Annotated in this window: 48 protein-coding genes (2 of these 48 only partly in view); 27 read left to right on the top strand and 21 right to left on the bottom strand. The window is 62.0% G+C overall.

Going from position 1 to position 57,671, the window contains the following annotated elements; translation table 11 throughout:
* The 8 genes from J3R84_RS25565 to J3R84_RS25530 all read left to right on the top strand — a co-directional run.
* On the top strand, positions 1–246 hold the 3' portion of the coding sequence (locus tag J3R84_RS25565) for an ABC transporter permease (RefSeq protein WP_025428648.1). The gene continues 921 nt to the left of window position 1, outside the view; 246 of the gene's 1,167 nt are visible here — the last part of the coding sequence; its start codon lies beyond the left edge, outside the window; the stop codon is at positions 244–246.
* Positions 243–1,181: an ABC transporter ATP-binding protein gene (locus J3R84_RS25560; protein ID WP_203528082.1), complete on the top strand. Its 939-nt coding sequence runs from the start codon at positions 243–245 to the stop codon at positions 1,179–1,181. The genes J3R84_RS25565 and J3R84_RS25560 overlap by 4 nt, the downstream gene beginning before the upstream one ends.
* Positions 1,181–1,918, top strand: coding sequence for an ABC transporter permease (locus J3R84_RS25555; protein ID WP_025428650.1), 738 nt, complete (start codon positions 1,181–1,183; stop codon positions 1,916–1,918). Before J3R84_RS25560 ends, J3R84_RS25555 begins: the two co-directional genes overlap by 1 nt.
* Before the next feature lie 265 nt (positions 1,919–2,183).
* On the top strand, positions 2,184–3,341 hold the full coding sequence (locus J3R84_RS25550; RefSeq protein WP_025428651.1) for a Gfo/Idh/MocA family protein: 1,158 nt from the start codon (positions 2,184–2,186) through the stop codon (positions 3,339–3,341).
* A gap of 13 nt (positions 3,342–3,354) precedes the next feature.
* A complete protein-coding gene (locus J3R84_RS25545; protein ID WP_025428652.1) occupies positions 3,355–4,239 on the top strand; it encodes a carbohydrate ABC transporter permease in 885 nt (294 codons plus the stop codon).
* The gene (locus tag J3R84_RS25540) at positions 4,236–5,093 is read left to right on the top strand and encodes a carbohydrate ABC transporter permease (protein WP_025428653.1); all 858 of its coding nucleotides are present in this window, start codon (positions 4,236–4,238) and stop codon (positions 5,091–5,093) included. The genes J3R84_RS25545 and J3R84_RS25540 overlap by 4 nt, the downstream gene beginning before the upstream one ends.
* Positions 5,094–5,128: 35 nt before the next feature.
* Positions 5,129–6,358 carry an ABC transporter substrate-binding protein gene (locus J3R84_RS25535; RefSeq protein ID WP_025428654.1) on the top strand — a complete coding sequence of 410 codons (1,230 nt, stop codon included), beginning with the start codon at positions 5,129–5,131 and terminating at the stop codon, positions 6,356–6,358.
* Positions 6,359–6,446: 88 nt separating this feature from the next.
* A complete protein-coding gene (locus J3R84_RS25530; protein ID WP_203528080.1) occupies positions 6,447–7,580 on the top strand; it encodes an ABC transporter ATP-binding protein in 1,134 nt (377 codons plus the stop codon).
* A gap of 151 nt (positions 7,581–7,731) precedes the next feature.
* On the opposite strand, the gene J3R84_RS25525 is transcribed toward J3R84_RS25530, so the two are convergent.
* Both J3R84_RS25525 and J3R84_RS25520 read right to left on the bottom strand, forming a co-directional pair.
* Positions 7,732–9,207: a M81 family metallopeptidase gene (locus J3R84_RS25525; RefSeq protein ID WP_057220673.1), complete on the bottom strand. Its 1,476-nt coding sequence runs from the start codon at positions 9,205–9,207 to the stop codon at positions 7,732–7,734.
* A 20-nt stretch (positions 9,208–9,227) separates the two neighbouring features.
* Positions 9,228–9,719 (bottom strand): hypothetical protein, encoded by a 492-nt coding sequence (locus tag J3R84_RS25520; protein ID WP_107027226.1) that lies wholly within the window; start codon positions 9,717–9,719, stop codon positions 9,228–9,230.
* 113 nt (positions 9,720–9,832) lie between these two features.
* Here J3R84_RS25520 and J3R84_RS25515 point away from each other — a divergent pair, with 113 nt between their 5' ends.
* The 6 genes from J3R84_RS25515 to J3R84_RS25490 all read left to right on the top strand — a co-directional run bounded on the left by J3R84_RS25515 (position 9,833) and on the right by J3R84_RS25490 (position 16,607).
* Complete coding sequence (locus J3R84_RS25515) at positions 9,833–10,222, top strand: RidA family protein (protein WP_025428658.1); 390 nt, start codon at positions 9,833–9,835, stop codon at positions 10,220–10,222.
* A gap of 25 nt (positions 10,223–10,247) precedes the next feature.
* Positions 10,248–11,111, top strand: a complete 864-nt coding sequence (locus J3R84_RS25510; RefSeq protein WP_025428659.1) for a MurR/RpiR family transcriptional regulator — start codon at positions 10,248–10,250, stop codon at positions 11,109–11,111.
* 21 nt (positions 11,112–11,132) lie between these two features.
* The gene (locus J3R84_RS25505) at positions 11,133–11,909 is read left to right on the top strand and encodes an SDR family oxidoreductase (protein ID WP_113567439.1); all 777 of its coding nucleotides are present in this window, start codon (positions 11,133–11,135) and stop codon (positions 11,907–11,909) included.
* A gap of 25 nt (positions 11,910–11,934) precedes the next feature.
* Positions 11,935–13,854: a beta-N-acetylhexosaminidase gene (locus J3R84_RS25500; RefSeq protein WP_113567437.1), complete on the top strand. Its 1,920-nt coding sequence runs from the start codon at positions 11,935–11,937 to the stop codon at positions 13,852–13,854.
* 11 nt (positions 13,855–13,865) lie between these two features.
* Entirely contained in the window at positions 13,866–15,308 is a 1,443-nt protein-coding gene (locus J3R84_RS25495) for a M81 family metallopeptidase (RefSeq protein WP_057218081.1), read from the top strand.
* An 87-nt stretch (positions 15,309–15,395) separates the two neighbouring features.
* Positions 15,396–16,607 carry an MFS transporter gene (locus J3R84_RS25490; protein ID WP_107027228.1) on the top strand — a complete coding sequence of 404 codons (1,212 nt, stop codon included), beginning with the start codon at positions 15,396–15,398 and terminating at the stop codon, positions 16,605–16,607.
* Positions 16,608–16,650: 43 nt separating this feature from the next.
* Here the strand turns inward: J3R84_RS25490 and hutU are convergent, their stop codons facing one another.
* From hutU to J3R84_RS25425, 13 genes are all read right to left on the bottom strand, one after another.
* The gene (gene hutU / locus J3R84_RS25485) at positions 16,651–18,324 is read right to left on the bottom strand and encodes a urocanate hydratase (protein WP_025428664.1); all 1,674 of its coding nucleotides are present in this window, start codon (positions 18,322–18,324) and stop codon (positions 16,651–16,653) included.
* A 2-nt stretch (positions 18,325–18,326) separates the two neighbouring features.
* Entirely contained in the window at positions 18,327–19,145 is an 819-nt protein-coding gene (gene hutG, locus J3R84_RS25480; protein WP_025428665.1) for an N-formylglutamate deformylase, read from the bottom strand.
* A 1-nt stretch (position 19,146) separates the two neighbouring features.
* Positions 19,147–20,682: a histidine ammonia-lyase gene (gene hutH / locus J3R84_RS25475; RefSeq protein ID WP_025428666.1), complete on the bottom strand. Its 1,536-nt coding sequence runs from the start codon at positions 20,680–20,682 to the stop codon at positions 19,147–19,149.
* Positions 20,679–21,923 (bottom strand): imidazolonepropionase, encoded by a 1,245-nt coding sequence (gene hutI, locus J3R84_RS25470; protein WP_203528078.1) that lies wholly within the window; start codon positions 21,921–21,923, stop codon positions 20,679–20,681. The genes hutH and hutI overlap by 4 nt, the downstream gene beginning before the upstream one ends.
* 193 nt (positions 21,924–22,116) lie before the next feature.
* The gene (phnN, locus tag J3R84_RS25465) at positions 22,117–22,704 is read right to left on the bottom strand and encodes a phosphonate metabolism protein/1,5-bisphosphokinase (PRPP-forming) PhnN (RefSeq protein WP_057211228.1); all 588 of its coding nucleotides are present in this window, start codon (positions 22,702–22,704) and stop codon (positions 22,117–22,119) included.
* The gene (locus J3R84_RS25460; RefSeq protein ID WP_025428669.1) at positions 22,701–23,840 is read right to left on the bottom strand and encodes an alpha-D-ribose 1-methylphosphonate 5-triphosphate diphosphatase; all 1,140 of its coding nucleotides are present in this window, start codon (positions 23,838–23,840) and stop codon (positions 22,701–22,703) included. Before J3R84_RS25460 ends, phnN begins: the two co-directional genes overlap by 4 nt.
* Before the next feature lies 1 nt (position 23,841).
* Positions 23,842–24,549 carry a DUF1045 domain-containing protein gene (locus J3R84_RS25455; RefSeq protein WP_203528076.1) on the bottom strand — a complete coding sequence of 236 codons (708 nt, stop codon included), beginning with the start codon at positions 24,547–24,549 and terminating at the stop codon, positions 23,842–23,844.
* 125 nt (positions 24,550–24,674) lie between these two features.
* Positions 24,675–26,192 carry a phosphonate ABC transporter, permease protein PhnE gene (phnE, locus tag J3R84_RS25450; protein WP_025428671.1) on the bottom strand — a complete coding sequence of 506 codons (1,518 nt, stop codon included), beginning with the start codon at positions 26,190–26,192 and terminating at the stop codon, positions 24,675–24,677.
* A gap of 9 nt (positions 26,193–26,201) precedes the next feature.
* A complete protein-coding gene (gene phnE / locus J3R84_RS25445; protein WP_113567435.1) occupies positions 26,202–27,164 on the bottom strand; it encodes a phosphonate ABC transporter, permease protein PhnE in 963 nt (320 codons plus the stop codon).
* A gap of 107 nt (positions 27,165–27,271) precedes the next feature.
* Complete coding sequence (phnD, locus tag J3R84_RS25440) at positions 27,272–28,177, bottom strand: phosphonate ABC transporter substrate-binding protein (RefSeq protein WP_025428673.1); 906 nt, start codon at positions 28,175–28,177, stop codon at positions 27,272–27,274.
* 86 nt (positions 28,178–28,263) lie between these two features.
* On the bottom strand, positions 28,264–29,106 hold the full coding sequence (gene phnC, locus J3R84_RS25435) for a phosphonate ABC transporter ATP-binding protein (RefSeq protein ID WP_107027230.1): 843 nt from the start codon (positions 29,104–29,106) through the stop codon (positions 28,264–28,266).
* A 168-nt stretch (positions 29,107–29,274) separates the two neighbouring features.
* On the bottom strand, positions 29,275–30,402 hold the full coding sequence (locus J3R84_RS25430; RefSeq protein ID WP_113567431.1) for an NAD(P)/FAD-dependent oxidoreductase: 1,128 nt from the start codon (positions 30,400–30,402) through the stop codon (positions 29,275–29,277).
* Between the two features lie 80 nt (positions 30,403–30,482).
* The gene (locus tag J3R84_RS25425; protein ID WP_113567429.1) at positions 30,483–31,439 is read right to left on the bottom strand and encodes a LysR family transcriptional regulator; all 957 of its coding nucleotides are present in this window, start codon (positions 31,437–31,439) and stop codon (positions 30,483–30,485) included.
* A 300-nt stretch (positions 31,440–31,739) separates the two neighbouring features.
* Between J3R84_RS25425 and J3R84_RS25420 the strand changes: the two genes are divergently transcribed.
* Positions 31,740–32,927 carry an acyl-CoA dehydrogenase gene (locus J3R84_RS25420; protein ID WP_057218061.1) on the top strand — a complete coding sequence of 396 codons (1,188 nt, stop codon included), beginning with the start codon at positions 31,740–31,742 and terminating at the stop codon, positions 32,925–32,927.
* A 10-nt stretch (positions 32,928–32,937) separates the two neighbouring features.
* On the top strand, positions 32,938–34,131 hold the full coding sequence (locus J3R84_RS25415; RefSeq protein ID WP_025428678.1) for a CaiB/BaiF CoA transferase family protein: 1,194 nt from the start codon (positions 32,938–32,940) through the stop codon (positions 34,129–34,131).
* A 59-nt stretch (positions 34,132–34,190) separates the two neighbouring features.
* On the opposite strand, the gene htpG is transcribed toward J3R84_RS25415, so the two are convergent.
* The 3 genes from htpG to J3R84_RS25400 all read right to left on the bottom strand — a co-directional run bounded on the left by htpG (position 34,191) and on the right by J3R84_RS25400 (position 39,140).
* Positions 34,191–36,080 (bottom strand): molecular chaperone HtpG, encoded by a 1,890-nt coding sequence (htpG, locus tag J3R84_RS25410; protein WP_057218057.1) that lies wholly within the window; start codon positions 36,078–36,080, stop codon positions 34,191–34,193.
* A gap of 178 nt (positions 36,081–36,258) precedes the next feature.
* The gene (locus J3R84_RS25405) at positions 36,259–37,734 is read right to left on the bottom strand and encodes an NAD-dependent succinate-semialdehyde dehydrogenase (RefSeq protein WP_107027232.1); all 1,476 of its coding nucleotides are present in this window, start codon (positions 37,732–37,734) and stop codon (positions 36,259–36,261) included.
* Positions 37,735–37,871: 137 nt separating this feature from the next.
* On the bottom strand, positions 37,872–39,140 hold the full coding sequence (locus tag J3R84_RS25400) for a 4-aminobutyrate--2-oxoglutarate transaminase (RefSeq protein ID WP_057211377.1): 1,269 nt from the start codon (positions 39,138–39,140) through the stop codon (positions 37,872–37,874).
* A gap of 230 nt (positions 39,141–39,370) precedes the next feature.
* On the opposite strand from J3R84_RS25400, the gene J3R84_RS25395 reads away from it, so the two are divergent.
* The 5 genes from J3R84_RS25395 (at position 39,371) to J3R84_RS25375 (ending at position 45,658) form a co-directional block, all read left to right on the top strand.
* On the top strand, positions 39,371–40,183 hold the full coding sequence (locus J3R84_RS25395) for a cupin domain-containing protein (RefSeq protein WP_057218053.1): 813 nt from the start codon (positions 39,371–39,373) through the stop codon (positions 40,181–40,183).
* A 321-nt stretch (positions 40,184–40,504) separates the two neighbouring features.
* On the top strand, positions 40,505–41,704 hold the full coding sequence (locus J3R84_RS25390) for an acyltransferase family protein (RefSeq protein WP_107027233.1): 1,200 nt from the start codon (positions 40,505–40,507) through the stop codon (positions 41,702–41,704).
* A 15-nt stretch (positions 41,705–41,719) separates the two neighbouring features.
* Positions 41,720–42,823: a glycosyltransferase family 2 protein gene (locus tag J3R84_RS25385; RefSeq protein ID WP_203528074.1), complete on the top strand. Its 1,104-nt coding sequence runs from the start codon at positions 41,720–41,722 to the stop codon at positions 42,821–42,823.
* Position 42,824: 1 nt separating this feature from the next.
* Positions 42,825–43,853, top strand: a complete 1,029-nt coding sequence (locus J3R84_RS25380; RefSeq protein WP_107027234.1) for a glycosyltransferase family 2 protein — start codon at positions 42,825–42,827, stop codon at positions 43,851–43,853.
* Between the two features lie 11 nt (positions 43,854–43,864).
* On the top strand, positions 43,865–45,658 hold the full coding sequence (locus tag J3R84_RS25375; RefSeq protein WP_107027235.1) for an ABC transporter ATP-binding protein: 1,794 nt from the start codon (positions 43,865–43,867) through the stop codon (positions 45,656–45,658).
* 201 nt (positions 45,659–45,859) lie between these two features.
* Here J3R84_RS25375 and fba read toward each other — a convergent pair whose 3' ends face one another.
* A complete protein-coding gene (gene fba / locus J3R84_RS25370; protein ID WP_053248972.1) occupies positions 45,860–46,903 on the bottom strand; it encodes a class II fructose-bisphosphate aldolase in 1,044 nt (347 codons plus the stop codon).
* A 752-nt stretch (positions 46,904–47,655) separates the two neighbouring features.
* Between fba and J3R84_RS25365 the strand changes: the two genes are divergently transcribed.
* The 4 genes from J3R84_RS25365 to J3R84_RS25350 are packed head-to-tail and all read left to right on the top strand — an operon-like array spanning position 47,656 to position 52,958.
* The gene (locus tag J3R84_RS25365) at positions 47,656–49,254 is read left to right on the top strand and encodes a peptide ABC transporter substrate-binding protein (RefSeq protein ID WP_025428689.1); all 1,599 of its coding nucleotides are present in this window, start codon (positions 47,656–47,658) and stop codon (positions 49,252–49,254) included.
* A 54-nt stretch (positions 49,255–49,308) separates the two neighbouring features.
* Positions 49,309–50,232, top strand: a complete 924-nt coding sequence (gene oppB, locus J3R84_RS25360; RefSeq protein WP_025428690.1) for an oligopeptide ABC transporter permease OppB — start codon at positions 49,309–49,311, stop codon at positions 50,230–50,232.
* The gene (locus tag J3R84_RS25355) at positions 50,225–51,355 is read left to right on the top strand and encodes an ABC transporter permease (RefSeq protein ID WP_025428691.1); all 1,131 of its coding nucleotides are present in this window, start codon (positions 50,225–50,227) and stop codon (positions 51,353–51,355) included. The genes oppB and J3R84_RS25355 overlap by 8 nt, the downstream gene beginning before the upstream one ends.
* A gap of 1 nt (position 51,356) precedes the next feature.
* Positions 51,357–52,958 (top strand): ABC transporter ATP-binding protein, encoded by a 1,602-nt coding sequence (locus J3R84_RS25350; protein ID WP_025428692.1) that lies wholly within the window; start codon positions 51,357–51,359, stop codon positions 52,956–52,958.
* A gap of 145 nt (positions 52,959–53,103) precedes the next feature.
* On the opposite strand, the gene J3R84_RS25345 is transcribed toward J3R84_RS25350, so the two are convergent.
* Together J3R84_RS25345 and J3R84_RS25340 are read right to left on the bottom strand one after the other, a co-directional pair.
* Positions 53,104–54,471, bottom strand: a complete 1,368-nt coding sequence (locus J3R84_RS25345; RefSeq protein ID WP_025428693.1) for a sigma-54-dependent transcriptional regulator — start codon at positions 54,469–54,471, stop codon at positions 53,104–53,106.
* Positions 54,468–56,294, bottom strand: coding sequence for a sensor histidine kinase (locus tag J3R84_RS25340; protein ID WP_203528072.1), 1,827 nt, complete (start codon positions 56,292–56,294; stop codon positions 54,468–54,470). Before J3R84_RS25340 ends, J3R84_RS25345 begins: the two co-directional genes overlap by 4 nt.
* Positions 56,295–56,544: 250 nt before the next feature.
* On the opposite strand from J3R84_RS25340, the gene J3R84_RS25335 reads away from it, so the two are divergent.
* Together J3R84_RS25335 and J3R84_RS25330 are read left to right on the top strand one after the other, a co-directional pair.
* The gene (locus J3R84_RS25335; RefSeq protein WP_057226614.1) at positions 56,545–57,477 is read left to right on the top strand and encodes a VOC family protein; all 933 of its coding nucleotides are present in this window, start codon (positions 56,545–56,547) and stop codon (positions 57,475–57,477) included.
* A 79-nt stretch (positions 57,478–57,556) separates the two neighbouring features.
* Positions 57,557–57,671, top strand: partial view of an alpha/beta hydrolase gene (locus tag J3R84_RS25330; protein WP_025428696.1) — the start only. It continues 488 nt past the right edge of the window; the window shows 115 of its 603 coding nt (coding positions 1–115); the start codon lies at positions 57,557–57,559; its stop codon lies off the right edge, out of view.

Below are 57,671 nucleotides of genomic sequence, written 5' to 3'. Positions count from 1 at the left end.
TTTCCGGTCGTTCTCACCGGCATTCGCATCGTGCTCGTTCAGAACATCGGGTTGGCGACGATCGCGGCGCTGATCGGCGGCGGCGGTTTCGGCGTCTTCGTCTTCCAGGGGGTGGGGCAGACGGCGATGGATCTGGTGCTGCTCGGGGCAGTGCCGACCGTTATCCTTGCCTTCACGGCCGCAATCGTCCTCGACGCCGTGATCGAGGCGGCTACTCCGAACCGCAACCAGGTGCAAAGCGCATGATCGAGATCGAAGGCATTACCAAGCGCTATGGCGAAACCACTGTCGTCAGGGATGTCCGCCTGACGATCGCGCCGCGCACGGTTACCGTTATCGTCGGCACGTCCGGTTCCGGCAAGACGACGCTGCTTAGGATGATCAATCGTCTGGTCGAACCGACATCGGGCACGATCAGGCTCGATGGCGAGGATAACCGCTCGTTGCCGGGCTACGAGCTGCGTCGCCGGATCGGCTATGCGATCCAGGGGCACGGGTTGTTTCCACATCGCACGGTCGCTCAGAACATCGCCAGCGTGCCGACGCTGCTCGGCTGGGATCGCGCCCGCATAGACGCGAAGGTCGCCGAGCTGCTGACGCTTTTTCAGCTCGACCCCGCGGCGTTCGGCCCGCGCTATCCGCACGAACTCTCCGGCGGCCAGCAGCAGCGCGTCGGCGTTGCCCGCGCGCTTGCGGCAGAGCCGAAGGTGCTGCTGATGGACGAGCCCTTCGGCGCGCTCGACCCGATCATTCGCGCCAAGGCCCAGGACGACCTGCTGGCGATCCAGAAACATTTCGAAACGACTGTTGTCCTCGTCACGCACGACATGGAGGAGGCTTTCCATCTGGCCGACCGGATTGCGGTCATGGACAAGGGCGAGGTGGTGCAATACGCAACGCCGGCCGAAATGCTCGTCAAACCGGCGACCGCTTTCGTCGAGAGCCTGATCGGGGCCGGTGAGCGCCCGTTTCGCCTGCTGGCGATCGAGCCGGTGTCATCAGCCGTTGAACCGGGTACCGCTGAGGGAGAGGCGATCTCAAGCGCTGCCAGTCAACGCGAGGCCCTGTCGACGCTTCTCTGGTCCGGCCGCAAGGCTCTTCCCGTCGTCGGCCCCGATGGTGTCCTCATCGGCAAGGTCAGTCTTGAAAGCTTGGCGCAGCGTGCCGCGGGGCCATCGTGATGCTGCGTCTTCCCAACCTGTTCCGGCTGCTTGCTCTAGCCCTTCTGATCGCGTTTCTGGTCCAGCCGCAGTGGTTCGAGCCGCTGTTGCGACCGCTTGTGCAGGAGAATGCGCCGGCCATCTATAACCAGGGCAGCCTGCTGCAACTGACGTTTCTGCATCTGCGCACTGTCGCGATTGCAACGGCTGGCGCGACGGTGGTCGCGCTGGCTCTGGCGATCCTGGTGACACGCACTTCCGGAGCAGAATTCCTGCCGCTTTCGCGCAGCCTTGTGAACATCGGCCAGACGTTTCCGCCGGTTGCGGTGCTGGCGCTCGCCGTGCCGATCTTCGGCTTCGGCGAGAAGCCGACGCTGATTGCGCTCTTCCTCTACGGCCTGCTGCCGATCTTCGAGAATGCTCTGACTGGGCTTACGACCTTGCCGCCTTCGATCATGGAGGCGGCGCGGGGCACCGGCATGACCGGGCGCCAGCGGCTGATGAAAATCGAACTGCCGCTGGCGATGCCGGTCATCCTCGCCGGCATCCGGCTCTCCGTGGTGATCAGTCTGGCGACGGCGACGATCGGCTCGACGGTCGCGGCAAGGACGCTCGGCGAGGTGATCATCGCCGGCCTCCAGTCGAACAATCTCGCCTTCGTCGTACAAGGCGGCCTCATCGTCGCGGTGCTCGCGGTGTTGATCCACGACGCCTTGCAGGCAGCCGAACGAAGCATCAGTTCTCGAATGGGACGGTAGTTTCGTCAACAATTCGTTCTGGCGCGATGGAGATGCACTGCGCGGCGAGCCCCATTGGTCTGGACCGCTTTCCCTCTGTTGTGGCGTGAAGGGGTTGCCTCTCTTATTGGTTGTAGAGGCTATTCCCGCATTTCCGGTATTTTCCGGGTTTATGAAAATGAATTTCACAATTTTACAAAATACGCGGATTTAGGTTGACGACCTGAAAAAACTGTCCCAGTCTGCGAAAATAAATTACGCCATAAGGCAAGGGAACAGTGCGCGCATGAAAGTCGGGATAATCGGACTCGGATTCCGTCTGGGATATCTGGGCTACGTTTTCAAAGCCATGGATGAGAACTTCGAGATCGCGGGATACGTCGATCCGAATCCGGCCGGACTGCCGGGCCTGACCGAAAAAGGCATCTCCGCCGGCACGGCCTATGCGACGCCTGAAGAGCTGATCGCCAATGAAAAGCTCGACCTGCTGATGATCGGTTCGCCCAACCACATGCATCTCGATCATATCCGGATCGGGCTCGAGGCCGGCCTCAAAGTCTTCAGCGAAAAGCCGATCGTGACGACGGTCCAGGAAAGCCTGGAGCTTGCGCAGTTGATGGCGAAATTCGGTCACGAGCGGCTGATGGTCGGCCTCGTGCTGCGCTACGCGCCGATGTATCGCGACCTGCGTGCGGCCCTTGCCGAAGGAAAGCTCGGCCAGGTCGTCTCGATCGAGGCATCCGAACATATCGAACCCTATCACGGCGCCTTCTTCATGCGCGACTGGCGCCGCTACGAGCGCTATTCCGGCAGCTTCATGCTGGAAAAATGCTGCCACGACCTCGACCTTTACAACGGCGTCGTCGGTGCGCGTCCGGAACGTGTCGCCAGCTTCGGCGGCCGCAAGAGCTTCATTCCCGCAAACGACCCCGCACGCGAGGGCATCAACGATCTCGAGCTTTTCCATCGCAAGCCGAGCGGCTGGATGGGATCCGACAAGGTGTTCGACAGCGACGGCGACATCATCGACTATCAGGTCGCCATCGTCGAATATGCCAATGGCGTCGGCATGAACTTCCACACCAATCTCAATGTGCCGGACCAGTTCCGACGCTTCTGCATCATGGGATCGCGGGGCATGGCCGAGGGGGATTTTATCCGCGGCTATTTTGACGTGCACGAGATGCTGAGCGGCAAGAAGGTGGTCGAGAACAAGTACGCGGCCACCGAGCTGTCGCAGCACTACGGCGCCGATGAGCAGATGGCGACCGACATCATCGGCCATGTGCGTGACGGCCGGCCGCTGCCGGTCTCGACGATCGATGCGCTCGAAGCCGGTATCCTCGCCTTGTCGATGGACGAGGCCCGGCGCAAGCGGACCGTGATCGATCTCAGGCCGATCTGGGATCGGTTCGACGAAGCCTTGCACTCGCGCGCGGCTTGAGGGGAGAAGCGGGATGAGTGTTCAACGCAGCACGATCATCTTCGCCTGGATCCTGCTCCTACCAGCCGTGCTCTACGTCACGGTCATCGTCGCCTATCCCCTTGTCGACACCTTCATCCTGTCGTTCACCGACGCGTCGCTGAAGAAGACGACGAAATGGGTCGGCTGGGCCAACTATGACAAGATCTTCAACGAGACCTTCGCCGAGGTCATCTTCCGCACCTTCATTTGGACCTTCTTCTCGGTCTCGATCAAAATGATCATCGGTGTCTTCGGCGCGACCATGCTGAACGCAGCCGTGCCCGGCCGCGCGCTTTTCCGGCTGCTCACCATGCCGCCGTGGATCGTCCCGATGGCCATCGGCATCTTCATGTGGGGCTGGATGTACAACGGCCAGTTCGGCATGATTTCCGGCGTGCTGCAGAACTGGGGTCTCATCGACGGACCGATCGCTTTCCTCGCACGCGGCGAGACGGCCTTCTGGGCGACAATCGTTACCGACGTGTGGATCGGCGTGCCGCTGGTCACGCTCTACATGCTGGCTGCGATGCAGGCGATCCCGCAGGATCTGTATGAGGCGGCCTGGACGGATGGAGCAGGGCGCTTCTATCGATTCCGGCGCATCACGCTGCCGCTGCTGGTGCCGTCGCTGATCACGATGTCGATGTTGTCGCTGATCGCGACCTTTAACTCCTTCGATATCATCTGGATCCTCACGCAGGGTGGTCCGAACGGCGAAACTACCACGATGATCATCGATACCTACCGCACCGCCATAGGGTCGAAGAAATACGGCGAGGGTGCTGCACGCGCGGTGCTGATCTGCATCTTCCTGTCGATCTTCTGCTTTGCCTATTTCCGGGTCACCAGCCGCCTGTCCTCGGGAGAACAGAAATGAGCCAGCCTGCCTTGATCAACCGATATCGCTGGTACGAACTCGTCGCCATCTATGCCGGGATCTTTGTTTTCCTGGCCTTCATTCTGGCGCCATTCGTCGAGGGGTTCCTCGTTTCGCTGAAGCCGCTGGGTCTGCTCTTTTCCTCCCCCTACAAGTTCTGGCCGGAAAACGGATCATTCGCCGCCTATCGGACCATGTGGGACAGCGTGCCCGGTTTCGCTCGGTACATCTTCAATTCCTTCTTCATCTCCACCATCGTCACAGCCATCGTGCTGATACTGGTCATTCCGGCGGCCTATGCCTTTGCCCGCTTCAAATTCCGCGGCAGCGGCGCGCTGCTCGGCGCCTTTCTCGCAGTCAACATGTTCTCCGGCGCCGTGCTGCTCATTCCGCTTTTCCGGCTGATGCGCAGCTTCGGCGTGCTCAACACCTATCTCGCCATGATCATGCCGGGTGTCGCCTTCCTTATCCCGTCGGCGATCTGGCTGTTGCGCACTTACATGATGCGCATTCCGCGTGAGCTCGACGAGGCCGCTTTCGTCGATGGCGCGAGCCATTTCTATACGCTGCGCCGCGTGATCCTGCCGATCGCCATGCCGGGCATCACCGTGGTGGCGATCACCACCTTCATCGGCGCCTATGCCCAGCAGTTCATTTATGCCCTGACCTTCAACTCCAAGAGCGAATACATGCCGCTACCGGTCGGGCTCTTCGCCTATTTCGGTCGCCAAGAGGTGATCTGGAACGAGCTCATGGCGGCGAGTTTCGTCGGCATCGCGCCGGCGGTCGTCGTGATCTTCCTCCTACAACGGTATCTCGTCAGCGGGCTGACCGCAGGCGCGGTGAAACAATAAGACCAACCAACCACCAGAGAACGGGAGCTTGCAACGTGTCAATTCAATTCAAGACAGGGGTACTCGCGCTCGCCCTGCTCGGTTCGACCGCGCTTGGCGCAGTCACCGCCCAGGCGGCCGACCAGGAGATCAGCTGGATCTACTGCGGCGACACCATGGATGCGGTTCACGCCAAATACATCAAGCAGTGGGAAGAAAAGAATCCAGGCTGGAAAGTCACGCCGGAAGTTGTCGGCTGGGCCCAGTGCCAGGATAAGGCAACGACGCTTGCCGCTGCCGGCACGCCGGTCGCCATGGCCTATGTCGGCTCGCGCACGCTGAAGGAGTTCGCCCAGAATGATCTCATCGTTCCCGTGCCGATGACGGACGAGGAAAAGAAGAGCTATTACCCCAACATCGTCGACACGGTGACCTTCGACGACAACCAGTGGGGCGTTCCGATCGCGTTCTCGACCAAGGCGCTCTATTGGAACAAGGACCTGTTCAAGCAGGCCGGCCTTGATCCTGAGAAGCCGCCGAAGACCTGGGCCGAAGAGATCGAGTTCGCCAAGGCGATCAAGGAAAAGACGGGTATCGCCGGTTACGGCCTTCCGGCCAAGACCTTCGACAACACGATGCACCAGTTCATGCACTGGGTGTACACCAACAACGGCAAGGTGATCGATGGCGACAAGATCGTCATCGACAGCCCGGAGGTTCTCGCCGCGCTCCAGGCCTACAAGGACATCACTCCCTATTCCGTCGAAGGGGCGACCGCCTACGAACAGAACGAGGTTCGCGCGATCTTCCTCGACGGCAAGGTCGGCATGATCCAGGGCGGGTCTGGTGCCGCCGTGCGCCTGAAGGACACCAAGGTCAACTGGGGCGTTGCGCCGCTGCCGCTCGGCCCATCGGCCAAGGGCGAGGGGACGCTGCTGATTACCGACAGCCTGGCGATCTTCAAGGGCTCCGGTGTCGAAGAGAAGGCGACCGAATTCGCCAAATTCATCACCTCGCCCGGTCCGCAAGGTGAGTATGAGTTGCAAGGCGCGGCCGGCCTGACGCCGTTGCGTCCGTCGCCGATGGTTGACGAATTCGTCAAGAAGGACCCCTATTGGCAGCCGTTCATCGACGGCATCGCGTTCGGTGGTCCGGAGCCGCTCTTTACCGACTACAAGGGCTTCCAGAACGTCATCATCGCAATGGTCCAGTCGGTGGTGACCGGCAAGGCCGAACCGGCCGACGCCTTGAAGAAGGCGGCCGCCGACCTCGAAGAGTACAAGTAAAATCACCGGGCCGCGGATCTTTGGTCCGCGGCCCAGGCCAATCCGCTTACGAACGTGCCGCTTCTCGCCGGTGGCCGGAGACAGTTTCTTGGGACAGCTCAATCTCAATACGGTTCAGAAATTCTACGGGACATTCGAGGTGCTGAAAGGTATCCAGCTCGAAGTCAGGAACGGTGAGTTCGTCGTTTTCGTCGGACCCTCCGGCTGCGGCAAGTCGACATTGCTCAGGATGATAGCCGGTCTCGATGAGACCAGCTCGGGGGACATCGTGATCGATGGCAAACGCGTCAACGACCTGCCGCCGGTCAAGCGCGGGATCGCGATGGTGTTCCAATCCTATGCGCTCTACCCGCACATGTCTGTCTTCGAGAACATTGCCTTTCCGCTTCGCGTGGAAAACATGCCGGAAGAGAAACTGAAGGCCAAGGTGGAGCATGCAGCGCGCATTCTCCATCTGGACCAGCGGCTACAGCAAAAACCGGGAATGCTCTCCGGCGGCCAGCGCCAACGGGTGGCCATCGGCCGGGCGATCGTGCGCGAACCGAAGATCTTTCTGTTCGACGAGCCGCTCTCTAACCTCGATGCGGCGCTGCGCGCCGACATGCGCATTGAATTGGCGAAGCTGCATCGGCAATTGCGGGCCACGATGATCTACGTCACGCACGACCAGGTCGAAGCGATGACGATGGCGGACCGGATCGTCGTGCTCAATGCCGGTGAAATCGCCCAGACAGGCGCGCCGCTCGAGCTCTACCATAAGCCAGCCAACATTTTCGTCGCCGGTTTCATCGGCAACCCGAAGATGAACTTCCTGCCGGTCACCTGCAAAGGCGTCAGCGATGCCGGCGTAGAGGTCGATTACAAGGGGAAGACGGTTGTCGTCCCGGTCAGGCCGCACGATGGCCTGGTTGGGCGGACATTGACGCTGGGCGTCCGGCCCGAGCACATTTTGCTCGGCGCCGGAGACCTGTTGCTGACAGTCACGCCAACGGTGATCGAGCGCCTGGGCGCCCATACCGTTGCCTATGCCGCCATCAGCGGTGAAGGGGAGAACTATTGCGCGATGCTGCCGGGCACGGTGGCAATCCGCCCGGAGGAACAGGTGTTGACCGGCATACGTGCCGCCGACTGCCATCTGTTCGACGAGGCGGGCATCGCGCTCGAGCGGCGTGTCGAACTCACCGATATCGACATGGGCTTGCTCGACCCGGCGGGGGCCTGAGCGGAGCGTAGCTAGACTAAGACAAGAACGGCCGCTGTCCATGACCAGGACAGCGGCCGTTTTCGTTATTGGTGATGAGAATAGGCCAGATCAGAAGGCCGATCTGCTGACTATCCGCCTCGATCGCGGCCGCCGCATAAACTGCCTTGGTTCACGCCGCTCCCTTTTCGAGACCATGCGGATCGGCGACCTTCGGCCAGATATTCCTGGGTGCGCGCAGATAGGCGGTCTTGGCGGGGTTGTTCGGGTAGGGGGTGCCGGCCGAGCAATATAGGATCTGCGCGGCGATCTTGGAGAACGAGGCGTAGAAGTGGTTGGTCGATTTGATGACCAGAATGCTCTTTGACTGCGGGTCGAGGCCCATCACCGAGAAGAGGCTCGGATCGAAGCTTTGCGCCCGCGTCGAATTCAGGATGATATCGATGCCGCGATAGGAAATGAGGGCTGCATCGCCGAAGGGGGCAAAACTCTCGCCGAACCGCATCTCGGCGTCGCGGACCAGCTTGACCACCTTGACGATGCCATCGACAGGATTGCCGGTTCCCGGAGCCGACTTGGCGCCGAAGCGCAACGGGATTTCGGCGCCTTCGCCGGCGGCCATGCAGATCTGCACGGCCATCGGATCCCAGATCGTTCCGACGGCGGCATTGGTGACACCCTGTGCCAGCAGTTCCTCGAGCAGCACCGTCGCGTCGCCCGCGGTTCCGCCGCCCGGGTTGTCCCAGACATCGGCGATGACGACCGGGCCTTCGGTCGCAGCCTTCGCCTCGGCGACAGCTTGCTTCTCGTCGATCTGCGGCATGATGAAGGTTCCGCGTTTCGAAAAGAGTTCGAGCCCGAGTTCCCGTGCGAGCGCCTCGCCTTTCTCCGGTTTGCCGTTGGTCACGGCGAGCACCTTCGTGCCCATTTCCGGAACATCGCCCGCCATGAAGCCGTGCACCATCGAAAGCGACAGGACATCGGCGTCCTCCGCTTCGATACGCATCAGCTTGTCGACGAAGGAGCGCATTGGCTCGCGCGAAGTTGGGTAGACGTCGATCATGCGGCAGTCGAACACTGACATCACAGGCGTCACGCGACCTTCCAGCGTGTCGATGGCGATCCGCCAGAGATCCTCGGCACGATCGACGAAGTCGGTGTGCGGGAACTCCTTGAAGTAGACGAAGAAGTCTGACGCCGAAACGCGCTTCTGGGTCAAGTGGCTGTGCGGGTCCAACTCGGCGCAGACGAGAACATCAGGGCCAACGATCTCGCGAATGCGAGAAAGAAGATCGCCCTCGGTGTCCTCGTAGCCGGCAGCGACCATCGCGCCGTGCAGTCCCATGACGACGGCATTGACCGGAAGCGCGGCGCGCAACTGGTCGAGGATTTCATCGCGCAGGCTCTCATAGGTCTGGCGGTTGACGAGGCCGGCAGGATCCGCCCAGGTGGCGGTGCCTTCGATCAGCGTCCAGCCTTTTTCCGCCGCAATGCGGCGGCCGACCGTGATCGGCGCCGTACAGAGCGTCGGCGTCTCAGGATGCTCGCCCGGCGGCGCGTAGAGCGACGCCTCGAAGGCGCGGCGATCTATGCAGATGGGCGAGAAGGTATTGGTTTCCGTTGCGAGCGCTGCTGTGAAGATCCGCAATGCCGTTGCCTTTTTGCTTTTTAGGCCGGTCCCATCGGGTTCGGCAGGTAGCCGGTGAAACCGGAGATCTTCCAGCGTCCCTCGTGCAGGCGGCAATAATAGACCGTCTGCCATTTCATCACGTCGAAGCTGCCGTCCGATTTCTTCAACCCGCCGTCGAACTTCTTGCGCGCAAGCGCGAAGTCGCCGTTGACCTCGATGTCCTCAAGCGTCGTCGTCGTGAAGATCGCCGTGCGTGTGTCTTCCGCGAAGGAGAGGCCCGCGAAATCTTTCGCCTGGCGCAGCCACTCATCGCGATAGGCCGAAAGCGAGGGAAAGGTGAGGCGCCAATTGTCGGGATTGGTCTCGCGACGTCCATCGATGCCGATGAAGCCGTCTTGGACAAAGTCACCTGCCACCATCGACCAGTCGGCCGAAAGAAAAGCGTCGATATCGCGCGGCACAAGCATCTCCCAGATGCTATGGCGCGCGATGTCGGAAGAGGGGAACGGATTGAGGAAGGGATCCCGCATGTTTTCGCCCTGGATTGAAATTCTTTTCATGAATGGTGTTTTTCTCTGGTCAAATTCAGCTTTCTATGGTCACTTGTCAACGATCAAAGAAAATAATTTGCACGAAGGCACACATGACCATCAAACGGTATGGCACTGAACAAGTCGGTGCGGGCGGTAAGCCATTACCCTTTGCGCGCGCGGTGGAAGCGGACGGCTGGCTGCATGTTTCCGGTCAGGTCGCCATGGAAAAAGGCGAGATCATCGAGGGCGGTATCATCCCTCAGACGCACAAGGCGATCGCCAATCTTCTGGCCATTCTGGACGAGGCCGGATACGGTACCGAGCACGTGGTGCGTTGCGGCGTTTGGCTCGACGATCCGCGTGATTTCTGGACTTTCAACAAGATCTATCAGGAGTATTTCGGTGCGCATCCACCGGCGAGGGCCTGCGTCCAGTCGGCGATGATGGTTGATTGCAAGGTCGAGATCGACTGCATCGCCTACAAGCCGAAGGAAGGCTGATAGACCCCAAGGACTTCGGCAGCCGATGGATATTTTCGCGACACTTCAGGAAGAAAAGGGCCGGCTCTCGCAATCCGAGAACCGTATCGCCGATATTCTCCTGAACGATTTCGAGTTCGCGGTGAACGCATCGATCATCGAGCTGGCCGGCAAGGCCGATGTCTCTCCTCCCACGGTCACGCGCTTCTGTCGGCGGCTCGGTTGCGATAGCTTCTCCGATTTCAAGGTGCAATTGGCGCGCACGGCCTATATCGGCATGCGTTACCTGAAGCCGGAGCCGAAGAGCCGTGAGACCGGCGACGTCGCCCAGGACATCATCACCAAGGCGCAAAACGCGCTTTTCCTCCTGCATCGTTCGCTGGATCTCGCGGCAATCGAACAGGCGGTCGAGCGCATTGCGACGGCCGAAATGATCTATGCCTTCGGTTCGGGCGGCAATTCCTCGATGATAGCCAGCGAGTTGCAGAACCGGCTCTTTCGCTACGGCCTGCGTGTTACCGCCAGTTCCGACCACAGCATGCAACTGATGATGGCGGCCGCCGCTCGCCCAAGCGACGTTCTGATCGGCTCATCCTTCTCGGGCCGGAACGCCGAACTCGTGCGCGCCTTCACGCTGGCGCGCGAGCTCAAGGTGCCGACGATTGCGCTGACCCAGAGCAACAGCCCGGTCGCGGCCGCGGCGACGATCACGGTTCCTGTCGACCTGCCAGAAGGCAACAACATCTATCGTCCGACCTCCACCCGCATCGCCTATCTGGCGCTGCTCGATATCCTCTCAAGTCTCGTTGCCTACCGGGTTCAGCCGCAGGCGACGGTCACACTTCGGCGCATCAAGCAGCAGCTGGTGACGCACCGCGACGGTGATGACCGCCAGTTGCTGGGAGACTGACGTGCCGCGAAAGGTTTCCGCATGATGCAGTCCGTCGCCATCGTCACCGGTGCAGCCGGCGATATCGGCCGCGCAATCGCCAGACGTCTTGGGGAAGACCATGACGTCGTCCTGCTTGCCGACATCGACAGCCGTGCTGCCGAGAAGGCTGCGCGCGAGATCGGCGACGGCAAGCGCTTCGTTCCGGTCGCCTGTGACGTGACGGATGCGACAAGCGTCGGAAACTTGGCCGCGACGGCCGGCGAGCACGGTACGGTGCGCACGCTCGTCAACAATGCCGGCGCCGCACGCGCCGTCAGCCTGCACGATACGACGCCGGATATCTGGCGCATGGACAATGCGCTGAACCTCGAAGCGGCCTTCCTGTGCTTTCGCGCGGTGGAAGACATGCTGAAGGAAAGCCGCGGCTCGGTGATCAATATCGCCTCCGTCAACGGCATGAATGTCTTCGGTCATCCAGCCTACAGCGTCGCCAAGGCCGGCCTGCTGCACCTGACACGCCTGATCGCCGTGGAGTACGGCAAGTTCGGCATTCGCTCCAACGCCGTTGCGCCGGGCACCGTGCGAACGCAGGCATGGGAAGCGCGTGCCGCCGCCAATCCTGACGTCTTCGAGGAAGCGCGCCGCTGGTATCCCTTACAGCGCATCGTCAATCCTGACGATGTTGCCAACGCCGTACATTTCCTCGCAGGGCCGCTCGCCGCTGCGATCTCGGGCGTGTGCCTGCCTGTTGATTGCGGTCTGACCGCCGGCCAGGCTGAACTGGCGCGAACCTTCTCACAATCTAGCCACTACTGACCGAAAGACTTCTGGGAGGAAGATCATGGCGCCCGTTTCCTATCGTCTCGAAGCGTCCTGGCAGCCTGACGGCGGCGCATTTGGCCGGTTCACCTTCACGCTGTTCAATTTCTCAGCCACACCGCTCACGGGCTTCCGCCTGGTGTACACGTCGCTCACGCGCGTAATCGTGCCGGAGGCCTGCGACAACGCCACTTTCCTGCGCCGCAACGCCAATTTTCATGAATTCGCACCACCCGCCGGGCTGACGCTTGGCCCCGGCGAAAGCTGGACGTTCACGGTGAGCGGCCTGCATCGACAGGCGAAGCACTGCACTGATGGTGCCAAGTCAGCCTATCTGACGTTTTCGAGCGGCGAGCATGTGCCGGTCGCCGTCTCCGATCTGCTCCTGGAAAATGCCATGAGCGAGCCTCCGCCAGCACAACTGCCCGAAGGCAAGCTCGACCTGTCGTTTTCGATGCAGCCATGGCCGGCGCAAATCGACGCCTGGGCAGGCGACAGCTTTCCCGTCGTGCTTTACCCCGCGCCGATGACGGCGCCCGACGACGTGGCAGCGGTCGCGAGCGTGCTTGGGCTTTTTCATCGTCTGTTTTCGGCGGGGCATGCGCCATTCAGCCTGGTTGCCTCCAGTCAAGGGCGGGCAATTGTCTTCTCGAAGAATGCGACGCTTGCTGCCGAGGCCTACGAATTGGCCTTCTCGACCAAGGAGATCCGCCTTGCCTATGGTGGTGCTGCCGGCCGGCAATACGCGCTGACGACCTTGGCGCAGCTGCTGAACGGCGCGCGCACGCATCCGGAAAAATTCCGTTTTCCGGCGCAGGGCACGATCTCCGATGCGCCGCGTTACGGCTGGCGCGGTTGTCATCTCGACGTATCCAGGCAATTCTACCCGACATCGGACATTTCCCGCCTCATCGATATTCTCGCCTGGTTCAAGCTCAACATCTTCCACTGGCATCTGACGGATGACGAGGCCTGGCGGCTTGAAATCAAGGCGTTTCCAACGTTAACGACGATCGGCGTGCTGCGCGGGCCGGACGAACCGTTGTTGCCGCAACTCGGCAACGGTGCGGAACCCGCCGGCGGGTTCTACAGCCAAGAGGATGTGAAAGCCCTGGTGGCCCAGGCGACGGCGCTTCACGTCGAGATCGTTCCGGAGATCGACATTCCCGGCCATAGCACCGCCACGCTTGTCGCCCTGCCTGACCTGACCGATGGCCAAGAAGCGCCGGAAAGCTATCATTCCGTTCAGGGCTACCCGAACAATGCGCTCAATCCGGCGATCGCCTTTACCTATGACTTCCTCGAGAAAGTGCTCGACGAAATGGTCGAGTTGTTCCCGAGTCAGTACATCCATATCGGCGGCGACGAGGTTGCCAACGGTTCCTGGCTTGCCTCGCCGCTGGCGAAGAAGCTGATGGAGAAAGAGGGTCTTTCCGGCACCTTTGCGTTGCAATCCTTCTTCCTGAAGAAGGTCAAGCAGATGCTGACCGTCCGCGGCCGCAAGCTTGCCGGGTGGAACGAGGTCGCCCATGGCGGCGGCGTCGAGACCGAAGGCACGTTGCTGATGGCGTGGGAGCGGCCGGAGGTCGGCATCGAGCTTGCGCGGGAAGGCTATGACGTGGTGATGACGCCCGGTCAGGCCTATTATCTCGACATGGCGCAGGCCGACGCCTGGCAGGAACCGGGCGCCAGCTGGGCCGGGACGGCAACGTCGGCCCATACCTATGGCTACGAGGCCGAAGGCGAATTTCCGGATGAGCTGAAAGCGCGCATGAAGGGCGTTCAGGCCTGCATCTGGTCGGAGCATTTCCTGTCGCGCGGCTACTTCAATCGGCTCGTCTTCCCCAGGCTGTGCGCCATCGCCGAAGCCGCATGGACCCCGAAATCCGCCAAGGACTGGCAGCGCTTTGCTGCGATCGCTCCCTTGAGCCCGAAACTGTGACAGGAGCTTCCATGCGCATTGCAGTCGGCGGTATCCATACGGAGTGCAGCACCTATTCGCCGGTGCTGATGGCGGTCGAGGATTTTCGGGTGCTGCGCGGGGCGGATCTGCTCCAGGCGGAGTATTTCGATTTTCTCGACGCTGAAGGCATCGAGCATCTGCCGCTCCTGCACGCGCGCGCCGTGCCCGGTGGGCCGGTGTCCCGACCGACCTACGACGCCTTCAAGGCGGAGTTTCTCGACCGGCTGCAACAGGCCCTGCCGATCAACGGGCTCTATCTCGCCATGCATGGGGCGATCAAGGTCGACGGCATGGAGGATGCTGAGGGGGACTGGATCTCTGCCGCGAGATCTGTCGTCGGGCCGGACTGCCCGATCGCCACCAGCTACGATCTGCACGGCAATGTCAGCCAGCGTATCATCGACCAGATCGACATCTTCGCGGGCTATCGGACCGCGCCGCACATCGACACGCGTGAAACGATGATCCGCGCCTGGGCGATGCTCATTGAGGCGCTACGCAGCGGGACGCGCCCGGGTGTTGCGTGGGCAAAGATCCCCGTGTTGCTGCCGGGGGAATGCACCTCTACCGAGGACGAGCCGGCCAGGGGCCTCTACCGGCAACTGCCCGACATCGACGCGCGGCCGGGTGTGCTCGATGCCAACCTGATGGTCGGCTATGTCTGGGCCGACGAGCCGCGTGCAACGGCTTGTGCCGTGATTACCGCGACCGATCGGGCCGCGGCAGAGCAGGCAGCCGTCGACATTGCGGCGGCATACTGGGCGGAACGTCGCAATTTCCGTTTCGGTCCTGTGACGGGCCCGCTCGACGCCATGCTCGATGTCGCCGAAAAGGCGACGACAACCCCCATCATCCTTGCCGATTCCGGCGACAACCCGACCGGCGGCGGTGTCGGCGATAGGGCGGATGTGTTGAAGGCTCTGCTTGCGCGGGGGTGGCGCGGCGCACTCATCGCCGGTATCGCCGATCGTCCTGCCGTGGAAGCCTGCTTTGCTGCCGGCGTCGGCGAAAACCTGATGCTGAAGATCGGCGGCAGCCTCGATCCGGCAAGTCCCGTCGCGGAGATGCTGGTGGAAGTCGTACGGCTCGATGATCCTGGTCCTGCAAAGGAGCGCCAGGCGGTTGTCCGCGTTGGGGCGATCGACGTCGTGCTTTCGGCGCGACGTCGACCCTATCACGATATCGCCGACTTCACCCGCCTCGGCCTCGACCCGAGCAATGTCCGGTTGCTCGTGGTCAAGTCAGGCTATCTCTCGCCGGAACTCGCGCCGATTGCCAACCCCAACCTGATGGCGTTGACCGATGGTGTCGTCAACCAGGACATCCCCCATCTGGCAAGCCTGCACCGCTCTCGTCCCGCATTTCCCTTCGATCAGGAATTCGACTTTATGCCCAAGGCGAATCTCTCGGCGCGCTGGTCGGAATCGGTGTAAGCAGCTTCCCGCAATGCAACCGCCGGTGCGACCCGCCGGCGCCAAGCTCCCCTTTTGAAATCGCCTCCTTCGTGGACGTGCATCATCATGACTTCCTCGCTTTTCAGCGCCATGCGCAACCCGTCGATTCGGGTCAGCATGCTGGCGATCTTTCTCTTCGGCTTCGCCGGGGCGGCAACCTCACCCTATCAATCCGTGGTCGGCATCAACGAACTGGGCCTGAGTGACGGGCTCTATTCACTGCTGATTCTGGCCGCCGCGACGGTGAACGTCATCGTCAGCGTTTCCATCGGCATCCTTGCCGATCGGATCGGCAATTATCGCGTGCTGATGTCGACCGCGATCCTGTTCGGCGTGGTCGGCTACGGCATTGTCTATGTCCTGCCCTATCAATCGAGCTTTCTCGTCAGCGTGCTTCTGTTCCTGCCAATCTATGGCGCAGTCTACACGTTGCTCTTTGCCAATGTGCGCAGCGTCGCGCGGCGCATGAGTGGGCAGGACGCCGGCGCTCTGACGACCGGCGCGCGCGCGGCGATTTCGCTTGCCTGGGTATTGGTGCCCGGGCTGGTGGGCTTTGCGCTTGCCGGTGGCGACAGCATGCTGCCCGCCTATCTGCTCGCCAGCCTCGGATGCTCGGCCAACCTGCTTCTGGTCTTCTTCTCCTTGCCGAACGAGCGCGGCGTCGATCCGGGCCTGGGCAAGCGCCTTTCCTATTGGACATCCTTCGGCGAGATCCTTGCGCCGCGCATCTTCGCGCGCGTGGTCGCGGTGGCAATGATCACCTCGACATTGCATATCAACGCGGCCGTCCTGCCGCTGATCATGACCAATGCCGTCGGTGGTAGCGTCACGGATATCGGCATCATCGCCGGCGTTGTCGCTTTTCTAGAGGTGGTCTTCATCTTCGTCTGGGCGCGCATCCAGGTGAGCCTGCTGCCGGCGAAGGCACTGGCGCTCGGGACGGTCATCTATATCGGCTACATGGTCCTGCTCGGACTGTCGTCGGCGCCGTGGCACATCTATGCGCTGACGCTGATCAGCGCCTTCGGCGCTGCCGCGCTGATCACGATCCCCATCACCTACCTGCAGGAATTGATTGCCGACCGGCCGGGGCTCGGAAGCTCGCTGATCTCGGTCAACATCTTCATGAGCGGCGGCCTTTGCGCGGCGCTCTTTGCACTCGGCACCCGCATCAGCGACTATTCGGGAACAGCACTTCTTGGAGGTCTTGGCGGATTGGCGGGCCTTGGGCTACTGCTCTTGCTCGAAGGCGGCAATCGGAAAGCGACCACCCCGTAAGAACAAGGGGTAGGGGCGCCAGACCGGCGCCCCTAAATCTTCGTCAGTTGCCGAGGATGCCCGGCAGGCGCAGGCCCTTGTCCTTGGCGCAGTCGAGCGCGATGTCGTAGCCGGCATCGGCGTGGCGCATGACGCCGGTGGCCGGGTCGTTCCAGAGTACACGCTCAAGTCGCTTGGCGGCATCATCAGTGCCATCGGCGCAGATGACGACGCCCGAATGCTGCGAGAAGCCCATGCCGACGCCGCCGCCATGGTGCAGCGACACCCAGGTGGCGCCGGACGCAGTGTTCAAGAGGGCGTTGAGCAGCGGCCAGTCGGAGACGGCGTCCGAGCCGTCCTTCATCGCTTCCGTTTCGCGGTTCGGCGAGGCGACCGAGCCGGAGTCGAGGTGATCGCGGCCGATGACAACAGGAGCCTTGAGCTCGCCGTTTCTGACCATTTCGTTGAAGGCGAGGCCGAGCCGATGGCGATCACCGAGACCGACCCAGCAGATGCGTGCTGGCAGTCCCTGGAACGAGATGCGCTCGCGCGCCATGTCGAGCCAATTGTGCAGGTGGGTGTTGCCGGGGGTCAGTTCCTTGACCTTGACATCGGTCTTGTAGATGTCTTCCGGATCGCCGGAGAGTGCGGCCCAACGGAACGGGCCGATGCCGCGGCAAAAGAGCGGGCGAATATAGGCCGGCACGAAGCCGGGGAAGGCGAAGGCGTTTTCGAGGCCCTCTTCCTTGGCGACCTGGCGGATGTTGTTGCCGTAGTCGAAGGTCGGGATGCCCATGTCCTGGAAGGCGATCATGGCTTCCACATGTTCACGCATCGAGGCGCGCGCAGCCTTTTCGACAGCCTTCGGGTCGCTCTCGCGCTTGGCCTTCCACTCGGCCATGGTCCAGCCCTTGGGCAGGTAGCCGTTGACCGGATCATGCGCGGAGGTCTGGTCGGTGACCATATCCGGGCGGATGCCGCGGCGAACCATTTCCGGCAGGATTTCGGCGGTGTTGCCGAGCAGGCCGACGGACTTGGCTTCGCCGTTTTTCGTCCAGCGGGCGATCATCTCCATCGCCTCGTCGAGCGTTTCCGCCTTTTCATCGACGTAGCGGGTGCGAAGGCGGAAGTCGATCGAGTCCGGGTTGCACTCGACGGCGAGGCAGGATGCACCGGCCATGACGGCTGCCAGCGGCTGTGCGCCGCCCATGCCGCCCAGACCACCTGTCAGCACCCACTTGCCTTTGAGGCTGCCACCGTAATGCTGGCGGCCGGCCTCGACGAAGGTTTCGTAGGTGCCCTGAACGATGCCCTGCGTGCCGATGTAGATCCACGAGCCGGCCGTCATCTGGCCGTACATCGCCAGACCCTTTTTATCCAGCTCGTTGAAGTGGTCCCAGGTTGCCCAATGCGGCACCAGGTTGGAGTTGGCGATCAGGACGCGCGGCGCATCCTTGTGGGTGCGGAAGACGCCGACCGGCTTGCCGGACTGGACGAGCAGGGTCTCGTCTTCGTTGAGGTCCTTCAGGGTTTCGACGATCTTGTCGAAGTCGGCCCACGTGCGGGCGGCGCGGCCGATACCGCCATAGACGACCAGCTCGTGCGGGTTTTCTGCCACGTTCGGGTCGAGGTTGTTCATCAGCATGCGCAGCGGCGCTTCGGTCATCCAGCTCTTGGCGTTGAGCGTGGTGCCCTGTGGGGCGCGCACGTCGCGAATATTGTGGCGCGGATTGTTCATGGTCATGCCTCGCTCCCTGTCAGCGTTTTAAGGTCGAATGCGGTATTCTCGATGCTTTGAAGAATGGCCCGAAGGGGCGCGCGAAGGCGTTCCTCCTTGCTGGCGTCGAGCACGAAAGGCGGCTCCTCGGTGGCAAGATGGGTCGATTGCGCCAGTTCCATCTGGATGGCGTGCACGCCGGTTTCCGGGCGCCCGTAATGCCGGGTCGTCCAGCCGCCCTTGAAGCGGCCGTTGAGAATGCTCGTGTAACCATCGGCCGAAGCGGCGATATCGACGGCGGCCTTCTCGATAGCAGGCGCGCAGGTGCGGCCCATGTCCGTGCCGATGTTCAGGTCCGGCAGCTTGCCGTCGAACAGGAACGGGATATGCGAGCGGATGGAATGGCAGTCGTAGACGATGGCGATGCCGTGGATGGCCTTGACCCGCTCGATCTCGGCCAGAAATGCGGCGTGATAAGGCGCATGGAATTGGCGCAGGCGCGATGCCGTGTCGGCCTCCGTCGGGGCCTCGCCATCCTTCCAGATCGGCAACCCGTCGAAATCGGTCTCCGGGATAAGCCCGGTGGTGTTCTGCCCGGGATAAAGGCTGACGTTTTCCGGGTCGCGGTTGGCGTCGATTACGTAGCGGTGGAAGGTGGCGCGCACGACGGTAACATCAGGCAACAGGCCTTCATAGAGCTTGTGAATGTGCCAATCGGTGTCTGCGAGCAGGCGACCGGTATCGTTGAGACGGTCCCATATTTCAGCCGGCACATCCGTGCCGGTGTGCGGAAAGCCGAGGATGACGGGCGAGGTGCCCTGGCGGACTTCGAAGACGCTCATCTCAAGCCTCCAGTTTTGGCAGAATGCCGGCAGAAATCGCGGCATTCAGGGTGCCGGATGCGATCAGCTCGCCGGCCGCCTGCAGATCGTCGGCGAGATAGCGGTCCTCTTCGATCGTCGGCGAAACTGCACGTAGGGCTGCGGCGGCTTTTTGAAGTTCGGGGCTCGTTGTCAACGGCGCACGGAATTCGACGCCCTGCACGGCGGTCAGCGCCTCGATGCCGATGATCGAAAACAGGTTGTCGGTCATCTGCAGCAGCCGGCGGGCGCCATGGCAGGCCATTGAAACATGGTCTTCCTGATTGGCCGATGTCGGCGTGGAGTCGACCGAGGCCGGGTGCGAAAGTTGCTTGTTTTCCGACATCAACGCCGCCGACGTCACCTCGGCGATCATCAGGCCGGAGTTGAGGCCAGGCTTCTTGGCGAGAAAGGCCGGCAGTCCGTAGGACAAGGCCGGGTCGACAAGAAGGGCAATGCGCCGCTGGGAGATCGCGCCGATCTCGCAAACCGCGAGCGCGATCTGGTCGGCGGCAAACGCTACCGGTTCTGCGTGGAAGTTGCCGCCGGAGACGACGGAATTGTCGGAAAGGACAAGCGGGTTGTCGGTAACGGCATTCGCTTCGATTTCGAGCACGCGCGCGACCGAGCGCAACAGGTCGAGGCAGGCGCCGTCCACCTGCGGCTGGCAGCGAATGCAATAGGGATCCTGCACCCGCTCGTCGCCCTCGATATGGCTTTCGCGAATGGCGGAACCTGAGAGAAGCGCGCGAAGGGCGGCGGCGGTGTCGATCTGGCCCTGATGGCCGCGAAGTGTGTGAATGTCCGGATGGAAGGGCGCAGACGAACCCATCGCTGCATCGGTCGACATTGCGCCGGTGATGAGCGCTGCCTGGGCGGCGCGGTGGGTGCGGAAGAGGCCGGCGAGCGCGAGTGCGGTCGACGTCTGAGTGCCGTTGATCAGCGCGAGGCCTTCCTTGGCGGCAAGCACCACCGGCGTCAGCCCGGCCTTGGCAAGGGCCTGTGCGCCGGACATGCGGGCGCCTTCGAAGAATGCCTCGCCGTGGCCCATCATGACGGCTGCCATGTGGGCAAGCGGTGCCAGGTCGCCGGACGCACCGACCGAGCCCTTTTCCGGAATGACCGGGATGACGCCCTTGTCGAGCATCGCCTCTATCAGCCGCACCAGTTCGAGCCTGACGCCGGAGGCGCCGCGACCGAGAGAAACGAGCTTCAGCGACAGGATCAGGCGGACGATGTTTTCGGCGAGCGGCTGGCCGACGCCGCAGCAATGCGACAGGATCAGGTTGCGCTGCAGGGTGGCGACGTCAGCGCTGTCGATCTTGATCGAAGCCAGTTTGCCGAAGCCGGTGTTGATGCCATAGACAGGCGCATTGCCGGCGACGATCTCGGCGATGCGCTTGGCCGCCTTCTCGATTCCTGCGTCGAACGACGGATGCAGGCGGGCAGGTTCGCCGCTCCAATAGATGGTCTCGAGATACTCAAGCGGAACCGAGCCTGGATGCAGAATGATGGTCATAGACCGGTCCTTTCGCCCTTAAAGATGCGCAGATGAAGTGGATTGAAGCCGATGCGGTAGACGAGCTCGGCCGGATCTTCGATGTTCCAGAGTGCGAGGTCGGCAGACTTGCCGACTGCGATCGTGCCGGTTTCGGCGAGAAGCCCGAGCGCACGTGCCGCCTCGCGGGTAACGCCGGCGAGGCATTCGGCAATCGTCAACCGGAAGAACGTCGCCGACATGTTCATGGTCAGTAGCAGCGAAGTCAGCGGCGAGGTGCCGGGATTGCAATCCGTTGCGATGGCGATGTGCGCTCCGGCAGCGCGCAGCGCGTCCACCGGCGGAAGCTGCTTTTCGCGCAGCGCGTAAAACGCGCCGGGCAACAGCACGGCTACCGTGCCCGATTTGGCGATTGCCTGCGCTCCATCAGCGTCGAGATATTCGAGATGGTCGGCGGACAACGCACCGTAGGAGGCGGCAAGCTTGGCGCCACCGAGGTTGGAAAGCTGTTCGGCATGCAGTTTGACCGGCAGGCCGAGCGCCTTGGCGCGACCGAAGACGCGGGCGATCTCTGCGGTCGAAAAGGCGATGCCTTCGCAGAAGCCATCGACGGCATCGACCAGGCCCTCGGCGTGGGCGACATCAAGACCCGGAAGCACCACCTCGGAAATGTAGTCGTCGTTGCGCCCCTTGTAGTCGGCGGGGGTCGCATGCGCTGCGAGATAGCTGGTGACGATGCGGACCGGACGTTTGTCGCCAAGCTTGCGCGCGGCGCGCAGCATGTTGAGTTCGGCGTCGATATTCAGGCCGTAGCCGGACTTGATCTCGACCGTCGAAACACCTTCGGCAATGAGCGTGTCGAGCCGTGGCAGAGCGCTTTCCACGAGCGCGTCGACTGAGAGTGCATTGGTTGCCTTGACCGAGGAGACGATACCGCCACCGGCGCGGGCGATTTCCTCATAGGACGCACCTTCGAGCCGCATCTGGAACTCGCGAGCGCGGTTGCCGCCGTGGACGAGGTGCGTATGGCAATCGATGAAGGCGGGCGTCATCACCCGGCCGTTGCAATTCGTTGCTTCAAGTGTGCGGGATAGATCGGCGGGAAGGTCGCTCTCGGCGCCGGCAAAGGCAATGTGTCCGTCGACGACAGCCACTGCGCCCTTTTCCACCATGCCGAGGCCGTCTTGATCGGGTCGCAACGTCGCAAGGCGAAGATTGCGCCAGATGCCGGACGCGTTTGCGTTGGTCGAAAATTGACTCATCAGCCGATCCCCTCTCGTTGGATATAATGTATATACATAATAATCGTCTCGACAAGAGGAAAATTGACTTGCTGAAGGAAAAGGGAAGGAGACGGCGCACGGAATTGCCGCCGGGCGATGGCATTCAAATGCAAAAGACCCCGGAGCGGTTGCTCCAGGGTCTTAAAAAACGGCGCCTGGGAAAACGCGACACTTAGGCCGGATGGGCGGCACTCATGCGCAATCGCTCGACGAGGTCGACGAAGTGACGCCCGGCACTCTCAAGGCGACCGCTGTTGTCGATGATCGTGACATCCGGTCCCGATGTGACGTCGGGCACCTGTCGCGAGAGCCGGCGCAACACGTCCTCTTCGCTTTCGCGTCCGCGCTCGGCAAGACGCTTGGCGAGCGCGGCGGGCTCGGCCGTGATGACCGCGACGGCGATGTTGCCGAAGGCGGCGCGGAACGCCGGCAGGGCGCTTCGGCTGCCGTTGACGATTGCCGTGGTGCCGTGTTCGACATTGCGGCGAACGTCTTCGGGAATGCCGTATTTCAGGCCGTGCGCGTCCCAGGACACAGCGAAGGCGCCTGCCTGCTCCATGTCGACGAATTCGGCGACTGAAACGCTTTCATGCACCTCGCCTCCGGCGTCCGACGGCCGCGTGATCACGCGGCGAACGAAGTGGACATCGGAGCAGTCGCAGAAGTGTCGGGCGGCAAAGCCCATGACGCTATCCTTGCCGGCCCCGCTCGGGCCGACGACGACGACAAGCGCGCCACGCCTAAGTTCGAGCTGGCTCATGCGACACGCCGACCTTCGCGCCAGACCGAACGCACCACTGGAATACCTTCCTGCCTGTGGACACGCGCGATGTCGGCGCGCAAGCCGACGGCAATCCGGCCACGATCATCGAGGCCGACGGTGCGGGCAGGGGTGGTGCTGACCATGGCGATCGCCTTCGGCAGGTCGATGGCTTCAAGCTCATCGGCGAGCACGAACGGCGCGTGGATCAGGCTGAAGGGCACATAATCGGACGAAAGCACGTCGAGCACGCCGCGGTCGGCAAGGTCACGGGCGGCGATATTGCCCGAATGCGACTTGCCGCGCACGATGTTGGGCGCGCCCATCAGCACACTAAGACCGGCGCGATGGGAGGCCTCCGCCGCTTCGAAGCTGGTCGGGAACTCGGCGAGCTTGATGCCGTAGCTGATAGATTCGTCGACATGGGCGATCGTGGCGTCGTCGTGGCTGGCGATGGTAATGCCGCGCTCAGCACAGGCCTTGGCGAGCGCATCGCGGTGCGGGCCGGCATACTTCGCCGAAAGCGCCTGCTGACGTTCAACGAATTTTCCGAATTCGGCGTCCGACAGGCCGCGCTTGGATTTGTAGTAGAGCGTGTACTGGTCCATCGTCTGGAACTGGCGCTGCCCCGGTGCGTGGTCCATCAGCGAGACGAGCTTGACCTGCGGATCGTTCTGGAAGTCCTCGTAGTGATCGAGCACGTCCGATGTCGAAACCTCGCAGCGCAGGTGGATCAGATGGTCGGCGCGCAGGCGGCCTTCCTGCTTGGCCTGGGCCAGCGCGTCCGCCATGCTGCGCATTTCGCCCTTCTGGAAACCGCCGTCTTCGTCCGAACCAAGGCGCAGGCAGTCGAATACGGTGGTGATGCCAGACGTGACGACCTGTGCGTCGTGTGCCTGGATCGCGGCGATCTTCAACCAGCGAACGCCGGGCCGCGGCGAGTAATGTGCCTCAAGGTGGTCGGTGTGCAGCTCGATGAGGCCAGGCAGAAGGTAGTCGCCTTCGAAGTCTTCACCAGTGTTGGTCGTGCCATGAGAGATATCGGCGATCTTGCCGTCGCGGATCAGCACCGAGCCGTCGAGGATACTGTCCTCGAGAACGATGCGGGCATTGGTCAGGACTTGTTCTTTGCTCATCTCATGCGATCTTTCGTTGTGTCGCGCCGCGGAGCGGCAGCAGGGAATGGACCAGGAACGGTGCGCCACGGTGCGGCTCGACGAAGAGCGCAACTGACGTGACGTGAAGCGGCTTGCCGATGTGATCAGCAAAGGTGCTCTCAAGCACGGTCCGCATTGGTTTCGCTGTCTCGCCGGGTACCGGCCCGGTCAGCGTCAGGTGAAACTGAAATTCTTCGAAAACATAGGGGTATCCCCACTTTCTCAAGTATTCCCTCTGCCGCTCCGGAAGCTTGTCCGGGTTGCGTCGCGCCATGTCCACGTCCGACAACGGCGCCCGAAACGGCTCGAAGGTTTGCACGGCCTGCGCCGCGAATTCCTGCAACGCCTCGCAGTGGTTCGCGGAAACCAGCGCGAAGAACGGGCCAAGCTGAAGGAGCGTGAGTTGAGGGATCTCGAAGGGTTCAAGGTTGTCGGCAAACGTTTCGAAGGCTGCGACCAGCTCGGCTTCGCTGCGGTCTTCGGCAAGTGTGAAGGGGGCCTTGAGAGTGCCGTGAAAGCCGTAGCGTCGCGGGTCGGCAGTCAGTGCATGTCGCGTGGCGGCATCAAGGCTGCCTAACGCTGAAAGTTCATTGGTCTCGCCGGTAAAGGCATCACGGCCGAGCCAATGGGCCGCCGTCTGCGACAGCCGGTCGTCTGCCGGCGGCGCGAAGTAGATTGCATAACGCACGGTCTTCACTTTCTTGTATCGACCGGCCCGCCGGAACGGCGGGTCGATTGTTCGCGGGATGCGATGCGCAGCTAGCCGATTTCCATGACAACATCATGATGGCCGCGCTGCAAAAATTCTTCTCGTCAATGAGCCTTCTGCCCCATCAGTCGCGAGCGGCAGGCGTTCGAGATGCTGTCGAAAATAAACACGACCAGCAAGATGAGAAGCACCATATAAGCGACATTTTCCCAATCGGAGTTGGTACGCATCGCTTCCCAGAGTTTCAGGCCGATGCCACCGGCGCCGACAGCGCCGATGATCGTTGCCGAACGCGTGTTGGATTCCCAGAAATAGAGCGCCTGGCTGGCGAATACCGGCAGGACCTGCGGCAGGACGCCAAAGCGTTGCACGGCAAGCGGGGTGGCGCCGACGGATTTTACGCCTTCGCGCTGCTTGTCGTCGATGTTCTCCAAAGCCTCGGAGTAGAGCTTGCCCAAGGTGCCTGTATCGGTGAAGAAAATTGCCGACATGCCGGCAAGCGGTCCCGGGCCAAAGGCGCGCGTGAAGAACAATGCCCAGATGAACATGTCCACCGAACGCAGGAAATCGAAGAAGCGCTTGGCGAGCTGGTTCGTCAGGAAATTCGGGGTGATGTTGCGCGCCGCCAGGAAGCAGAGCGGGAACGCGACCAGCGAGGCAAAAAGCGTGCCGACGAAGGCCATGACCACGGTCTGCAGCAGTTTGGTCCACACATCCAGATGCTGCCATTCGGCGTTGTAGAGGATGTTGTTCCAGGCAAGCGACAGGTTCGAGCGCGTGGGTTCGATGCGCTCGCCGCTCGTGATCAACGAAAATATATCGCCATAGCCCTTGCCGAAGAACGGTGAGTGGACGTCGAAGAGGAAATTGGCCCAGCCGAAGAAGCGATTGCGGATCGAGATGTCGTCACCTTCGACGTCGGCCCAACCAGTTGCACCAAAGGCGAGCGTGATCTTCTCGCCCGGGCGTTTCTGCGTGGCCCAGGCGGGGAGGGCACCCTGAGGGGTTACCGTGTCCTGGCCATCGACGGCCATCGTCAGCGTCTCGCCACGATGGGTTGCCTTGACGAGTCCGTCGGCAATTTCGATCTTCGTCGACCTGTCATAGGTGATGACGGCCCTGGTGATGATTTCCTCGGTCCGCATTTCGACGCGGTTCTGCTCACTTGGCGTATTGGCCGCGCCGAGCGCTGAACCCGGCGCCATGAAGCTGAAGGATGACGTCGTCTTGGGCTTTGCAGTCTGTGCGGTTGCAGCGGGTAATTCGACTTTTCGGGTCACGGTTTCCTTGTCGAGTTCCACCCATGCCGGATTCGGATTTGGCCCAAGCGGCGAGTTGCGCTGGTAATCGAGCGTCATCGTCTTGTCGCGGGCGATCTTGATCTCGGGCCGAACCTCGTAGGAGACCCAATCCGCGAGATAGGTCCCGGCAATGCCCCAATTGGCGTTGCCCAGAACATGCCCGATCGAAAAGAACCACCAGCTGAAGATGAGGTAAGCGACGAGGCCGACACTGATGACAATCGTGCGCAGGCGCTTGTTCGAGGAGCCCTGCAGCAAGTGCGGGTGACGCGATGCGATCGCATCCATTTCGAGAGCGCTTAATCTGGTCGTGGAGGTCATGATGCGCACCTACTGGGCAAGCTGGAAGGCCTGGTCGCCGACGAGGCGACGGCGCAGCCATGCGGAAAACTGGTCGACGGCGAAGATCGTTGCAAACAGCAGGATGACGATCGCCAGTGTCTTTGCCTGATGGCCCTGGCCGATCGACAGACGCAGCAACTCGCCGATCCCGCCGCCGCCAACTGCGCCGATGATGGTCGAGGCGCGTACGTTGATCTCGAGGCGAAGCAGGAAATAGCTGGCGAAGTTGGGCAGCACCTGCGGCACCATGCCGAACCAGACGCGTTCGATCCAGTTGCCACCGGCGGCGCGCAGGCCCTCGTCCGGTTTCATGTCGGCGTTCTCGACCACCTCGAAAAACAGCTTGCCGAGTGCGCCGACCGTGTGGATCGAAACCGCCGCGATCGCGGGTATCGGCCCGAGCGAAAGGATTGCCAGGAAGAAGCCGGCGATGACCACTTCGGGAAAGGCGCGCAGGATCTCCATCAGCCGGCGCACGACACCCCGCACCCACGGATTGGGCATCAGGTTGCGGGCGGCGAGGAAACAGAAGATGAAGCCGAAGAACGTGCCGATGACGGTGGAGAAGATCGCGATGTTCACGGTCTCCAGCATCTTGTGCACATACTCAGGAATGTAGAAGCTCTCGGTCAGGTAGAGCCGACCCTCGGGATAATTGTACTTGAAGCTGCCGTCGTCGTAGGGCGAAGGCAGATCGAACATGGCGCGGAAGATTTCCAGGCCGTCACGCGGCGCGAGATCGCCGACGAAATCGAAGAAGTGCGGCAGGCGGTCGAAGAATTTGCCGGCATTGGAATCGTTGGCAAACCAGAGCGAGCCGGAAAGGGCGAGCAACAGCACGGCGAAGCCGAGCCAGGAGTAAAGCCGGCGACGGGAGTTCAACTCCTGCCAGTGGCGCTCGACCAGCGCGCCGTTTTCACTCAGATGCCTCGGGAGCATGGAAGTTGCCATGAATGTTCCGGCAATGCCGGCCTCTGTCGACAGGCGCTCCAGGCGCCCCAGAAAAAAGGCGAACGCTGGCCGTTTTGGCGGCCAGCGTCCTTGAATGATCAGGAAAATCAGCCGCCGATCGTTGCCTTGCGGGCGTCGATGATCGGCTTGTAGAAGTCGGCGTTGACTTCGGTGAAGCCAGTGAAATCGCCACCCTGGATGGCGGAGAAGCAGGCGGCATCGGTCTTCGGCAGGTCGAGCATGAACTGCTTGAACTTCGCCTTCATGTCGTCGTTCATCGTCGAGCGGACGACGATCGGGCCGTTCGGGATCAACGGCGACTTCCAGAGCTCGACCAGGTCGTTCATGTCGAGGATGCCCTTGTCGACCATCTTCTTCAGATTGCCCGAGGTGTAGCCGTCCTTGAATTCGCCGACGCCCGAACCGAAGGTCGTGCCGGCATCGAACGTGCCCTTGACGACTTCGAGAACCAGGTTTTCGTGACCGCCGCCGAAGCCGGTTTCACCGAAGAATTCCTTGACCGGCGCGCCGATCGATTCCGGCAGGGTGACGAGCGGGATGAGGTAGCCAGAGGTCGAGTCCGGATCGGCAAAGCCGAGCTTCTTGCCCTTCAGGTCTTCGAGCTTGGTGATGCCGGAGTCCTTGCGGGCGACCATGATCGAGTGGTAGCCGGTCGAACCGTCGGTCTGGACGGTCGTCAGGATCGGCTCGACCGCGTCGGCCTTGGCGAGGTAGATCTTGGCAAAGCCCGAAGCGCCGAGTTCGGCGTAGTCGAGCGTGCCGCCGAGCAGGCCCTGGATGACGCCGTCATAGTCGGCGGCCGGGAACAGCGAAACCTTTTCGACGCCGATTGCAGCCGGCAGCTTGTCGACGATACACTGGAAGTTGCGCAGGCGGTCGGCTTCGTTTTCGCCGCCGATGATACCGACGCGGAATTCCTTGAGGTCTTCGGCCTGAGCGTGGCCGACGAGGGCGAGCAGGGCGACAGCGCCCAGAAGAGCTTTCTTCAGCATAAGGTTCTCCCGTTTCTCCGGCTTTGCCGGATGATATTCGGTTTCAAAGAGGTGCCCTTGACGTGGGCCTTCGATCCTGGCGGGCGTCAGATGCCGGCCAGTGCCAGCGGCTGGAGGCCGGCAGATGCCGTTTGTTCCTGCGGAATGGCCGCCGGAATGTTGATGCTTGTCGAGGTCATCGATTCCTCGATGCCCGTATCGGCGCCGTAGATCTCGGCGACGGCGGCCGCCGTCAGGTCCTTCGGCTGGCCGTCGAAGACGATGCGGCCGTGCGCCATACCGATGATCCGCTCGCAGTAGTTGCGCGCCGTGTCGAGCGTGTGGAGATTGGTGATTACGGTGATGCCGTCGCGCTCGTTGATGTCGCGCAGCGCGTCCATGACGATCTTGGCGTTGAGCGGGTCGAGCGAGGCGATCGGCTCGTCAGCGAGCAGAACCTTCGGCTGCTGCATCAATGCGCGGGCGATGGCCACGCGCTGCTGCTGGCCGCCGGAAAGCGTGCCCGCCGCCTGCAGCGCCGTCTGCTCGATGCCGAGGCGCTCCAGCGCGCCGATCGCCATGATGCGCTCTTCGCGGGTAAACATGTTGAGGATGCTCAGAACGGTCGAACGATGGTTCAGGCGACCCAGCAGCACATTGGTCAGAACGTCGAGGCGCGGCACCAGATTGAACTGCTGGAAGATCATCGCGCAGTCGCGCTGCCAGTTGCGCAGTGCGGCACCGCGCAGTGACGAGACTTCCGTGCCGGCAAACTCGATCGAGCCGGACGACAGGTCGACCAGGCGATTGATCATGCGAAGCAGCGTAGACTTGCCAGCGCCGGAGCGGCCGATCACGCCGACCATCTGGCCCTGGGGAATGTCGAAGGTAACCGAGCACACGGCTGTCTTCTTGCCGAACTGGCGGGTTACATTCTTCAACTGAAACATTTCTAGCAGGTCCTCTTTCGGGGAGACCGGTCATCGGTATGACACCTGCCATATCGGCGCTTCATGAAAGCGAAATGTCAGTTTCTTGTAGTTTATGTTACAGTTCACAGCCTCGCCGACATCCTTAACGGAATGTGACAATCGCAGCGGGATGGAGGTGCGTTGTCGCTACCTCAGGAAGCGCTCGGGGTTGAAACCGACGGGGTCAAGGCCGTTTGCGGCGAAGCTTTCGGGCGCCGGTAGGCCAATCAGCAGGTTTGCGGCAAGCGCGCCCAGTGCCGGCGACGTCAGAATGCCGTAGCCGCCCTGGCCGGCAAGCCAGAAGAAATCCGGTCGATCCTTGGCGTGACCGATCACCGGCAATTTGTCCGGTGAAAAGCTGCGCAAGCCGGCCCAGCTCTTGAAGATGCGGCGGACCGGGACGGTCGTCGCCTCTTCCACGTAGTGTGCGGCCCAGGCGACATCGATCTCCTCGGGCTGCACGTCCGTCGGTTCGCACGGCGTGGCGTCGGCGGGAGAGGCAAGCAGCCGTCCGCCTTCGGGCTTCATATAGAAGTCCTCGTCGATCTCGTTGATCTCGGGCATTGTCAGGGCATCGATCTCCGCGGGAAGGTCCACCGTGATCGCGCTGCGGCGATGCGGCACGATGCCGACCGGCGTCACGCCGAAGAGGCTTGCGACCGGGTCGGCCCAGCCGCCAGCCGCATTGACGATGACCTGGGCATGGATCTCGCCGGCATTCGTCGAAAGCACCCAGCCATTTGCCTCGCGGCGCGGAGCCACGATGTCGCTGCGCTCAATCACCTCGGCGCCATGGCGACGTGCGCCGCGCAGGTAACCCTGCAGCAGGTTCTCGACCTCGATGTCCCAGAAATTCGGGTCATAAAATGCGGCCGCCACATAGTCGCGCCGAAGAATCGGTACGCGGGTGATTGCTTCGTCGACAGTCAGCCTTCGCAGGTCGGGATTGACAGCGCTTTCCTCGGCAAACACCGCCTCAAGCCGTGCCACTTTCTCCGCATTGGCGATCATGACGCCGCCACGCTGCTTCAACAGCGGTACGTCGGAAAAGCCTTCGGGAGGCTGATCGAAGAAAGTCTTGGAGATCGCCGCGAGCTTGCACACTTCAGGGGCGTTGTACCGCAGAACGAATTCGGCGGCGGAGCGCCCGGTGCTGTGATAACCGAGCCCGTCTTCCCGCTCGATGACGGCAACGGAGCGGTGCGGTGCCAGAAAAAAGGCCAGCGAAAGGCCGGCAATGCCGCCACCAACGATTGCCACATCAAATTCACGCATGTCCCGACCCCGCTCCTGATTTGGTGGGACCATAGGCAGCGCGTGTTACGCGTTCAAATTTATAACGGGAAATGTCGCTATCAATTCTGCTGATGATCAAGGCAGTGATCAAGCGGCGCGGTATCGGCCACATGCGCAAGGAAGGCGGCCTCGGCCGGATTGAGAATCGAGTTCGGGTTGGAGATGCGAAACACATCCGTCGTTGGCAGGTTGTGGTAGGGCGGCAGTTGCCAAAGTCGTCCGCCGGCGACGGCGGGCGCTGCCAGATGATCCGGCAGCATGCCGATGCCGACGTTGGAGGCGATCAGCCGCATCACTTCCTCGACATTGCAGGAGACGGCCCGAACCTGCTGGCCAAACGAGCCAATGGCGCGCACTGCCGTCACGGAGTTCATATGCTGTCCGCCGAGCACATCGGCGATGAAGGCGATATAGGCATTGCCGCGAAGATCGTTGAAATCAACACCCTCGACACCGAACAGGGGATGCTCGCGGCCGCAGTAAAGCGCATAGCGCTCACGCACGTGGAAGCTCTTGTTCAGCCAGGCGGGGATGTTGCCGTCGCAAAGACCCATCGTCGCGATGTTGCGTTCGACTGCGCTCAGAACGTCCACAGTCGTGGCGACCGTCACCGAAATCGTTACCTTCGGATGCTGGATAAAGAAGCTCTCGAGCTTCCGGTCCCAGGCCGGGTTGTGGGCATGGCTGACGACATGAATGTTGAGGTGGCCGGTGATTTCCTCGCCCACCGTTTCAAGGACGTTGGGAAGCCGGATGACGGCCGCGAAGATGTCGCGGCACTGCGCGTGCAATCGGGCGCCGGCATCGGTCAGGTCGAAGCGGCCCGGGCGGCGGTCGATGAGCTTTTGCCCAACGGTCTGTTCGAGCCGCTTGAGCGCCATGCTGACGGCCGGCTGCTGCAGCAGGAGCCTGTTGGCCGCAGCGGTGATGCTGCCTTCCTCCACCACGACGACGAATGTGCGCAGCAAGTTCCAGTCGAGATTGTGAGCAAAGCGTTCTAAGCGGTCGTTGGCCATTGGCGGGTACGAGCATGGACCTTTAGCGTGGCACTGGCGCGGCGCGGTAACGACGAGCGCCGCCAAGTGAACCCGACCCTTGTCGCTATATTTCGACGGATTTGCAACATGAACGGCACCTGGCGACCGGTGGCGCGCCCAATGTGTAGCGCGCAAGGAGTCCTGCGGCACTTCACAGCCGATTGTGTGGCGCTCAGCGAGGCCATTCCGCAGACGCATGAGGCGGTGCCTCAATTTCGTTTGAAAGCCTTGGTTCTGCTTGCCATAACCGCAAGTGGAAAAATCCGATGGGAGAGAAACATGGCCGGCAAGACGCAATTTCAATGGGACGACGCGTTCCTCCTCGAAGATCAGTTGACCGAGGACGAGCGCATGATCCGCGACACGGCGCGAGCCTATGCACAGGATCGCCTGCAGCCGCGGGTCATCGCTGCCTATCGCGAAGAATCGACTGATCCGGAAATCTTCCGGGAAATGGGCGAACTCGGTCTGCTCGGCGCGACCGTATCGGAGACCTACGGCGGTGTCGGCGCTTCCTATGTCGCCTATGGCCTTGTCGCCCGCGAAGTCGAGCGCGTCGATTCGGGCTACCGATCGATGATGAGCGTGCAATCCTCGCTGGTCATCTACCCGATCTACGCCTACGGCTCGGAGGAGCAGAAGCAGAAGTATCTACCGAAGCTGATCAGCGGCGAATGGATCGGCTGCTTCGGCCTGACGGAGCCTGACGCCGGTTCCGACCCCGGCGGCATGAAGACCCGCGCCATAAAGACGGAGAACGGCTACCGTCTCGTCGGTTCGAAGATGTGGATCTCCAATGCGCCGCTCGCCGATGTCTTTGTCGTCTGGGCAAAGTCCGAAGCCCATGGCAATGCCATTCGTGGCTTCGTGCTCGACAAGGGCATGAAGGGCCTCTCGGCGCCGAAGATTGCCGGCAAGCTGTCGCTGCGCGCCTCGATCACCGGCGAAATCGTCATGGACAATGTCGAGGTCGGCGAAGATGCGCTGCTGCCGAACGTCGAGGGGCTCAAGGGCCCGTTCGGCTGCCTCAACCGCGCCCGCTACGGCATTTCCTGGGGTGCGCTTGGCGCGGCCGAGTTCTGCTGGCACGCCGCTCGTCAATACGGTCTCGACCGCAAGCAGTTCAACCGCCCGCTCGCGCAGACGCAGCTCTTCCAGAAGAAGCTCGCAGACATGCAGACGGAGATCTCGCTCGGACTTCAGGGTTCGCTGCGCGTTGGCCGCCTGATGGATGAGGGCCGGATGGCGCCGGAAATGATTTCGATCGTCAAGCGCAACAATTGCGGCAAGGCGCTCGATATCGCCCGCATGGCCCGCGACATGCATGGTGGAAACGGCATCTCCGAGGAATATCAGGTGATGCGCCACATGGTGAACCTCGAGACAGTCAACACCTATGAGGGCACGCACGACGTTCATGCGCTGATCCTCGGCCGCGCCCAGACCGGCCTCCAGGCCTTTTTCTGAGCGGCCGATCATGGAAGCGCCACTGAAGGGTATTCGCGTTCTTGAGCTGGCCCGCATTCTCGCCGGTCCCTGGATCGGCCAGACGCTCGCCGATCTCGGCGCCGACGTCATCAAGGTGGAGAGCCCGGCGGGTGACGACACCCGCACCTGGGGGCCCCCATTTGTCGCCGGCGAGGAGGGGGAGAAGCTCGACGCGGCCTATTTCCACGCCTGCAATCGCGGCAAGCGCTCGGTCGTGCTCGATTTCACGACCGAGGAAGGGCAGGAGGCGGTGCGGCGGCTGGTGGCACAATCCGATGTCCTGCTGGAAAACTTCAAGGTCGGCGGCCTCGAGAAATATGGTCTCGACTACGCGAGCCTGAAGAAGGTCAATCCACGCCTGATCTATTGCTCGGTCACGGGCTTCGGTCAGGATGGTCCCTATGCGCATCGCGCCGGCTACGACTATATCGTCCAGGGCATGAGCGGGATCATGGATCTGACCGGCGAGCCGGATCGTGAACCGCAGAAGATCGGCGTCGCTTTTGCCGATATCTTCACCGGGCTTTATGGCGTCATCGCCGTCCAGGCGGCATTGGCGCAGCGCGAGCGAACCGGTAAGGGCCAGCAGATCGACATGGCCTTGCTTGATTGCATGACCGGCGTGCTCGCCAATCAGGCGCTCAATTTTCTCGTCTCGGGAAAGGCGCCGCGCCGCCTTGGCAACGCCCACCCGAACATCGCACCCTATCAGGTGTTCCCGACGGCGGACGGGCACCTGATCGTCGCCGTCGGCAACGACCGCCAGTTCGTCAAGTTCTGCAACCTGCTTGGCCGCGGCGATCTGGCAACGGACGAGCGCTATCTGACCAATGCCTCCCGCGTCCAGAATCGCGAGAGCCTGACACCGGCGCTTAGCGCCGAAACGGCAAGGTACGAACGGGACGCGCTTTTGACATTGCTGGAAGAGGCAGGCGTGCCGGGCGGTCCGATCAACACGGTCGCCGACGTCTTTGCCGATCCGCAGGTCGTGCATCGGCAGATGCAGATCGACACACCGCATTCCGGTGCGGCCAGCGGGACCTCGCCGGGCGTCCGTACGCCGATCCGTTTTTCCGATGCCTCGCTGGTGCTCGACCGCGGTGTTCCGCGTCTCGGCGAGCATACGGCGGAGGTATTGGCGGAGATCGGCATGGAAGCGGCGCCCGAAAAAGCGAAAGGGTGAGAGGGATTTCTCCCTCTCACCCTTTCATCGCTGCAATTACAGGTGCTTGAACCGGTGCGTTAAACCTTGAGCGCCCGGTTGAAGACGCGTGACAGGCGCTCGGCGAATGCGCGTGGATCCTGCGGCTTGTCGCCATCGAGGACGCGCGCCTGGTCGAGCAGAAGCTGAACGGCGTCAGTCCGAAACGCGCTGTCATCGGCCGGGCAGGCGGCGATTGCGGCAATCAGCGCATGGCCGGGATTGATCTCGAGGATCGGCTTTGCCGCTCCGTCGAGGCGGCCGGCGCCCTGCAGCATCTTTTCGAGCTGGCGGTCGGGGCCATTCTCGGGCGCGACCAGGCATACGGCGCTTTCCGTCAGGCGATCGGACGTGCGAACTTCCGACACGGCGTCCCCAAGCGTTTCCTTGGCGAAGGCGACGAAATCCGCCACCGCCTGGCTTGCCTCGGGTGCGCTGTCGGCACTGCCTTCCGGCTTTGCGACACTGCCCAGATCGGCCGAGCCCTGCGTGATCGACTTCATCGGCTTGCCTTCGAAGTCCGGTGCCGACGTCACCCAGAAGCTGTCGACCGGGTCGGTCAGCAACAGCACTTCGATGCCGCGTGCACGGAAGCCTTCAAGTTGCGGCGATGCCTTGAGCTGGGCCAGGTTGTCGCCCGTCAGGTAGTAGATCGCCGACTGGCCGTCCTTCATGTCCTTGACGTAGTCGGCAAGGCTGCGGTGACCGTCTTCCGAGGTGGTCGTGCGGAAGCGGGAAAGCGAGATCAGCTGGGCACGGCGTTCGAAGTCCTCGTAAATGCCTTCCTTGAGCACGCTGCCGAAGTTTTCCCAGATCTTGTCGAAGGCCTCGCGATCGCTCTCCGCCAGCTTTTCGATCGCCGTCAGCACGCGGTTGGTCAATCCCTTGCGGATGCTCGACAGCAGCGGGCTTTCCTGGATCATCTCGCGCGAGACGTTGAGCGGAAGGTCCGAGGTGTCGACCAGACCCCGCACGAAGCGCAGGTAACGCGGCAGCAATTCCGCCTCGTCGGTGATAAAGACGCGCTTGACGTAGAGCTTCATCCGGCCCTTGCGGTCCTGATCGAAGAGGTCGAAGGGCTTGGAGCCGGGCACGAAGGCAAGTGCCGTATATTCGTGCCGGCCCTCGGCGCGGAAATGCACCGTCAATGCCGGATCGTCGTACTGGCCCGAAACGCCCCGATAGAAGTCGGCGTAGTCTTCCTTGGAAATCTCGCTCTTCTGCTTGGTCCAGAGCGCCGTGCCGTCGCCGACGGAAACCGGTTCGGCACCGGGCTTTTCGACGATCGAGATCGGAACCGGAACGTGGCCGGACTGGTCCTTGACGATGCGCTCGACCGTCCAGCGCGAGGTGTAGGTCTTGGCATCTTCCATAAGATGCAGGGTGATGCGCGTGCCGCGTGCCGGTGCGTCAGCACGATCGGCGGCTGCGACCGTGTAGCTGCCCTTGCCGTCCGACGACCAGTGCCAGGCGTGGTCCGAACCGGCGCGGCGCGAGACGACGTCGACATTGTCGGCGACCATGAAGGCGGAGTAGAAGCCGACGCCGAACTGGCCGATGAGCTGCGCGCCTTCCTTGCCCTGTGCGGCTTCGATGCGCTCCATGAAGGCGCGCGTGCCTGAACGGGCGATGGTGCCGAGCGCCTCGACGAGTTCGTCGCGGCTCATGCCGATGCCATTGTCCTCGACGATGAGGCGGTTGTTTTCCTCATCGAGCGTCAGCTTGATGCTGGGGTTCGTATCGCCTGCCAGCAGTTCCGGCGAGACGATCGCCTCGTAACGCAACTTCTCGCAGGCGTCCGCGGCGTTCGAAATCAGTTCGCGGAGGAAGACGTTCTTGTCGGAATAGACCGAGTGCACCATGAGATGGAGCAGCCTGGCTACATCGGCTTCAAAGACATGTTTCTCGACGGACATTTCAGCTTCGCTCATCGCGGTGGCAACTCCTATGGTTCCTTGGTTCCTGCCCCAATTGGCAAGCCCGCCGATCAATTTCAAGTGCTGTTTATGACAGGCCGGGTACCGGCAGGCATTGCGCCCGCCGCAGTCCACAAACATTGCGATCAGCGGCGAGGCGAGAGGTTCAAGCAGTTCACGTGGAAGGCAACGCTCAGATGTTGCCCATGCAGAGATACTTCATCTCCAGATAGTCTTCGAGCCCGTGACGGGAGCCCTCGCGGCCGATGCCGGATTGCTTGATGCCGCCGAAGGGGGCGGCCTCCGAAGACATGCGGCCGGTGTTGATGCCGACCATGCCGTATTCGAGTGCCTCGGCCACATGCCAGACGCGCTTGAGGTTCTCGGCATAGAAGTAGGCGGCGAGGCCATAGATCGTATCATTTGCCTCGGCGATCACCTGTTCGTCGGTCTCGAAGCGGATGATCGGGGCAATCGGGCCGAATGTCTCTTCCTGGGCGATGCGCATGTCGGTCGAAATGCCGGTCAGCACCGTCGGTTCGAAGAAGGTTCCTGACGTGCCGATGCGATGACCGCCGCTGCGCACCTCGGCGCCCTTGGACACGGCATCGGCGACATGGGCTTCGATCTTCTCGATCGCGTGCCGGTCGATCATCGGCCCGATCGTGACGCCGGCGCAAAAGCCGTCCCCGACCGAGAGTTCGGCCACGCGTGCGACGAATTTCTCGGCGAATGCGTCATGCACCGCCGATTGCACATAGATGCGGTTTGCCGAAACACAGGTCTGGCCGGCATTGCGGAACTTCGCCTGGACGGCGCCATCGACCGCCTCGTCGATATCGGCATCGTCGAAGACGATGAAGGGCGCGTTGCCGCCGAGTTCCAGGCTGACCTTCTTGATCTGGTCGGAGCACTGGCGCATCAGCAGGCGCCCGACTTCTGTCGAGCCGGTAAAGCTGATCTTGCGAACCTTGGGGTTACTGCAGAGTTCCCGCCCGATCGCAGCACCTTCCGAGGCGTAGAGCAGATTGACGACGCCGGCCGGGAAACCCGCCTTCTCGGCCAGGACGAACAGGGCTCCGGCAACGAGCGGCGTCTGTTCGGCAGGTTTCAGGACAATGGCGCAGCCGGCGGCGAGTGCTGGAGCGATCTTGCGGGCGACCATCGAGGCCGGGAAGTTCCACGGGGTAATCGTGCCGACGACGCCAACGGGTTGCTTGATGACCAGCATGCGGCGGTCATTGGCCGGAGCCGGAAAGGTCTCGCCGTAGATGCGCTTGGCTTCCTCGGCATACCATTCGACATAGGCGGCCGCGTGCAGCACTTCGCCTTTCGATTCTCCGACCGGCTTGCCCATTTCGGCGGTCAGGATGGCGGCGAGATCGTCGGCATGGGCGATGATCAGGTCGTGCCAACGTCGAAGCACGGCACTTCTATCCTTGGCGGGCTTTGCCGCCCAAAGGGTTTGCGCGGCGGCTGCCGCGTCGATCGCCGCACTCGCCTGTTCGATGCCCATATCCGGCAACGACGCCAGAAGCTCGCCGGTAGACGGATTGAAGACGTCGAAGGCCTCGCCCGTCCAGCTCCCGGCGAAATGCGCTATGCGGTCCAAGGCGGAAAACAGTTCGCCGTCGCGCAAGTGTTTGGTCAAAGCCGGCGTCAGGGTCATGATGGGCGTCCTCCAGCGATGCCTGTCGCACGCCGACCGACCCGCTTCCTGTTTGTTCTTGCGGGTGTCGTTCCTCCCGACACCCGGAGCCATTTCATCGGCCCGGACAACCGCGTTAGCGGTCGCCCGGCAAAGCGTCAACCGCGTGCTTCGAGGATCGATGCCTCAAGGATGTCGAGCGCCTCGGCAAAGACGTTGTCCTGGATGGTGATCGGCGCGAGGAAACGGATGACGTTGCCGTGCACGCCGCAGGTCAGCAGGATCAGACCCTTGTCGAGCGCAATCAGGCGCACCTTGTTGGCAAAGTCGGCGCTCGGCAGATTGGTCTTCACATCGTTGAATTCCACGGCGTTCATGAAGCCGGGGCCGCGGATGTCGACGATCTCGGGCGCCTGTTCGCGGATTGCGGCGAGGCGCTGCTTCAGACGACCGCCGAGCAGTTCGGCACGTTCGCAGAGGTTCTCTTCCGCGATGACGTCGAGTACGGCATGCGCGGCGGCGATGCCGAGCGGGTTGCCGCCATAGGTGCCGCCAAGGCCGCCCGGCGCCGGTGCGTCCATGATCTCGGCACGGCCGGTGACGGCAGCGAGCGGGAAGCCGCCGGCAAGGCTCTTTGCCATCGTCATCAGGTCGGGCGCGACCTCATGATGGTCCATGGCAAACATCTTGCCCGTCCGGGCAAAGCCGGTCTGAACTTCGTCGGCAATCAAGAGGATGCCGTGCTGGTCGCAGATTTCGCGCAGCGCCTTCATGAAGGTCGGCGGAGCCGGGTAGAAACCGCCTTCGCCCTGCACCGGCTCGATGATGATTGCGGCCACGCGACCCGGATCGACATCGGCGGCAAAGAGCTTCTTCAGCGCCGCCAGCGACTGGTCGACGGTGACGCCGTGCAGCTCGATCGGGAAGGGGGCGTGGAAGACGTCGCCCGGCATGGCGCCGAAGCCGACCTTGTACGGGACCACCTTGCCGGTGAGCGCCATGCCCATGAAGGTCCGGCCATGGAAGCCGCCGCCGAACGCGATCACGGCCTGGCGGCCAGTCGCCGCGCGGGCGATCTTCACTGCATTTTCAACGGCTTCCGCGCCGGTCGTGACGAAGATCGTCTTCTTGGCGAAGTCGCCGGGCGCAAGCGCATTGAGGCGTTCGGCGAGATGCACATAGGTCTCGTAGGGCACGACCTGATGGCAGGTGTGGGTGAAGCGATCGAGCTGCGCCTTGACGGCGGCGATCACCTTCGGGTGGCGGTGGCCGGTGTTGACGACTGCAATGCCCGAGGCAAAGTCGATGTAGCGGTTGCCTTCCTTGTCCCAGATTTCGGCGTTCTCCGCACGGTCGGCGTAGATCTGCGTGGTCATGCCGACGCCGCGGGAAATGGCAGCGTTCTTACGATCGGTGAGGCTAGTCATGGCGCGTGTCCTGTTGCTGGCGGAGGCAATATATTGCATTTTTTCTGCAAGATTGTCTGGGAAGTGGTACATCTTTCAAAATGGAATGCAAATCAAATTTGGTGATCGAGAGAACACCGGCGCTGATGACGCATTCTTGTAAAAGGTCATGCCCGGCAGGTAAGTTCGCCAACGCGCAGGCGCGGCGCAGATTCGCGCCGGCACCCGCGATCGAAACAGGGAAACAGAAAATGGGCGGCGTGCGCTACAAGGTTGCCGAGGCTGCACGGCTGGCGGGTGTATCCGCCTCGACGCTCCGATTGTGGGAAACCCAAGGACTGGTCGTGCCCGAGCGCTCACCGACGGGCCACCGGCAATACACCGAAGGCGATCTCGCCCGGCTGAAACGCATTTCCTGGTTCCGGGTCGAGCGCGGTCTCAATCCCGCGGCCATCAGGGAAGCGCTCGAAGCGGAAGCGGCCGGGGACGACGACGCGCCCGCACCGGGCGAAAGCGGTCTCGACAATCAGGTCGGTCGCAAGCTGCGCAGTCTGCGGCATGCCGCCGGCCAGACTCTCGAACAGGTCGCAGGCGACGTCGGCATTGCCGCTTCTGTCCTCTCGACGCTCGAGAGAACCTCGCAGGGCGTGTCTGTCGCTGTTCTGCACAACATCGCCGAATATTTCGGGTCGACGGTATCGAGCCTGTCGGGCGAAGAGGAGACCGATGGTCGAGCCGTTGTCCGTGCGGGAGAATGGCGCACCTGGCCGAAGACGACGCCCGGTGTCACCGTGCAGCTTTTGGCCGACGGTCGCAACCAGATGGATTGCCATCGCTTCGTGCTGGAGCCGGGTGCTTCGAGCGAAGGCGCCTATCGGCATGAAGGCGAGGAATTCGTCTATGTGCTTTCGGGGCGTGTCGAGTTCATTCTCGACAGCGATCAGTTTTACGACCTGAGCGCCGGCGATTCGCTCTACTTCGAAAGCAAACGCCGCCATGCGTGGACCAACCGGCATGACGGCGAAACGGTTCTTCTCTGGATCAACACGCCGCCGACGTTCTAACCCTCGGGCTGACTGGAGGACGCTCGTTTCTGAAACGAAACAAGCGCTTGCGGTGCGGTTCTGCAGCGGCGACCGAATTTGCAGGCGTGGCGTCAGCCGCCAGCCGCCGGTAAATGCGCGCGCTTGCCAATCAAGCGGTCAAAGTTTGGCCCTATTCGGCCCTAAGGTTTTGGGGGCCGCCCTCAACGCGTCTTGCGACCGACCGGACCCTTCGCGCTTCTTCGAAGCAAATGGCAACCTCGCGGCAAAAATCGTAGCTGACCACGGAGTTGGCTCCACAGGAAGTAGACCGCAGCGGTCGGAACTCCGAGGGGACGTTGAATGCTGACTATGCGCGACCGGCAACTGGACGGATTGAGAGCCGTTGCCGTTTTGATGGTGCTGTACGCGCATTTCTTTGCCGCCGATGATTCCCATTGGGGGCATCTCGGCGTGCGGATGTTCTTCGTGCTCAGCGGCTTTCTGATAACGCGGCTGCTCCTCGACGCGCGTTCCGCGGCTCAGTTCGAAGCAGCGACGACCCTCAGGTCGTTCTATATCCGCCGTGCCCTGCGGATCTTCCCACCCTATTTCGGCATGCTTGGCTTCGTGTGGCTGGTCAACCTGGAAGGCGCCAGGGAAGGCTGGGCATGGCACGCGCTTTATCTCTCGAACTTCTGGTACGCGCTCAAGGATGCGTGGACGCCGTGGGTGCTCTGCCACACCTGGAGCCTGAGCATTGAAGAACAATTCTACATCGTCTGGCCGCTCCTCATTCTGCTGACGCCGCGCCACTGGATCGGGCGGCTCTGCATCGGCGTCATCGCCTGTTCGCTGGCATACCGATTTTATTGGCCGCTCACGGGTGAGCCCTCGCTTGCACGAGACCTGCTGCCTCCGGCATCGATGGATGCGCTGGCGGCTGGTGCCCTCTTGGCTGTTCACCGATCGACGGCCACGGCCTGGCCGCGATGGATGACAGTCAGTTGGCTGCCGTTTTCCATATTATCCCTCGTGCTGCTTTGGGGTCGATCGATGCCGGTGGGGCCGGCACTTGATTGGATCGTTTGGATCGGTCTCGAAGTTTTGCCTCTCGTCCCGCTTGTAATGTTGGTCGGCACCGCTTCCGCCGGGTTTCGTGGCGATTTCGGCAGGTTGCTGGAACTCCCGCCGCTAACGGCGCTTGGGCGTGTCAGCTATGGCGTCTACCTGTTTCATCCGGTCGTGCTGGCGCTGGTCGTCAAGGCGCAGGGGTGGATACCGGTCAACGTTTCGGAACAGGGCGTTGGGCGCTTGGTCGTCGCAGGTGCCGCCACTTTGGTCGTGGCGGCGTTCTCCTGGCTGGCGTTAGAGAGGCCGCTCAACGGCTTGAAGCGGCACTTTCCCTATCTTCGTGCCAACGGTCGGCCAAGTGCACCATCCGCGAGTGCTGGAAGCACTGTCGACTGGTTTCAGGGGCGAGGGGACGAGCGGCCGCATCCGGCTTATCGTGCGGACGCCGCTGGCCGGGCAAACGCGCTTCAAGCCTCAGATCTGCAATAGTGTTCGAGATTGTTCATGACCGTTCCGTTGGTTTCCGTCCTGCTGCCCGTTTACAACGCCGAGTCCTATCTCGCCGCGGCGCTTGAGAGCATTCTGAGGCAGGACTACCAGCGGCTGGAGATCATCGCCATCGACGATGGTTCGCGTGATCGCTCACTGGAAATCATGCGGCGTTATCGAAAGGCCGATGACCGCGTCACTATCATCTCCCGCGAGAACCGCGGTTTGATCGCGAGCTTGAACGAAGGTCTCGCTCTGGCAAAGGGCGATCTCATCGCACGGATGGATGCCGACGACATTTCCTATCCGTCACGGCTGTCGCGGCAGGTGTCGCTGTTCATGCAACAGCCACAGCTCGCGCTGTGCGGCACCGGCATCGATACGCTCATCGGCGATCGTATCGTCCGCGGCACGCCCAATCCGATCTATCGGCCGGAGAACCTGAAGGCGCTGTCGATGTTCTTCACGATCTTCATGCACTCGACCGTCGTCTACAACAGGCATGTCATTCCGGAGGATATGCTCACATATGACGCGCTTTATGTGCATGCGGAGGATTTCGATCTCTTCCGGCGTGTCACCGACCGTTTTCCGGCGATGATGATCGACGAGGCCATGGTCGCCTATCGTATCCATGGCAACAGCGTGACGAACAAGCACAAGCGCCAAATGCGCCGTACCCACTTGAAGATTGTTGCTGAAAACCTCGAGCGCGAACGTCTTTGCGACAATCCCCAGGCGCTCAATGACATCGGCCTTGCCGTCACGGCCGAGACGATCGGAAATGCTGCGAACAGCATTCTGGCGCTCGAAGACAGGATTTCCGGGTACCCGAAGCAAGGCCGCGCCGGCTATGAGGAAGGCGCCTTGAACCTCTTCTATTTCCTCTACCAGCTTGTCAGCGACGAGCGGCGGCCGCAGCTCACCCATGAGTTCCTAACGCGGACGGGCAAATGGGGGCTTATCCGGCGCCGGGAGCGATACGGCCTCATCGCAGGCGTTCATGCGCCCTGGTGCAGCAGCATGTCGCTGGCTGCGATGAGGCGCATGGATGCCCTGTCGCGATACCTGCAGTCGGTGCCGGCAGCGAACGTCCTTCCTCGTCATGGCCCGGTCTAATATGACAGTCGAACGCCCGGCATGGGCGGCAAAGGGATGCGCGAACGCGACGGAGACGCCGTGGGTGCCGACGTCGGCCGCGCGCGAAGAGACCTTCGCAAGCTTCATCGTCTGCACGCGCAACCGCGTTGAGGCGCTCGATGCCTGTATCCGATCGATCGAGGCGACGTGCCGCTCCCATGCAACAGTGCGATGCGAGCTTGTTGTGGTGGATAACGGCTCAACGGACGGCACACCCGATCGCATCAGCCGGATTGCGGCCGCGTCACCCATGGCGATCACGCATGCCGTCGAGACCCGACCGGGCCTGGCTGTCGCAAGAAATACCGCAATGGCACATGCACGCGGCAGGATCCTGATCTTCATTGATGATGACTGCGAAGTCGACGTCGGCTATCTGCGCGATCTGGAACACCACTGTGCAGGCGGCGGGGGCGGGGTCATCCGCGGCGGCCGTGTCGAGCTCGGCAACCCCGCCGACTTGCCATTCACCATCAAACGGTCGAACGTGCGCGAACGGCTGACGCATGAGGTTCATCCAGGCGGCTTCGTGCTGGGCTGCAACATGACAATGCATCGTGAGGTCGCATTGCGCGTCGGCCCCTTCGACGAACGGTTTGGCGCGGGCGCGCCGTTGCTGTCGGCAGAGGACACCGATTATCTCGTGCGCGCCGATCGACTTGGTATCCCCGTCGAATATGTCCCCGACATGGTCGTCTTCCATCATCACGGCCGTCGCGCACGGGCGGCAATCGAGACACTTCATTGCAACTACAGCTTCGGCAATGGCGCGCTTTGCCTGAAGCACCTGCGCACCGCGCCGTGGCTGCTGCGGCATTTCTGTTGGACCGTCAGGTCGGCGTTCGGGGAAATCTTCGGTGGCGCCCGGTTCGACCCCGTCTTGCACCTATCGCACTGGCCGATCGTTTTCATGAACCTGCTCGGTGCCCTCAAGTTCGTGGGCCTGTTCGTCGCGGAGCGATCGCCAGGTCCGGCCGAGCAACGGGCCGAAGAGCAACTCCACCGCTGAGGACGGTCGCCATGTTCAGAATCTTCTTGCCGGGCCTGCAGCTATTGCGCGATGCGCTCGGCGGACAAATGCGTCTGCTTCCGGCCGTGGTGATTCTCGGCCTTTGCAGCGCAGCACTCGAGGGCGTCGGTATCGGCCTCATCATCCCCATGCTGGGCATCATTGCCGGCGATCAGGATCCAGCGGCATTGAACGGCGTCTCCTCGCTGTTCCAACAGGTCGGGTCGGGGCTGGACGACGGCGAGCGGCTGATTGTCATCGCAGGCGCGGCTTTTGCCTTGATCGCGCTCAAGAACGTCATCGCCTTTGCCAACACCGTGCTCGCGACCTTCATCAACGGCAAGGCAGGACACTCGATCCGCAGCGCCCTGTCGGGTCAGCTCCTGCGGGTCGGCTATCCCTTTTTCATGAAGGAGAATCCGGGGCGCCTGCTCAACATCATTTCAAATGAGTCCTGGCGGGCCTCCGATGCAATCCAGACCGTCCTTGCGGCGGTCGTGAATGGCTCGGCCGCCGTCATTCTCCTGGCATTCCTCCTACTTCTGTCCTGGCAGATGACGCTGTTCGTGGCGCTCGGCCTCGTTCTCGTCCAGCTCGTGCACTACGTCCTGTCTGCAACCCTCAAGGGGCCGAGCCGAGAAGTCACCTCCTTTAACAGCGAGCTTGCGGCTCGAATGCTCCATCTTGTTCATGCCGGTCGTTTGATACGGATATTCGGCCAGGAGGCGCGGGAGAAGGCCGTGTTCGATACGGCGTCGGATGCGGTCAGACGCGCCGGGTTCTCGCTACAGGCCCGTCAGGGCGTGCTGCCGCCACTCACCGAGACGCTCCACTCCGCCCTCTTCCTGGCTGTTGTTGTCGCCGCCTGGTCTGTCGGCGTCAGCTTTCCCGTCATCGTTGCCTTCGTGGTCCTGCTCTATCGATTGCAGCCGCACGTGCGTGCGCTGCAATTGTCCTGGAGCCAGATCCAGGGCTGGAGCGGCTCATTGGAGGAGGTGCGGTGGCTGTTGGACGCATCCGACAAGCCAAAGCCACCCGAGGGGAGGGAGCCATTCGATTGTCTGCGACAGCAGCTGAGATTTGATCGGGTGACCTTCCGATATCCGAGTTCTGGCTCGCGTGCCGTGGTGCTGCATGCCGCGACATTCAATATCCGTGGCGGCCGCTCGACGGCGGTCATCGGCCGGTCCGGTGCCGGGAAAACCACGATCGTCAATCTGTTATGCCGCTTCGTCGAACCGGACGAGGGGCAGATCCTCGTCGATGGTATCCCCCTGAACCGGATAGACCCGGTTCAGTGGCGGAACCAGATCGCGCTCGCCAGCCAGGACCTGGAATTGGTGGATGGTACGATCCTGGAGAACATCACCTATGGCCGGGAGGCGACGACCGCAGAAGTGGAGCACGCGGCCAGGATGGCCGAAGCACACGGCTTCATCGAAAGCCTGCCGCAGGGTTATCAAACCGTCGTCGGATACAGAGGCGCCAGCCTCTCGGCGGGGCAGCGGCAGCGGGTTGCCCTGGCCAGAGCCCTCGTGCGCGACCCCGAGATCCTGATCCTGGACGAAGCCACCAACGCGGTCGACGGCCTGTCCGAAGCTGCCATCGTCGAGACGCTGAAATCGAGGGCCGGGCACCGCACGACCATCGTCATCAGTCATCACCGCAGCACGATTTCATTTTGCGACGAGGTCGTCATCCTCGGCGGTGGCCGGGTGAAAAGCCAGGCGCCTTTCGCTGACGTGGCCACCTTGAGCATGGATCAGCTTTACGAGCACGAAGCGGCGGGCGAGCGCCGCGCCTGAATGAGCGCTGGGGCCGAGTGAGTACTTGGATATCGCTGGCCTGGCGTCCGCTCGCCGAACCAGCCATCGCGATCGAAACGAAATCGGCGCGCGGCCGCTTGATCACGGGCCGCGCGCCGACTGTTGTCTGTCGCCAAGCGCTCGAACAGGCCACCCCCGTTCCCGTCGTTCCATTGGGAAGAGGGGCGGCCGGTTCGCGGATCAGGCGGCTGCGTAGCGCTTTGCCATCTCCGGCAAGCGCAGGGTGCGGATCTTCGATGCCTTGCCGGCGGTGCGGAAGGCTTCGAAACGCTCCCTGCAAACTTCGGTCATGAGAGCCGTTGCTGGCTTTAGGTAGGTGCGCGGGTCGAAATTCTCCGGGTTTTCAGCGAAGTTCTTGCGGATCGTTCCGGTCATGGCCAGACGCAGGTCGGTGTCGATGTTGACCTTGCGCACGCCGAGCGGGATCGCCTTCTGGATTTCCGACACCGGAACGCCCCAGGTCGGCTTCATCTTGCCGCCATAGGTGTTGAACAGGTCCTGCAGATCCTTCGGAACCGAGGACGAGCCGTGCATGACGAGGTGGGTGTTCGGCAGGCGCTTGTTGATCTTTGCGATCGTCTCGATCGACAGGATCTCGCCATCCGGCTCGCGGGTGAACTTGTAGGCGCCATGGCTCGTGCCGATGGCAACGGCCAGCGCATCGACGCCGGTCTTGGTGACGAAGTCGAAGGCCTGTTCCGGATCGGTGAGCAGCTCCTCGCGCGACAGCTTGCCTTCGAAGCCGTGGCCGTCTTCCTTGTCGCCAGCGCCGGTTTCCAGGTTGCCGAGGCAGCCAAGTTCGCCTTCAACGGAAACGCCGGCCGCATGGGCGATCTTCACGACTTCGGCGGTGACCGCGACATTGTATTCATAGCTGGCGACGGTCTTGCCGTCCTTTTCCAGCGAACCGTCCATCATGACGGAGGTGAAGCCGTTGGTGATCGCCGAAATGCAGGTCGACGGCTGGTCGCCGTGATCGAGATGCAGACAAACGGGAATGTGCGGATATTCTTCCGCCGCACCAAGGATGAGATGGCGCAGGAACGCATCGCCCGCATAGGAGCGAGCACCGCGGCTTGCCTGCAGGATGACGGGGGAATCAGTGGCGTCAGCAGCGCGCATGACGGCCTGAATGTATTCGAGATTGTTCACATTGAACGCCGGCAGCGCGTAGTCGTTCTCCGCCGCATGGTCGAGCAGTTGCCGCAATGTGATCAATGCCATTCGATATCTCCCTTTAGTGTTTCGGCACAGCCTTGTGCGCCACGAAAAATGGTCCGGCGTAGTGCCGCACGTGCTTGCATCGACGCAAAGTCGATGGCCGGATTGTCGTGCGACGTGACAACGCGTGCGAAATGGTCGCGCCCACCGAAGTCTGGCGCACAATAGTTCATCAAAGTGGTTTGGCAACGGTCAAGAGGCAGCCTGCGAGGGGCACCGAAGCCGCTTCAATCGATTTTACTGTGGACTGGATGCAACACAGCGGATCTAACCGTTTCGCTTTCTAGTGGTGCGCCACGGATGAGTGGGTCGGGGAAGGTCAATACCACTTTTCCGCGTGCTGATGGCGGGTTGCACCGAGACAGAAAACACCTATAGGGAAACACAGTGTCGCTGCTGAGTGAACGCTTTGCAAGAAGATTGCGGCAAAGGCTCTGTTTCTTTCCGCACATTACGTAAACTGCGCCTTGAATTCACGAAATTTGCATCAGGGCCGATTCTTGCCGTTCTGGGGACAGAGCGGCGCCAGCATCTAAAACGTTGCAGTAAAAACGCGTGGATTGCCGCCCGGTTGTCACACCTGCGTCGCAAAAACGACGAAAAGGACCGCAAACGAAATACAACCTGTGATTTCGTAAAATTACAACTCTATAGATAAAGATGCAGCAGGTTGCAGAATCCGCCTTGCGTTCGAGAAAGATTTGCACTTCTCTCCTGCGATCACAAACCCAAAAAAGGGGAAGGAGAGAAACAAAATGGCATCACTGAAACTCAACCTAAGCGCCGCCGCGCTGATCGGCTCGTTGCTCATCGGAGCAAGCCCGGCTCTTGCCGAAGCTGTCCTGCATCGTGGCAACGCCGGTGAGCCGCAGACGCTGGACCAGGCCCATACGTCGATCAACATCGAAGAGTTCATCCTCAAGGATCTCTACGAAGGCCTGACGATCTATGACGCCTCGGGCAAGATCGTCCCGGGTGCAGCCGAAACGTGGGAGCTTTCGGACGACGGTACGGTCTATACCTTCAAGCTGCGCGCTGACGCGAAGTGGTCCGACGGTTCACCGTTGACTGCAGAAGATTTCGTCTTCTCGTTCCGCCGTGTCGAAGACCCGAAGGTCGCGGCCGGCTACGCCAACATTCTCTTCCCGATCAAGAACGCCGAAAAGGTCAACAAGGGTGAACTGCCGACCGACCAGCTCGGCATGAAGGCTGTCGACGACAAGACGCTCGAAATCACGCTTGAGCGCCCGACCCCGTTCTTCCTCGAGCTGCTGGCGCACCAGACGGCACTTCCGGTCAGCAAGGCAAGCGTCGAAAAGAATGGCGCGGACTTCGTCAAGCCGGGCGTCATGGTTTCGAACGGTGCATTCACGCTCGCCGCGCACGTTCCGAACGACAGCCTGACCGCCGTCAAGAACCCCAACTACTGGGATGCCGCCAACGTCAAGCTCGACAAGGTCATCTTCTACCCGATCGACGACCAGGCCGCCTCGGTTCGCCGCTTCGAAGCGAAGGAAATGGATCTCGCCTACAACTTCTCGGCCGATCAGCTCGATCGTCTGCGCAAGTCCCATGGCGAACAGGTTCATGTTTCGCCGACGCTCGCGACCTACTACTACGCCTTCGATACCCGCCAGGAGCCCTATAGCGACGTTCGCGTTCGTCAGGCCCTGTCGATGGCAGTCGATCGCGACTTCCTCGCCAAGGAAATCTACGCCGGCTCGCAGCTGCCGGCCTACTCGATGGTGCCCCCGGGCATCGAGAGCTACGGTGATCCGTCCAAGGCCGAGTTCGGCACCCTGTCGCAGCTCGATCGCGAAGACAAGGCACTGGCTCTGATGAAGGAAGCCGGTTACGGCGAAGGTGGCAAGCCGCTCGAAATCGAGCTGCGCTACAACACCAACCCGAACCACGAGCGTGTTGCAACGGCCGTTGCCGACATGTGGAAGAACACCTTCGGCGCCAAGGTGTCGCTGGTGAACCTCGACGTGTCCTCGCACTATGCCTACCTGCAGGAAGGCGGCAAGTTCAACGTTGCGCGCGCCGGCTGGGTTGCCGACTACGCCGACGCCGAGAACTTCCTCGCTCTCAGCCTTAGCTCCAACAAGACCTTCAACTACGGCCACTTCGAAAACGCTGAATTCGACGCGCTGATGAAGAAGTCTTACGAGGAGCAGGATCCGGCAGCTCGCTCCAAGCTGCTGCATGAAGCTGAAGCTCTGCTGATGAAGGAACAGCCGATCGCTCCGCTTCTGACCCAGGCCGACCTGTGGCTGGTTTCCGACCGCGTCAAGGGCTGGCAGGACAACTCGCCGAACCAGCACTTGAGCCGGTTCCTGAGCGTCGCCGAATAACGAACAGGGACGACGCGCGGTGAAAATGCCGCGCGTCGCCTCCGGAGCACGTCAATGATTTCCTTCATCCTTCGCCGATTGGCGAGTGCGGTGCCGACCTTGTTTATTGTCGTCACCATTTCCTTTTTCCTGATGCGGTTTGCCCCTGGCGGCCCCTTCAACCTCGAGCGTCCTCTTCCGCCACAAACAATGGCGAACCTGATGGCGACCTATCAGCTCGATCAGCCCCTGTGGCGCCAATACGTTCACTATCTCAGCAATGCGGTGACCGGCGACTTTGGCCCGAGCTATATCTACAAGGATAACAACGTCGCGCAGTTGATCGGCAAGGGCTTGCCCTATTCGATGGAGCTCGGCCTGTACGCACTGCTGTTTGCCGTGATCGGCGGCGTTACCGCCGGTACGATCGCTGCACTCCGGCAAAACAGCATCCTCGACTTCACGATCATGTCGGTCTCGACGCTCGGCGTCACCGTACCGAATTTCGTCGTTGGTCCTGTCTTGACGCTGGTCTTCGCCATCGTCCTGGCCTGGCTGCCGGCCGGCGGTTGGGGTGACGGTTCGTTGCGCTTCCTGATCCTGCCGATGATCGCGCTCGCACTGCCGCAGCTCGCGGTCTTCGCGCGGCTTACCCGCGGTTCGATGATCGAGGCGCTGCACACCGACCATATCCGAACGGCCAAGGCCTACGGCCTTCCGGCAAGGACAGTCGTCATCACCCACGCCATGCGCGGCGCGATGCTGCCGGTTGTCTCCTACCTCGCACCTTGCGCGGCGGCATTGCTCACCGGTTCGGCTGTGGTCGAGACGATCTTTACCATTCCGGGCGTCGGCCGCTACTTCGTCCTCGGGGCGATCAACCGCGACTATACGCTGGTGATGGGCACGGTCATTCTCGTCGCCATCTTCGTTATCGTTTTCAATCTTTTGGTCGACATTCTCTACGGCCTGCTCGATCCGAGGGTTCGCCATGACTGATGTCGTCCAGACGCCGGCGGTAACGCCGGAAACCAAGGGGCGCAGCCTCTTCCAGCTGGCGGCCATGCGCTTCAAGCGCAACCGCGCTGCCATGGCCGGCTGCGTCATGCTGGCCCTCATCGCAGTATTCTCGTTCCTCGGGCCACTGTTTTCGCCGCATACCTACGACCAGGTGTTCCCGTCCTACGTGAATATCGGACCAAGCCTCGAGCCGCGCCCTGACACGTCCACCCTGCAAGGGGTGATGGAAGGGATCGCAACACGCGCCCGCGTCACGCTCAAGGAGTTCAACATCGACGGTGAGACCTTCACCGCGACGATCACCTCGGAGCAGCCGATCGATGCCCGCGCGACGCGCTACTTCGATCGTGCCAACGAGTTCCGTGACACTCAGGTCGTGGCAACTGAGGACGAGGGTCGTACTCTCAAGGTGACCGGTCAGGTCAATCGCGAGTATTTCCCGTTCGGCACCGATTCGAACGGCCGCGATCTGCTGGTGCGCGTCATGCTCGGCGGCCAGATCTCGATTGCCGTCGGTCTCTTGGCAAGTCTCGTGTCGCTCGGCATCGGCGTCGTCTACGGCGCGACGTCGGGTTACATCGGCGGCCGCGTCGACAACGTCATGATGCGACTGGTGGAGATCATGTATTCTCTGCCCTTCGTCTTCCTCGTTGTCGTGCTCGTGGTCTTCTTCGGACGCTCGTTCATCCTGATCTTCCTGGTGATCGGCGCGGTCGAATGGCTGGATATGGCCCGTATCGTGCGCGGCCAGACGCTGGCGCTGAAACGGCGGGAGTTTGTCGGTGCAGCCCAGGCGCTCGGCCTGACGGACTGGCAGATCATCCGCCGGCACATCATTCCGAACACCATCGGTCCTGTCATCGTTTTCGTCACCGTCGTCGTGCCGAAGGTGATCCTGCTCGAGAGCTTCCTCTCGTTCCTCGGCCTTGGCGTTCAGGCGCCGCTGACGAGCTGGGGAGCGTTGATTTCGGAAGGTGCCAACAACATCCAGTCGGCGCCCTGGCTGCTGATCTTCCCGGCCATCTTCTTTGTTCTGACGCTGTTCTCGTTGAACTTCGTCGGCGACGGCCTGCGCGATGCGCTCGACCCGAAGGACCGCTGACATGGCTGACACAAACGAAACCATCCTGGCCGTTCGCGGCCTCAAGGTGAACTTCTCGACGCCTGACGGGACGGTCGAAGCGGTCAAGGGTATCGATCTCGACGTGCGTACGGGCGAGACTCTTGCTGTTGTCGGCGAGTCCGGCTCGGGCAAAAGCCAGACCATGATGGGCATCATGGGACTGCTCGCCAAGAACGGCACCGTTACCGGTTCTGCCCGCTATCGCGGTCAGGAGCTGGTGGGTCTTTCGCCCAAGGCGCTCAACGGCGTGCGCGGTTCCAAGATCACGATGATCTTCCAGGAGCCGATGACCTCGCTCGACCCGCTCTACACGATCGGCCGGCAGATCGCCGAACCGATCGTGCACCACCGCGGCGGCACGTTCAAGCAGGCGCGCAAGCGCGTGCTGGAACTGCTCGAACTGGTCGGCATCCCCGAGCCGGGTCGACGCATCGACAGCTATCCGCACGAGCTTTCGGGCGGCCAGCGTCAACGCGTGATGATTGCGATGGCGCTCGCCAACGAGCCTGACCTTTTGATCGCCGACGAGCCGACGACAGCGCTTGACGTGACGATCCAGGCTCAGATCCTCGATCTCCTGAAGTCGTTGCAGAAGCGCTTCGGCATGGCGATCGTGCTGATCACGCACGATCTCGGCATCGTCAAGCACTTTGCCGAACGCGTCGCGGTAATGCGCCGCGGCGAAGTGGTGGAGCAGGGAACGACCGCAGACATCTTCGAGCGGCCGCAGGCCGACTATACGAAGATGCTGCTCGCGGCAGAGCCGAGCGGCCGCAAGGCACCTCCGGCGGACAGCGCACCGATCATCCTTGAAGGTCGGGACGTCTGTGTCGACTACGCGATCGGCGGTGGGTTTTTCACCCGCGGCAATGCCGTCTTCCGCGCGGTCGACAAGGTCAACCTGCGGCTTCGCGAGGGCCAGACGATCGGCGTTGTCGGTGAATCCGGCTCCGGCAAGTCGACGCTTGGGCGTGCTTTGCTGCGGCTTTTGCCGAGCAGCGGCTATTACCGCTTCGGCACGACCGACATCTCCGGCTTCGACCGCGGCCAGATGCGCCCGCTACGGCGTGCGCTGCAATTGGTGTTCCAGGATCCCTATGGCTCGCTGTCTCCGCGCAGGACCGTCGGTGAAATCATCACGGAAGGCCTGCACGTGCACGAGCCCTCGCTTAGCCGTGCCGATCGCGACCGTCGTGCCATCGAAGCGTTGAAGGAGGTCGGGCTCGATCCGGCCTCGCGCAACCGCTATCCGCACGAGTTTTCGGGTGGTCAGCGGCAGCGCATCGCGATCGCGCGTGCCATGATCCTGAAGCCGAAGGTGGTTATTCTCGACGAGCCGACATCGGCGCTCGACCGCTCCGTCCAGGGCCAGGTTATCGAGCTGCTGCGCGATCTGCAGCGCTCGCACGGCCTGTCCTACATCTTCATCAGCCACGATCTGTCGGTGGTGAAGGCAATGTCGGACTACGTGATCGTGATGAAGAACGGCAAGATCGTCGAGGAAGCCGATACCGACGGGATCTTCACTGCACCGAAGGAGCCTTACACCAAGACGCTCATCGGTGCGGCCTTCAACGTTTAAGGCGGAACCCTTACCAGGGCTTTGCAGGGGCGCGGCATCCGCGCCCCTGTTCTCGTTTTGGGTTGGGCGCAGCAGTGTCGCGGGTACGCGGTATTGCGGGGACACCATGCGCATGACGTCCGGCGTCGCCGCGTGGTCGCCGACGTTACCGCCCGTCGCTTTCGCCAGACATGTCCGTCGCAACGAGCTTCTTGTCGAGGCCAAATTTCTGCATCTTCTCGTAGAGCGTTTTCCGTGAGATGCCGAGCGACTCGTATACGGGCTTCAGGGCGCCGCCGTAGGTGGCTATGGCATTGGCAATCAGCCCCTTCTCAAACGCTGCGACCTTGTCGGCCAAACGGCCGCTGTTCGGCTCGGACGAGTTGATTTCGTTCGAGGCTGTATCGAGCCCAAGAACCAGCCTTTCGGCGGCGTTACGCAATTCGCGCACGTTGCCCGGCCAGTTGCGTTCCGCCATCTCGGCCAGCAGGTTCTGCGATACCTCGACTTCATCGCGGCCGTAACGAGCCGCGGATTCCCGTACGAGCTGCAGGAACAAGAGCGGAATGTCGGCACGACGCTGCGTCAGCGGCGGCACGCGCAGCGTCGCGACATTGAGGCGATAGAGAAGGTCAGGCCGGAAGCGGCCGGCGGCCACCTCCTGCTCGAGATCGACCTTGTTGGTAGCGATGAAGCGTACATCCAGCGGCACCACCTCGTTGGAGCCGAGCCGCGTGATCACGCGCTCCTGCAGGACGCGCAGAAACTTGGCCTGCAGATCGATCGGCATCGAGCCGATCTCGTCGAGCAGGATGGTGCCGCCGCGCCCATGTTCGAACTTGCCGTAGCGTGGACGGATCGCGCCGGGAAACGCGCCTGGCTCATGTCCGAAAAGCTCGCTCTCGATCAGGTTTTCGGGCAGGGCTGCACAGTTGATGGCGATGAAGGGATTGTTTGCCCGGCCGCTCAGATCGTGCAGGGTGCGGGCCACGACCTCCTTGCCGACGCCGGTGTCGCCGATGATCAAGGTGTCGGCATCAGAGGCGCCGATTGCGCGGACCCGATAGCGCAGATCGACCATGACCTGACTGCGGCCGGGCAGGCGTTGTTCAATGTCGTCGCGCTTGCCGGCCACCGCCTTGAGCCGCCGGTTTTCGAGTACCAGTGCGCGCCAGTCGAGCGCGCGGCGAATGGTGCCGGCAAGCATCTGTGCGGTGAAGGGCTTTTCGACGAAATCATAGGCGCCTTCGCGCATGGCACGCACGGCCAGTTGAACGTCGCCATGGCCGGTGACAAGGATCACCGGCACCTCGACGTCGATCTCGCGGATGCGCTGCAGGAATGTCATCCCGTCCATGCCCGGCATCCGGATGTCGCTGATGACGACACCGGGAAAGCTGAAGCCGATGAACTCCAGGGCGTGTTCTGCGCTCGCGAAGGTATCGACGCGGAAGCCGGCGAGTTCCAGCGCCTGCGCACTCGAATGGCGCAACTCCTCTTCGTCATCGACAAGCAGGACGCGGCTCTCGATCATTCGGCGGCCTCCTGGCCCTGCTCATTGGCGACGGGAAGTTCGATGCGGAATTCCGCACCGCCTTCGGCAAGGTTCGTGGCAGTCAGGCTGCCGCCGAAGTCCTTGACGATGTTGTAGGAAATGGACAGGCCAAGGCCTAGTCCCTTGCCGACGCCTTTGGTCGAAAAGAATGGGTCGTAGATGCGCTCGGCGATCGCCGCAGGTACGCCGGGACCGCGGTCGCTGACCGCGAGCACGACCTTGTCGCCGTCGCTCCAGGCGCGAAGCCGGATGTGGCGATCGTCCAGCCCCTCGACCGCATCGGCTGCGTTGGAGATGACATTGACCAGCACCTGTTGCAGACGGACAGAACCGGCGCGCACTACCAGCGGCGCTGGACCAAGGTCGATGTCGATGTCGGCCGCAGCCGCCTTCAGCCTGACGGCGACGATCTCCATCGTGTCGCGCACGACATCCTCGATCAACACCGGCCCCAGCTTCTCGTTGGGCTTGCGGGCAAAATTGCGCAGATGCCGGCTGATTGCCGCCATGCGGTCGACCAGGCCGGAGATGCGCCGGATGTTGTCACTCGCCTCTTCGGCCCGCCCACGCTCGATCAGCAAGGCTGCGCTGTCGGCATAGGTTTTTGCCGCCGCCAGTGGCTGGTTGAATTCGTGCGAAAGCGCCGCTGACATCTGGCCGAGGCCGGCGAGCTTACCCGCCTGGATGAGGTCCGCCTGGGTCCGACGCAATTGTTGCTCGGTCTGGCGCCGTTCGGCGACTTCTTCCTCGATCTGCACGTTGACGCGCGCAAGGTCCGCGGTGCGTTCGTCGACGCGTCGCTCGAGTTCGGCCTGGGCTTCCGCCTGCATCGAGATGCGCTCGTTGAGGCGGGAGCGGCGCTGCCAGAGAATGGCGGCGGCAAGGCCGGTGAGGCATAGAAGCAGAAGGGCAGCGATGACGGTGGTCAGCGCCTGGGTGCGGACGGATGCCGTGTCGGTCAGCACATTCACAGTCCAGTCGGCATCGGCCATGTATTGCGACAGTAGCAGGTACTCCCGGCTAGTGTCGCTGGACGCGATCGTCATCAGGTCGTGATCAGTGAGGCTGGTGCGCGCGACAGGCAGTGCGCGCAAGGTGGCATTGGCATAGCGCCTTGATGTCTCCGTGCGTGCAAGCCGCTCCGGGGTCAGCGGCAGGACTGACGCATAGAGCCATTCCGGCGTGCCGGACATGAAAATGATGCCTTCCGGGTCGGAAACGAAGATCTTGTATTCGCCTCCCTGCCAGGATGCCTCGATGCTCTCGATATCCACCTTGAAGACGATGACGCCGCGAATGTCGTCACCCACGCGGATTGGCGAGCCGAAATAGTAGCCGCGTTTCAACGATGTCGTGCCGAGTGCGTAGAAGCGGGATTGCTGCCCGCGCAGGGCTTCCTGAAAATAGGGGCGATAGCTGAAATTCTGCCCGACGAAGCTCGTCGGACCGTCATAGTTGCTGGCAGCAATCGTGTCGCCGTCCGGCGTGATCACATAGATATCGGATGAGTTGAGAAGTGCATTGATATCTTTGAGATAGGCGTTCACGGCCTCTCTCAGCGGGCGGTCGCGCGGTCGTGTCGCAAGTTCACGGATGTCGTCGTGGTCGGCGATCAAAGCGGGCAGAGCCTGGTAGCGGTTGAGGTGACCATCGAGGGCCGCCACTGCGAGCCTCAGTGCCGTATTTGCCTGCGCCGATGCTTCATCGAGATAGCTGCGCGTGGCCACAACATTGCCTTGCCAGGCAAGCGCGGCAACCGCCAGCGGCAGCAGGATGACAGCAACAACCAGGCGGTATTTCACGGAATGTCTGGGCTCCTCCTCCCGCACGTTCCCGACAGCCACAATGTGGCCGATGCCGATCTTAAGCAGCAGCCGATCCACCCACAAGGCACGGATCGTCTGCTCGCTATTCGTTCAACGATTTTCTCCAGTCGTCAACGGTATGTTGACAATGCGTTTGGTCGCGGCCGTCTTTCGCAACGATCCGGATGGGCGCATCTATGCGTCATAACAAAGCCCGGTCTTGGCGGGCAGAGAAAGGATCACGGCAATGCTCAATCAGATCAAGGGCCTGCATCACGTTACATCGATGGCGGACGACGCCTTCACCAACAATCAGTTCTTCACGAAGACACTGGGCATGCGCCGCGTCAAGAAGACGGTGAACTTCGATTCCCCCGACGTCTATCATCTCTACTACGGTGATGAAGCCGGCACGCCCGGCACGGTGATGACCTATTTTCCTTTCCCGCAGATGCCGCGCGGACGTGCCGGCACGGGCGAAGTCGGGACCACCGTCTTTTCCGTTCCCGAGGGCGCACTCGGCTTCTGGCGCGAGCGGCTGTCGAGCCTCGGCGTCAGCGGGCTCAAGGATGAAGAGACCTTCGGTGAAAAGCGTTTGAACTTTGCAGGCCCTGATGGCGACGGCTTTGCGCTGGTCGAAGTGCGCGACGATCCGCGGGCGCCTTGGACGGATGGCGGCGTTTCGCAGGACCATGCAATCCACGGCTTCCATTCGGCCGCAATGCGGCTGCGCGACGAAGGGGCGACAGCGGAACTTCTGAAGTTCATGGGCTACGAGGAGCTGGACCGTAAGGACGGCGTCACCCGCCTGATCATGCCTGATGGCAACGGCGCGGGCCTGATCGACCTTGAGACCATGCCGAACCTCAACCGTGCCGCTCAGGGTGCGGGTTCCGTTCATCACATCGCCTTTGCCGTCGACAATCGCGAAAAGCAGCTCGAAGTCCGCAAGGCGCTGATGGACACCGGCTACCAGGTCACCCCGGTGATCGACCGCGATTACTTCTGGGCCATCTACTTCCGCACGCCGGGCGGGGTCTTGTTCGAGATCGCCACCAACGAGCCGGGCTTCAACCGTGATGAGGATCTGGCCCATCTCGGCGATGCGCTGAAGCTGCCGCAACAGCACAAGCACCTGCGTCCGGTTCTCGAAAACCATCTGCAGAAGCTGGAAGCCTAAATCTATTGGCTGAAGCGCACGGCGGCGGGCGACGCTCAGCCGCCGATGCTATATCCGGCAAGCAACAAGGAGACTTTCCATGGCCGATCACGGCTACGTCCATAAACTGAAGGCCGGCGAGCCCGGCAATCCGATCTTCTTCGTCTTCCACGGCACAGGTGGCGACGAAAACCAGTTCTTCACCTTCGGCACCC

The sequence above is a fragment of the Ensifer canadensis genome, from assembly GCF_017488845.2.
GTDB classification, from domain to species: Bacteria; Pseudomonadota; Alphaproteobacteria; order Rhizobiales; family Rhizobiaceae; genus Ensifer; species Ensifer canadensis.
This window is presented reverse-complemented; position numbering and strand designations above follow the sequence as displayed.

What these genes read in the sequence shown, in the direction of transcription:
- J3R84_RS25495 (WP_057218081.1), top strand. Translation starts at nt 13,866, where the DNA reads ATGCGCATTGCAGTCGGCGGTATCCATACGGAGTGCAGCACCTATTCG.
- J3R84_RS25400 (WP_057211377.1), bottom strand. Translation starts at nt 39,140, where the DNA reads ATGACTAGCCTCACCGATCGTAAGAACGCTGCCATTTCCCGCGGCGTC.
- htpG (WP_057218057.1), bottom strand. Translation starts at nt 36,080, where the DNA reads ATGAGCGAAGCTGAAATGTCCGTCGAGAAACATGTCTTTGAAGCCGAT.
- J3R84_RS25500 (WP_113567437.1), top strand. Translation starts at nt 11,935, where the DNA reads ATGGCGCCCGTTTCCTATCGTCTCGAAGCGTCCTGGCAGCCTGACGGC.
- J3R84_RS25430 (WP_113567431.1), bottom strand. Translation starts at nt 30,402, where the DNA reads ATGCGTGAATTTGATGTGGCAATCGTTGGTGGCGGCATTGCCGGCCTT.
- J3R84_RS25555 (WP_025428650.1), top strand. Translation starts at nt 1,181, where the DNA reads ATGCTGCGTCTTCCCAACCTGTTCCGGCTGCTTGCTCTAGCCCTTCTG.
- hutH (WP_025428666.1), bottom strand. Translation starts at nt 20,682, where the DNA reads ATGACCATCATTCTGCATCCAGGCTCGGTTCCGCTTGAGTATCTCGAG.
- fba (WP_053248972.1), bottom strand. Translation starts at nt 46,903, where the DNA reads ATGGCATTGATCACATTGCGGCAACTGCTCGACCATGCGGCGGAGAAC.
- J3R84_RS25405 (WP_107027232.1), bottom strand. Translation starts at nt 37,734, where the DNA reads ATGACCCTGACGCCGGCTTTGACCAAACACTTGCGCGACGGCGAACTG.
- J3R84_RS25545 (WP_025428652.1), top strand. Translation starts at nt 3,355, where the DNA reads ATGAGTGTTCAACGCAGCACGATCATCTTCGCCTGGATCCTGCTCCTA.
- J3R84_RS25420 (WP_057218061.1), top strand. Translation starts at nt 31,740, where the DNA reads ATGGCCGGCAAGACGCAATTTCAATGGGACGACGCGTTCCTCCTCGAA.
- J3R84_RS25395 (WP_057218053.1), top strand. Translation starts at nt 39,371, where the DNA reads ATGGGCGGCGTGCGCTACAAGGTTGCCGAGGCTGCACGGCTGGCGGGT.
- J3R84_RS25355 (WP_025428691.1), top strand. Translation starts at nt 50,225, where the DNA reads ATGACTGATGTCGTCCAGACGCCGGCGGTAACGCCGGAAACCAAGGGG.
- J3R84_RS25505 (WP_113567439.1), top strand. Translation starts at nt 11,133, where the DNA reads ATGATGCAGTCCGTCGCCATCGTCACCGGTGCAGCCGGCGATATCGGC.
- phnD (WP_025428673.1), bottom strand. Translation starts at nt 28,177, where the DNA reads ATGCTGAAGAAAGCTCTTCTGGGCGCTGTCGCCCTGCTCGCCCTCGTC.
- hutG (WP_025428665.1), bottom strand. Translation starts at nt 19,145, where the DNA reads ATGAGCGTCTTCGAAGTCCGCCAGGGCACCTCGCCCGTCATCCTCGGC.
- J3R84_RS25490 (WP_107027228.1), top strand. Translation starts at nt 15,396, where the DNA reads ATGACTTCCTCGCTTTTCAGCGCCATGCGCAACCCGTCGATTCGGGTC.
- J3R84_RS25350 (WP_025428692.1), top strand. Translation starts at nt 51,357, where the DNA reads ATGGCTGACACAAACGAAACCATCCTGGCCGTTCGCGGCCTCAAGGTG.
- J3R84_RS25560 (WP_203528082.1), top strand. Translation starts at nt 243, where the DNA reads ATGATCGAGATCGAAGGCATTACCAAGCGCTATGGCGAAACCACTGTC.
- J3R84_RS25380 (WP_107027234.1), top strand. Translation starts at nt 42,825, where the DNA reads ATGACAGTCGAACGCCCGGCATGGGCGGCAAAGGGATGCGCGAACGCG.
- hutU (WP_025428664.1), bottom strand. Translation starts at nt 18,324, where the DNA reads ATGAACAATCCGCGCCACAATATTCGCGACGTGCGCGCCCCACAGGGC.
- J3R84_RS25390 (WP_107027233.1), top strand. Translation starts at nt 40,505, where the DNA reads ATGCTGACTATGCGCGACCGGCAACTGGACGGATTGAGAGCCGTTGCC.
- J3R84_RS25425 (WP_113567429.1), bottom strand. Translation starts at nt 31,439, where the DNA reads ATGGCCAACGACCGCTTAGAACGCTTTGCTCACAATCTCGACTGGAAC.
- J3R84_RS25365 (WP_025428689.1), top strand. Translation starts at nt 47,656, where the DNA reads ATGGCATCACTGAAACTCAACCTAAGCGCCGCCGCGCTGATCGGCTCG.
- phnC (WP_107027230.1), bottom strand. Translation starts at nt 29,106, where the DNA reads ATGTTTCAGTTGAAGAATGTAACCCGCCAGTTCGGCAAGAAGACAGCC.
- J3R84_RS25345 (WP_025428693.1), bottom strand. Translation starts at nt 54,471, where the DNA reads ATGATCGAGAGCCGCGTCCTGCTTGTCGATGACGAAGAGGAGTTGCGC.
- J3R84_RS25335 (WP_057226614.1), top strand. Translation starts at nt 56,545, where the DNA reads ATGCTCAATCAGATCAAGGGCCTGCATCACGTTACATCGATGGCGGAC.
- phnE (WP_113567435.1), bottom strand. Translation starts at nt 27,164, where the DNA reads ATGGCAACTTCCATGCTCCCGAGGCATCTGAGTGAAAACGGCGCGCTG.
- phnN (WP_057211228.1), bottom strand. Translation starts at nt 22,704, where the DNA reads ATGAGCCAGCTCGAACTTAGGCGTGGCGCGCTTGTCGTCGTCGTCGGC.
- J3R84_RS25550 (WP_025428651.1), top strand. Translation starts at nt 2,184, where the DNA reads ATGAAAGTCGGGATAATCGGACTCGGATTCCGTCTGGGATATCTGGGC.
- phnE (WP_025428671.1), bottom strand. Translation starts at nt 26,192, where the DNA reads ATGACCTCCACGACCAGATTAAGCGCTCTCGAAATGGATGCGATCGCA.
- J3R84_RS25460 (WP_025428669.1), bottom strand. Translation starts at nt 23,840, where the DNA reads ATGAGCAAAGAACAAGTCCTGACCAATGCCCGCATCGTTCTCGAGGAC.
- J3R84_RS25375 (WP_107027235.1), top strand. Translation starts at nt 43,865, where the DNA reads ATGTTCAGAATCTTCTTGCCGGGCCTGCAGCTATTGCGCGATGCGCTC.
- hutI (WP_203528078.1), bottom strand. Translation starts at nt 21,923, where the DNA reads ATGAGTCAATTTTCGACCAACGCAAACGCGTCCGGCATCTGGCGCAAT.
- J3R84_RS25540 (WP_025428653.1), top strand. Translation starts at nt 4,236, where the DNA reads ATGAGCCAGCCTGCCTTGATCAACCGATATCGCTGGTACGAACTCGTC.
- oppB (WP_025428690.1), top strand. Translation starts at nt 49,309, where the DNA reads ATGATTTCCTTCATCCTTCGCCGATTGGCGAGTGCGGTGCCGACCTTG.
- J3R84_RS25515 (WP_025428658.1), top strand. Translation starts at nt 9,833, where the DNA reads ATGACCATCAAACGGTATGGCACTGAACAAGTCGGTGCGGGCGGTAAG.
- J3R84_RS25385 (WP_203528074.1), top strand. Translation starts at nt 41,720, where the DNA reads ATGACCGTTCCGTTGGTTTCCGTCCTGCTGCCCGTTTACAACGCCGAG.
- J3R84_RS25510 (WP_025428659.1), top strand. Translation starts at nt 10,248, where the DNA reads ATGGATATTTTCGCGACACTTCAGGAAGAAAAGGGCCGGCTCTCGCAA.
- J3R84_RS25415 (WP_025428678.1), top strand. Translation starts at nt 32,938, where the DNA reads ATGGAAGCGCCACTGAAGGGTATTCGCGTTCTTGAGCTGGCCCGCATT.
- J3R84_RS25520 (WP_107027226.1), bottom strand. Translation starts at nt 9,719, where the DNA reads ATGCGGGATCCCTTCCTCAATCCGTTCCCCTCTTCCGACATCGCGCGC.